The organism is Kitasatospora sp. NPDC127121, assembly GCF_042677305.1.
Lineage (GTDB): Bacteria > Actinomycetota > Actinomycetes > Streptomycetales > Streptomycetaceae > Kitasatospora.
Genome location: NZ_JBHXTQ010000013.1, coordinates 28,956 through 84,841 on the forward strand (window position 1 = coordinate 28,956; position 55,886 = coordinate 84,841).

Sequence of the window (55,886 nt, forward strand, 5' to 3'; positions counted from 1 at the left end):
CGGTCACGGCGAGACTGTAGTCGCCGTGACCGACTCCCCTGGGCAGCTGGATCCGGGGCGTGCCCAATTCCGTTCTCCGGCTGCCTTGGTCGACCCGGCGGCCCTACGCTGATGGCATGGCTGTGGATCCCGCTCTGCCCGTAGGCCGGCGCATCCAGTACTACCGGGAGCGCGCCGGGAAGTCCCGTCCGGTGTTGGCCGCGCTGCTGGGGCGGTCGCCGAGTTGGCTGAAGCAGGTGGAGAACGGGGCGTTGCTGCCGCCGCGCCTGCCGATGCTCATGCGCATCGCTCAGCACTTGGGGGTCGATGATCTCTCGTTGCTGACGGGCGACGTCAGCATGCCCAGTGCGCTGTACTCGGGTGTGGAACACGCGGCACTGGACTCCGTCCGGCGGGCGGTTGACGGTGCGCAGCTCGGGTCGGCCGGTGGGCCGGTACCCAACCTCGACCACATCGAGGTTCAGCTGGCGAACGCCTGGCGGACCAGGATGACCAGAGGCGACCACCGGACCGCCTTGGCGGAGTTGCTGCCGGCGCTCGTGTCGGCAGCTTCCCGGGCAGTTGCGCATCAGGACTGCGCCGATCGGCGTCGGGCGGAGGTGATGTACGCCGGCGCACTGAACCTGACGCAGATGTATGCGGCCTTCCAAGGGGACGGCAATCTGGTCTGGCGGGTCGCCGAACGGGCGCTGGCGACCGCGCGGGCATCGGACGACCGGAGGGCGATCGCGCAGGCGTGCTGGTTCCTGGTGGAGGCGTTCCGGAAGTCCGGGCAGTGGGACAGCGCCCAGTCACTGACCGAGGAAGCTCTTCGCCTGCTCGGCCCCGTCCGCGGGGATTCGCCGGAACTGGCCTCGGCGTGGGCGGACATGGCATTCCATGCGGCCATCACGCATGCGGTCGCCGGTGAGGCCGGTGAGGCTTGGGGCTGGATCGACCGTGCGGCAGCCGTTGCCGAGCGCCTTCCCGCAGGCTTCTGGAGCGCCCCGACTTCGGTCTCCCGTCAGGCGGTTGGGCTGCACTCGGTCACTGTGGCGGTCGAGCTTCGCCAGACCGGCACCGCGCTTCGGTGGGCCCGGCGGTTGCCGGTGGCCGAGGTCACGGCGATTCCGCGCCGTGGCCGCCATCTGATCGAGGTCGCGCGGGCACACGCCCTTCGCGGGGAATCGGTGTCCGTGGTGGAACTGCTCACGGACGCCGTTGCGGTCGCGCCTGAGACGGCCCGGTGGAACGAGGAGACACGGGCCATGGTCCGAGGGTTGATTGATGGCCGTTCGCCGGTCCAGGAGGCCGGGCGTCGACTCGCCGAGTCGATCGGGATGGCCGCATAGAGGGCTGCCGGAATTGACCGATGACGCACGAGTCGCCGCGCGGCCGTCGTCAACTTCGCTTCCCTGCATGAGCGATGGCGTCCACCGGAGTTGTCCTGCTGCGGGCGCTCTGCTGCGCGGGCCCGCGAGGACGGGGCTCGCTCTCGAAGGGAGGCCGGGCGCACTCCGGGGAGCTCGGGCCCGGCCGGGGCGGGCGCCGCGCGTTTCAGGTGTCTCAGCTCTGGCCTGTGCGCCCCGGGCCTTGGTCCCGGGGTGCACGCTGTGAGTTCTGGTCTGTGATCGAGGTCAGGACGGGGCGAAGCAGGTCGAGGACGTGGGTCCAGTTGTACTTGTCGCGGCCTCCGCCGGACTTCGGCTTGTGGGGGATGTAGTCGCCGATCAGGACGCCCATCGAGCGGAGTCGTTCCAGGCTCTCGCCGTACGCGGGATGGGCTGCTTGGGCCGAGTTGACGTAGGGCTGAACGGCAGTGGGGATGCCGAGCCCGTACGCCTCGCAGAGGATGCCGAGCGCGAGGGTGTCGGATATCCCGGCGGCCCACTTGTTGACGGTGTTGAACGTGGCGGGCGCCACGGCGATGGCGTCCGCCGGGGGAAGCGGCTGGGGGATTGCGGGGGTGCGCCAAGCCGAGCGGATCGGGTAGCCGGTCTGGCGCTCGACGGTTTCCGGGTCGATGAACCCGAGCCCATGGGGGGTGGCGATGACGCCGACCTTCCAGCCTTCGGCGTGGGCGGCGCTGATCAAGGTGCCGACGTCGTCCGCGATGCCCGAGGCGCAGACGACGACGTAGAGGAACGGCTCGCGTTGGTCGGTCAACCCTGGACTCCCAATTCCTGGCAGAAGTGGCGAAGTTCCGGGACAGCGCCGTGACGGTCACGGGCGGCCATGTCGCCAACCAACCCCAGCACGCTGGGGCGCCGACGGATGTCTTCCGGCGCACAGCTCTCCGCGATTCTGAGCGCTTTGTATCCCTCGGCCAGTCTGCCTTGTTGGCTGTACGCCCGCGCGGAATCCACCCAGAGCGCGGCCCGTCGCTCGGGAACGGGGATGGGTCGGTGCAGCAGGGGCCGGGCAGCATGCAGTGCCGCTCCGGCATCATGCCGGAGACGATTGCTGAGTCGAGGGCGGCCAGGCTGTCGCGGCAGGCGGTGCGGGAGTTGGATCCGGCCGCGACACACGGGTACGGCATCCGCTGGGACCCGGCGGCGCGGCGTGAGCACCTGGAAGCCCGTGTGCGTGGGGCGAATTGGGCGTCCCGGTGGAACTGATGGAGGCGGATCGCGGCACCGCTTCGGGCCCGGTCGGCGACTGTGGGCAATGCGCCGACACCGTCGCGGGTGAGCACCGGGTGTGGCTGGATGGCCCGGGCTGTGTGATCGGCTGATGGCAGTGGCTGGGAAGTGCGCCCCGGGCTTGTGAGGCTGGGGTGCGCTGGGGGGTGCGCGTTTGCGCCGCCCGTTTGGGTGATGTGGTGGGGAGTTTGACGCTTGGTTAGCACATTACGGTGATCATTGTGTCGGCGCGGGCGTTCGGAGGGACGGCCTATGCGCGGCAAAAGTGAGCCCCGGCGGTGCAGGAACACCCCGGGGAATGGCACTAGGAGTGAAAGGCTCCCGAATGCACATTCATCGTATCCCGAAGCACTCGCCCGGGTACACGATCCTCGACAACGGCCACGTCGTCCGGAAGCACTCACTGAGTTGGGCGGCGCGTGGGCTGCTCAGCTACCTGCTCAGCCTGCCGGACGGTGCGCGGGAAGACATCCGGACGCTGGCGGCGAAGAGCGTCGAGGGCCGGGCGACGGTGGCGCGGGCGCTCCGTGAGCTGGAGGCGGCCGGGCACTACGTGCGGCGGACGCAGCGGGATCCGGTGACGGGGCAGGTGCGGACGATCGTCTCGGTGCACGAAGTGCCGGTGACGGGCAAGGCGGTTCACGCCCTGCCGCCGCTTCCCGCGTCCCCGGCCGCCGGTGGGCCCGGAGCTGGGGTGGCGTGCGCCGGGAAGGCGGGAAACCCTTCCGGAAAGGTGAGGGTGAAGGAAGCGGAAGTTCCTTCCGTCCCTCCGTCCGAGAAGTTGACGGCGGGCATGGTGCTGCTGCTCGAACTCGGGCGCAGGGACCCCAGGATGGCGCTGGCGGGCAAGCCGCTGTGCGATCAGGCCGCGCGGGTGGAGGGGTTGCTCGCGGGCGGGTGGAGCGGGGAGGCGCTGGCGGGGATTCTGGCCGCGCCCTTGCCGGAGAGGGTCACGCACAGCGTGGGGGCGGTGTTGGCGGGGAGGTTGGCGAAGGTGCCGCCCGTTCCGTTGACCCCGTTGGCCCCGTTGACTCCGAGGGCAAGCGGCGGGCCGCGCCGGCATGAGTGCCCTGGGCGGGACGGCTTGTGCGGGCGGCCCGTCGCCGGGGTCGGGCAGGTGTGCGGGGAGTGCCGGGCTCCGAGGGTGTCGCGGGCCTTGCCGTAGTCGGCCCCCGGGGTGGGGAAGCGGAGTTCACCCGCTCGGCGGCTGGGAGTCCGGCGGTTGGAACGCCACCGGTGCGTCGAAGGCGGCCCGGCGGGTGGCGCGGCGCAGGGCGCGCAGGACGGCGGTGCCGAGGGTGAGGCAGAGGACGACGGTGAGGGCGGCGCGGGGGAGGTCCCAGCCCAGCGACGTGGTGAGGCAGTAGGCGGCGAAGCGGACCAGGTTGGCGGGCAGCGGGTCGCCGGGGACGAAGGAGATGGAGCCGGAGAGCCCGGCGATGTACGGCCAGCCCTGGAGGTTCATGATCGTGCCGTAGAGGACGGAGGCCAGCGCGCCGTAGCCCGCGAGCAGCCAGAGTTCGCGCCGGCCGCGCAGGCGGGCGGAGCCCGGGAGCAGGCCGGCGCCGAGGCAGACCCAGCCCATGGCGAGCATCTGGAACGGCAGCCAGGGCCCGACGCCGCCGGTGAGCAGCGCGGACGCGAACATCGACAGCGAACCGAGGACGAAGCCGAAGCCCGGCCCGAGCACCCGGCCGGACAGCACCATGAGGAAGAACATGGGCTCCAGCCCCGCCGTGCCCGCGCCGAGCGGCCGCAGTGCCGCGCCCGCCGCGGCCAGCACCCCGAGCAGGGCCACGGACTTGGCGTCCAGGCCGGGCGCGCCGCCGCCCGCCGTGCGGCCCTCGGAGATCTGGGCGATGACGACGGCGAGGAGCATCGGCAGTAGCAGGGCGAACAGCCAGGGGGCGTCGGTGGCGTGGCCGACCAGGGCGGACTTGGTGGAGGCGAGCAGCGGCCAGCCGAAGGCCGTCACGCCGACGAGGGAGGTCAGGAGCAGGGCCGTTACGGATCGGCGGCCGAGCGGGACGGGGCGACCAGCAGGAACGCCGGAAGGAACAGGGCGGCTCATGCGCTCAGCGCCTCCGCTACCTGGCGGACGGTGAGCCACGGGCCGGGGGCCAGCACCTTGGCGACCTGCGGGGCGAACGCGGGGGAGGAGACGACGACGTCGGCCGTCGGGCCGTCGGCGACGATCTCGCCCTCGGCCAGGATCACGGTGCGGTGGGCGAGTTCGGCGGCGAGTTCGACGTCGTGGGTGGCCAGCAGGACGGCGTGGCCTTCCGTCGCGAGGTCGCGCAGGATCTCCACCAGCCGGGCCTTGGCGGCGTAGTCGAGGCCGCGGGTCGGCTCGTCGAGCAGCAGCAGCGGGGGCCGGGCGGTGAGTACGACGGCGAGCGCGAGGGTGAGCCGCTGGCCTTCGGAGAGGTCGCGCGGGTGGGCGGTGTCGGCGATGCCGGGCAGCAGTCGTTCGACCAGGGCGCGGCAGGTGCCGGGGGTGGCGTCCGCGTCGGTGTCGGCGGCGGCGCATTCGGCGGTGACGCTCTCGCCGTAGAGGAGGTCGCGCGGGTCCTGCGGGACGAGGCCGACCTGGCGGATCAGTTCGGCCGGGCGGGTGCGGTGCGGGGTGCGGCCGCCGACCGTCACCCGGCCGGAGGCGGGGGCGTGCAGGCCGACCAGGCTGCCCAGCAGGGTGGACTTGCCGGCGCCGTTGCGGCCCATCAGGGCGGTGATCTCGCCGGGGTGCAGCGCCAGGTCGACGCCGCGCAGGGCCTGGACGGGGCCGCGCCGGACGGCGAGGCGCTCCGCGGCGGCGGTCGGGGCGGCGGTCGAAGCAGGGGCGGCGGTCGGAGCAGGGGCGGAGGTCGGAGCCGCAGGGGCCGTGCTCGGGTGCAGGCCGTCCAGCCGGGAGCGCAGCCCGGCGGCCTTGCGGCGGGCGTCGCGGACGGACAGCGGCAGCGGCCGCCAGCCGGCGAGCCGTCCGAGGCCGACCACCGGCGGGTGCACCGGCGAGTGCGCCATCACCTCGGCGGGCTCGCCGAGGACGGGTGGGGCGCCCGGGGTGAGCAGCAGCACCTGGTCGGCGTACTGGACGACGCGCTCCAGCCGGTGCTCGGCCATCAGCACGGTGGTGCCGAGGTCGTGCACGAGCCGCTGGAGGACGGCCAGCACCTCCTCGGCGGCGCCCGGGTCCAGCGCCGAGGTGGGCTCGTCGAGGACCAGGACGCGCGGGTGCACGGTGAGCACCGAGCCGATCGCGACGCGCTGCTGCTGGCCGCCGGAGAGGGAGGTGAGGGCGCGGTCGCGCAGGTCGGCGAGGCCGAGCAGGTCGAGGGTCTCCTCGACCCGGCGTCGCATCACGTCGGCGGGCAGGCCCAGGGACTCCATGCCGTAGGCGAGTTCGTCCTCGACGGTGTCGGTGACGAAGTGCGCCAGCGGGTCCTGGCCCACCGTGCCCACCAGGTCGGCGAGTTCGCGCGGCCGGTGTTCGCGGGTGTCCCGGCCGCCGACCGTGACCCGGCCGTGCAGGGTGCCGCCGGTGAAGTGCGGGACGAGCCCGCTCACCGCGCCCAGCAGGGTGGACTTGCCGGAGCCCGACGGGCCCACCAGCAGGCAGAGTTCGCCTTCGGGGACGGTCAGGTCGACGTCCGCGACGGCGGGGGCGGCGGCGTCCGCGTACCGGACGGAGACCTGCTCGAAGGTGATCACGAAGCCCTCCGGGGCGGGGTCGGGGCGGCGTACGCCGGTACCAGGCCGAGCAGTACGGCCAGTACGGCGGCCAGCGGCAGCGCGGGGACGGTCGGCGGGACGACGGTGGGCGCGAAGGCGGCCGGGTCGCGCGTGGACAGGTAGATGGTCAACCCGGCGACGGCGGCTCCCGAACCGGCGGTCAGCCACTCGGGCAGTGCCCAAGGGTCGGGCCGGTAGCGGGTTCTGACGGATCGTCGGCTGCCCAGTAGCAGCCCGGCGAAGGCGGCGGCCAGGCCCAGTAGCAGCACCGGTGGCGCCCAGCCCGCGCCGCCGGCGGTCAGCAGCCCGTACGCGGCCAGGCAGATTCCGAGCAGGCCGGCCAGGGTGAGCGCGGCCGTCGCCCGGGCGAGCCGGCGCGGGACGTCCGCGGTGCGGCCGAAGCCGCGGGTGTCCATCGCCGCGGCCAGCGCCACCGAACGCTCCAACGCGCCCTCCAGGACGGGCAGTCCGACGCTCAGCACGGCGGCGATCCCCCGGTCGGTGCGGCCGCGCAGGCGGCGGGCCGCCCGCAGCCGGCGGACGTCCGCGACCAGGTTCGGCGCGAAGGTCATCGCCACCACCACCGCCACGCCCGCCTCGTACAGCGCGCCGGGCAGGGCGCGCAGCAGGCGGGCCGGGCTGGCCAGCGCGTTCGCGGCGCCCACGCAGACCAGCAGGGTGGCCAGGCGCAGCCCGTCGTACAGCGCCGCGAGCAGGCCCTCCACGGTCACCCGGCCGCCGATCCGCACTCCCTGCGCCCAGGTGGGAAGCGGCACTTCGGGCAGCGTGAACAGCACGTGCGTGCCCGGGACGGGCGAGCCGAGCAGCACCGCGAACACCAGCCGGATGCCCAGCACCAGCAGGCCCAGCCGCAGGAACGCGCCGTACGAACGCGACCAGGGCGCGTCGCCACGGCGGGCCGCGACCACGTACCCGGCGACGGCGGCGAGCAGCAGCAGGAGCACCGGATTGGTGGTGCGGGTCGCCGCCGCGCCCAGCCCGAGCGCCCACAACCACCAGGCCCCGGGGTGCAGTTGCCGGGGTCCGGTGGGCGGGCGGGTGGCGCGGGCGGTGCTCATGGGTCAGTCCAGGTGGAGGGGTCCGGAGGGGTATGGGAAGGGGGAAGGCGGCGTCAGGAGGTGCGGCGGCGGCGCGCCTGCCAGACGGCACCGCCGGCCAGCACGGCGATCAGCGCGCCACCGGCGATCAGGCCGACGTCCGGGCCGGAGTCCGAGCCGCCGCCGGACGGGCCGGCCGGCTTGGCCGCCGACCCGAGCTGGTCGGCGCACCCGGCCTTCGGGAAGCCCGCGATGGCGCAGAGCAGGCCGTTGGCGTCGTAGCGCAGCGGCGGGGCGACGGCGGCCAGCACCTCGGCCGAGGTGGCGTTCGAGACGACGCTGGCGCACGCGCTCCGCTGCTCGGGCGGAGCCTCGGCGGAACCGGAACCGGAACCGGAACCGGAACTGGAACCGGAAGCGGAACTGGAACCGGAACCCGAGTCCGAGTCGGAACCCGAGCCCGAGCCGGAGTCGGCGGCGGTGCCGAAGTCCAGCACGACGGCGACCCGCTTACGGCCCGCCTGCGTGGGCGTGTCCGCGCAGAGGGCGGCGAAGTCGCCCGCCGCCCGGGGCTGCGCGGCCTGCTGCCCGCCGTCCGGACTCACCGCGAACCGCCACCCGTCGACGGCCCCGTCCGGTGGCACGGCGACGGCCGGCCCCTGCTGCTGGTACAGCCACCCGTCGCCGGTGCCACGCCAGAACGACCAGTACCGGTACCCCGTCGCCGCCTCCGCCGGCGCCCCCGCGACCAGCAGGAGCACCGCACCGAGCAGCGGGACGAGGACGCGGCGGCCACAGCTGCGGCCCAGGCGGACCGGGCGGGGTGTCACAGCCTCTGGCCGCGCTTGCGCTGGAGGCTGAGGAGGAGGCCGCCGCCGAGGCCGATGAGGAGGCCGACGATGATCGGCCAGTACTGGCCGATGCCGCCGTCCTTCTTGGACGCCGCCGTCGTCGGTGCGGGGCTGGCGGTGGCCTTGGGTGCCGGGCCGAGGGCGGTGAGCTGGGCGGTCAGCGGGGCGGTGTCGCGCTGGGCGGCCTGGGCGACGAGCAGGAGGCTGGCGGTGGCGGCGGCGTCGGTGCCGTCCTTGGTCCAGCCGGCGCCTTCCTTGGCGAGCCAGTCGACGGCGCCGGCAGCCTGCTGGGGGTGGCCGCTCTGGATGAGGCCGAGGGCGGCCCAGGCGGTGGCGTTGTAGTCGGGGGTGGGGGCGGCGCCGGGGGTGGTGAGGGTGAGGTGGTTGCCGCCCGCGGCGAGCTGGGCGGTGAGGTACGCCCCGGCGGCCTCGCCGGAGTCGGCGTGCGCGACCGGAGCAGCCGTGGCGGAGGTGGCGGCGGAGTCGCAGCCGAGGGCCTTGGGGGCGGCGTCGGTGCGGGCGGTGGTGGCGACCGGGAGGTGGCCGCCGGCGGCGGCGAGCGAGGCCTGGGCGCTGGCGAGGGTGTTGGGGGCGAGCGTGCCGGAGGACGGGTCGGGCTGGTAGGCGAAGGCGCCGCGCTGGTCGGCGGGGGCGGCGCAGCCGAGCTGGAAGTGGGCGAGCCCGTCGAAGGCGTTCCTGCCCGCCTTGGCGACGCCGGCCGGGTCGGTCTTGGCGGCGAAGAGGGCGTTCACGGCGAGGCCGGTGGAGTTGGCGTCGCCGGGGCTGACGGGGTTGTAGGGCCAGCTGCCGTCGGCGTTCTGGGTGGCCTTGAGCCACTGGACGCCCTTGTCGACGGCTTCCTGGTGCCCGCCGAGGGCGACGAGGGCCTGGACGGCGACGGCGGTGGCGTTGCTGTCCTCGGTCTTGGGGTCGCAGGCGGCGCCGGCGGCCCGGAAGGAGGGCCAGCCGCCGTCCTCGCACTGCTGTCCGGTGAGCCAGCCGACGGCGGAGTCGGCCGGGGTGGTTTTGGCCGCCGCGAGCGCGGTGAGCGCGAGGGACTGCCGCCAGACGCCGTCGTACGTCGGGTCGCCCTTGCCGTAGAGGCCGTCGGGGACGGCGGCGGGGGTGGGCGCGGGGCTGTCGGCGAGGGCCGGTCCGGCGGTGGCGCCGGCGAGGAGTGCGGCGGACAGGGCGGCGGCGCCCAGGCGGGCGGCGGTGAGCATGGTGGAGGTGTGCCTTTCGGTGAGCGGTGGTGGCCCGGCGGGGCCGTTCCGTAGTCCTCGACGGTGCCGGGCGGTGCGCGTGGCGGGCCCGGGCTGGCCGCTCGCCCCTCCACGGGCGGTCCGACTCGCCGGGGCCGTCGCGGGGGCCGGGCTCACGGTTGCGGGGTCAGCGCCGGATTCGCACCGGCTTCCCCCGGGGGAGGGACGGGATGAAGTTGTGCTGTCCGTCGACTTTAACCGCCGGGGGCGGTCGGCCCCTCCTGTCCGGGCAGGAACAGGTTCCAGTCAGGGCGGGGTCAGGGCAGGGTGAGCAGCCGGGCCGCGGTGTGCAGGTCGGCCCGGACCTCGGCGATCGAGGCGCGGCCGGAGAGCCAGGCGACCAGGGCGGAGTGCCAGGTGTGCTCGATCACCCGGACGGCCGCGCGCTGGCTCTCACTGGGTGGCCCGGACTGGCCGATGGCGTCCAGGATGAGCTGGCCGGTGGCGGTGCTGACCTGGTCCACCTCGGCGCCGACGGAGCGGTCCGCGAAGGACAGCGCCCGGACCATCGCCTCGGCGAGCAGCGGTTCGCGCTGGAGCGCGTGGAAGGCGCGGGTGAGCGTGTCGGCGACGCGCGGGGCCGGTTCGGGGTCGGTCGGCGGGTGGCGCCGGATGTGCTCCTGGAGGCCCTGCAACTGCTCCAGCATGACCGCGACCAGCAGGTGCACCTTGGACGGGAAGTACCGGTAGAGCGTGCCGAGGGCGACCTGCGCGGTCTCCGCGACCTCCCGCATCTGCACCGCCTCGTACCCGCCGCGGGCGGCCAGGGCGGTGGCGGCCCGCAGGATCCGGCGCCGGCGTTCGGCCTGGCGGGCGGTCAGCGGCGGCTCGCCCGGCTGCGCGGGGGGCGGGGTGGTGGGGCTCGTGGAGGTGGTCGGCGGCGGCAAGGAGTGCTCCCGGGGCGCGTGGGTGGCGGCGTGCTCCACAAGGTCGGCAGGGTCGGCGTGGCGGGAATCACCAGCCCTGGCTCCTGAGGGAAAGCTACGGGCCGGTATCTTCGAGGTCTCTCATTGTTCACATGGTCGATGACGAGTTCCACAGCCACTGAAACCTGATCTACTTTAGCGACCGGCGGCAGCGCCGTCGCCAACGCAGAGACAGCAGCAGCACAGGAATAGCAGCTAGAGATGAGGGCCCGAGGATGACCGCGCAGCCGCTGCGGATTGCCCTGCTGTCGTACCGCGGGGACCCCTTCTGCGGCGGTCAGGGCGTGTACGTGCGCCACCTCTCCCGTGAGCTGGCCAGGCTCGGCCACCACGTGGACGTGATCGGTGCCCAGCCGTACCCGGTGCTGGACGAGGTCGACGGCCCCGGCTCGGTGCGCCTGGTCGAGCTGCCCAGCCTGGACCTCTACCGCGCCGAGGACCCGTTCCGCACGCCCGCCCGCGGCGAGTTCCGCAGTCCGGTGGACGTGCTGGAGTTCGCCACCATGCGCACCGGCGGCTTCCCCGAGCCGCTGACCTTCTCGCTGCGCGCCCGCCAGTACCTGGCCCGGCACAAGGGCCGCTACGACGTGGTGCACGACAACCAGACGCTCGGCTACGGCCTGCTCGGCCTGGCCCGGCACGGCTTCCCGCTGGTCACCACGATCCATCACCCGATCACCGTGGACCGGCAGTTGGAGCTGGACGCGGCCACCACCCGGGTCAAGCGGCTGTCGCTGCGCCGCTGGTACGCCTTCACCCGGATGCAGCGCCGGGTCGCCGCCCGGCTGGACCACGTGATCACCGTCTCCGGCACCTCGCAGCGCGAGATCGCCGAGCACCTGGGCGCCGCGCCGGGCGCGATCTCGGTGGTGCCGATCGGCGCCGACACCCGGCTCTGGTCGCCCTCCGAGGAGATCGCCCGCGTCCCCGGACGGATCGTCACCACCTCCAGCGCGGACGTCCCGCTCAAGGGCCTGGTGTTCCTGGTCGAGGCGCTGGCGAAGGTGCGCACCGAGCGCCCCGCGCACCTGGTGGTGGTCGGCAAGCCGCAGAAGGAGGACGGCCCGGTGGCGGAGGCGGTGCGCCGCTTCGGGCTGGCGGACCACATCGAGTTCCGCAGCGGCCTGACCGACCAGGAGCTGGTCGACCTCTACCGCTCGGCCGAGGTGGCCTGCGTGCCGTCGCTGTACGAGGGCTTCTCGCTGCCCGCCGCCGAGGCGATGGCCACCGGCACCCCGCTGGTCGCCACCACCGGCGGCGCGATCCCCGAGGTGGCCGGGCCGGACGGGGAGACCTGCCTGGCCGTGCCGCCGGGGGAGCCGGACCGGCTGGCGGCGGCGCTCGGCCGGCTGCTGGACGACCCGCGGCTGCGCGCCCGGCTCGGCGCGGCCGGCCGGGAGCGGGTGCTGGCCCGGTTCACCTGGGCGCGGGCCGCCGAGCTGACCGCCGACGCCTACCGGGCGGCGATCGCCACCGGGGCCGGCGCCCGGGCCCGCTCCGGGCCGGGCTGGCGGTACGTGCCCTGAGTCGCTCCGGCCGCCCTGCGCGGCGCCCGCCCGGCGGCCCCGGCCGCCCGGTGCGGAGCGGTAGCGGATCGAACTGACGCGGCGTCAAGTCCGCTTGGTAGCAAAAGGAATGGGAGCCCTGCAGTGCTGACCGTCGATTTCTCGCGCTTCCCGCTCGCCCCCGGCGACCGGGTGCTCGACCTGGGCTGCGGCGGGGGCCGGCACGCGTTCGAGTGCTACCGCCGCGGCGCCAACGTGATCGCCCTCGACCAGAACGCCGAGGAGATCGCCGAGGTCCAGAAGTGGTTCGCCGCGATGGAGCAGGCCGGTGAGGCCCCGGAGGGCGCGTCGGCGGTCGCGATGGAGGGCAACGCGCTGGCGCTGCCGTTCGAGGACGACTACTTCGACAAGATCATCATCTCCGAGGTGATGGAGCACATACCCGACGACAAGGGCGTGCTCAACGAGATGTTCCGGGTGCTCAAGCCGGGCGGGCTGCTCGCCGTCACCGTGCCGCGCTGGCTGCCCGAGAAGATCTGCTGGACGCTGTCCGACGAGTACCACGAGGTCGAGGGCGGCCACATCCGGATCTACCGGGGCGACGAACTGCTCGGCAAGCTCAAGGACGCCGGCCTGGAGCCCTACGGCACCCACCACGCGCACGCGCTGCACTCGCCGTACTGGTGGATCAAGTGCGCGGTCGGCGTGAACAACGACAAGGCACTGCCGGTCAAGGCCTACCACCAGCTGCTGGTCTGGGACATCGTCGGCACCCCGGTGATCAGCACCCTCACCAAGGCCGCCGAACGGGCGCTCAACCCGGTCATCGGCAAGAGCTTCGTCGCCTACGCGTCCAAGCCGCGGCGGACCGAGTCCGGGCGCGTGGACGCATGACCGCCGCCGTCCCCGAGGCACTGCTGCTCGACGGGGTGCTCGACGCCGAGCAGGCCGCCGGCACCGTCCGCAGCATCCTGGCCGAACAGCTCCCCGACGGCGCCATACCCTGGTTCGCCGGCCACCACCTCGACCCGTGGGACCACACCGAGGCCGCCATGGCCCTCGACACCGCCGGCGAGCACGCCGCCGCCGAGGCCGCCTACCGCTGGCTCGCCGCCACCCAGAACCCGGACGGCTCCTGGTACGCCGCCTACACCGACGGCGCCGTCACCGACCGGGCCAAGGAGACCAACTTCTGCGCCTACGTGGCCGTCGGCGTCTGGCACCACCACCTCAGCGCCGGCGACGACGCCTTCCTGGACTGGATCTGGCCCGTCGTCCGGCGCGCCCTGGACTTCATCGTCGGCCAGCGGCTGCCCGGCGGCCCGATCGCCTGGCGCCTCGACGAGGACGGCACCGCCACCGACGAGGCGCTGCTCACCGGCTCGTCCAGCATGCTGCACGCGCTGCGCTGCGGGCTGGCCATCGCCGAGTACCTGGAGGAGCCGCAGCCCGACTGGGAGCTCGCCGCCGGCCGGCTGGGGCACGCCATCACCCACCACCCCGAGCGGTTCCTCGACAAGGGCCGCTACTCGATGGACTGGTACTACCCGGTGCTCGGCACCGGACTGCGCGGCGACGCGGCGCTGGAACGGATCGACCGGGACTGGGACCGCTTCGTCGTCCCCGGGCTCGGCGTGCGCTGCGTCAGCGACCGCCCGTGGGTGACCGGCGGCGAGAGCGCCGAACTCGCCCTCGCGCTCTGGGCGATCGGCCGCTCCGACCGCGCCGTGGAGATCCTGCGCTGGATCCAGAAGCACCTGCGGCACGAGGACGGCTCCTACTGGACCGGGTACGTCTTCGAGGACGACGCCGTCTGGCCGGAGGAGCGCACCACCTGGACGGCCGGCGCACTGCTGCTCGCGGTCGCCGCGCTCGGCGGCGACCCGGCGACGGTCGCGGTCTTCGGCGGGGAGCAGCTGCCCGCCGGGCTGGTGGTCCAGGACTGCTGCTGAGGCCCGTAGCCGTGGCCGATGCCGGTACGGACGGCTGAGGCCCGTACGACTGCTGAGGCCCGTACGACGGTTGAGGCCCGTACGGGCAACGCGAAGGGGTGGGGCCGGAGAGATCCGGTCCCACCCCTTCGTCGTACTGGCGGGGGCGTCAGCCGCGCTGGATGCCCGAGGTGTCGGCCAGCAGGCCGACGGTGCCGTCCTGCAGCTGGGCGACCAGCGCGCTGCCGCGCTGCTCGACCGCCAGGTACCAGGTGCCGGGCACCAGCTCGCCGACGGGGGCGCCCGCCGGGTTGTCCTTCGACGCCAGCGAGCGCGGGGCCGGGACGGCGAACCAGAACGGTGCGAAGTCGGCCGCCGGGGCGGCCGGGGTCGGCTGCGGCTGCGCGGCCGGGACGGGCTGCGGGGCGGCGGCCGTGTCCTGCGGCTGACCGGCCTGCACCGGCTGGGCCTGGCCGGCCGCCGGGTAGCCGTAGCCACCCGGCTGGGCGCCGTACGCCGGGGCCTGGTTCGGGTCCTGGCCCGGGGCCGGGTAGCCGTACTGGCCGGGCTGCGCCGGCTGGCCGGGCTGGCCCGGGGCCGGGTAGCCGCCCTGGTAGGGGACGGCCGCCGGACGGTCGGCGACCAGCGGGGCCTTCAGCGCGGGCACCAGCGGTGCGGCCGCGGCCGCACCGGCCAGCACGATCAGCGCGATGAGGCCGAGCCAGGCGCCGAAGCCGTGCCCGAAGCTGCCGCCGGCCGGGCCGCCGCCCAGCGACCACAGCGCCGTCCACAGCGCGACGACGGCGAAGGCGATGCCCCACTGGTCCAGCCGCAGGCCGAGCACCTGGCGCCCGGCCGCGGCCTCGCCCTGGAAGCGGTGCAGCAGGATCAGCACCGCGGCGGCGATGCCGAGCAGGTAGATCGACGGCAGGATGGGGAACAACTGGGTGCTCCACGCGTTCTGCGACGTGTCGCCGCAGTACCGGCCGGTGCAGTCCACCGTCCAGTAGGGCAGGAAGGAGGCGATGAAGAGCAGGACGGCCGCGCCGGCGACGGCGGCGTCTCCCCTGGTGAGAGCGCGCAGATTCACTAACGTTCCCCTCGTTGACGTGTCGTGGACGGCGGTTCGTGCGGTCGGGCTGACCGGCCGAAACTCCCGAACGGACCAGAAGCCTAGGCCCAACCGCACCGCCGGTGCACGGCGGGACCGGGAATGGGGCGAAGTCGTTGCCAAAGGCGCGACCCGGGCGGCGCGCACGCCGTCCGCCGCCCCGGCCCAACTCCCTTACCGGGTGGTCAGATACGCCGTCAGCGCGTCGGCGATCCCCTGGGCCGCCCGCTGCCGCCACTGAGGATCCGTCATCCGTTTGGCGTCCACCGGGTTGCGCATGTTACCGCACTCGATGAACACCTTCGGCACCGTGGACAGGTTCAGGCCGCCCAGGTCGGAGCGGGTGTCCAGGCCGTCGCTCGCGGTGTAGTCCGCGTACGGCTCGCCCGTCGCGGCGCGGAAGTGCTCGCGCAGCAGCAGGCCGAGCCGGCGCGAGGGCTCGACGATCGCCGCGTTGTCCGCCTTCCCGGCCGCCACCTTCGCCGGGAGGATCACGTGGAACCCGCTGCCGCCCGCCGGACCGCCGTCCCCGTGCACCGACAGCGCCACGTCGGCGTGCGCGTCGGCGCCGGCCCGGGCGCGCTCGTCGATGCAGGGGCCCCACGGGCGGTCGCCGTCCTGCGCCAGCACCACCGTCGCGCCGCGGGCGGCCAGGATGGCGCGGGCCCGGTGGGAGACGTCCAGGGCGTACTCGGCCTCGGTGTAGCCGGAGTTGGTCTCGGTGCCGGTGGTGTCGCACTGCTTGCGGGAGTTGCCGATGTCGACCAGGCGGTTGATCTCGGCGGTGTGCGCGGAGTTGCCGGGGTTGTGGCCGGGGTCGAGCAGGATGGTGCGGCCGGTGAGCGCGGTGGGGGAGACCGGGGTGTCCGACGGGGCGGGCGTGTTCGGCGTCTGGGCTGGGGCGGGGGTTCCCGGCGTGGTGGTTCCCGGTGCGGTGGCCTCCGGGGTGGTGGCTTCCGGCGTGGTGGTTCCGGTCGGGGAGGTGGCCGGTGCGGCGGTGCCGGTCGGGGAGGTGGCCGGCGCGGCGGTGCCGCCCACCGCGGCGGAGTGGCCGAGGGACTGCCAGCCCAGCCAGCCCGCCAGGCAGAGCGGAACGGCCGCGCCCACCGCCGTGGTGGCGCGCAGCAGGGTGGAGCGGCGGGGCGGGCGGGAGTTCGGGCCGGTCACGGGTGGATCAGATCCTGTCCTGGGTGCGCGGGGTGAGGCCGTACGTGTCGGCGATCGGCTTCCACTTCCCCGCGAAGTCCTTCTTCGCCTGGGTGGCCTGCGGGTTGAGCTCGTCGGCCCGCTTCTTGTCGGCGGTGTTCGGGGCCGAGCCCGAGCAGCCCTGGCCGGCGACCGCCCGCGCCCAGTTCGCGTACGCCCGGTCGATGTCGGCCGACAGCTGCCAGGCGGACTTCAGCGACGCCATCGCGTCCGCGCCGCCCGGCACGTCGGAGGCGCTCAGCCCGGCGAGCTTGCGCAGCAGTCCGTCGCGCTGCTTGGCGCCGTTGTCGAACACCTGCGCCGCGCTCTCGATGTCGGCCTTCGCCGGGCAGCTGCTCACCTTGGCGACCGCGCTGCCGATCGGGGCCTTCGCGCTCTCGCCCTCGGTGAGCAGGCCGTCCAGGGCCTGCGCCTGCGTCTTGGCGTTGGCGCCGGCACCGCTCGCGGTCGGGGACGGCGCCGCGGCGGACGAGGCCGGGTCGGTGGCGCCGTTCGGCGCGGCGTCCGTACCGGTGGGCGCCGGGCCCGCCGACGGGTTCCCGGTGGACGTCGCGGAGGCGGACGGCGGGGCGGGCGAGGCCTGGTCCTTCTTGTCGCCGCTGTTCCGGGCGGCCACCAGCAGGCCGCCGCCGACCGCCACCACCAGGAGCAGCGCGAAGCCGATCAGCAGCGGCGCCTTCCGGTTGCTCGGGCGGTCCTCGTCGTCCAGGTCCTCGTAGCCGACGGGGTGGTCGGCGGGGTAGGCGGCGGGGTAGTCGGGCTGTCCCTGGTACGGGACGTACGGGGGCTGCTGCGGGCCGGCGGGCGGCTGCGGCGGGTACACGTAGCCGGGGCCGGGGGCCTCGCCGGACACGTAGCCGGGGCCCGGGGTCTGCGCGGACGCGCGGGAGGGGAACGGCGCCGGCGGCGGCACGGACGGCGGCTGCGGGGCGGCCAGGTACGGGCGGGCGCCCAGCGGCGGGCCCTGGTCCCCGACGGCGCCGGCGGTGGGCTGAGCGGGGGCGGGCTGCGCCGGGTTCGGCTGCGCCGGGGTGGGCTCGGCGGGTCGCTGCGGGCCGCGCACCCAGCCGCCCGCGCCGCCGCGCGCGGTGGGGTCCCAGACTGCCGGAGCGGTGTTGTGCTGGTCCGTCATGTGCCGCTAGCCCCCACCGTTAGCCCCCACCGTCCGCCGATGCTCTGCCTGGTGCTGCGCGGACACCGTACCGTTCGAACCTCCGCCCGACAGCTCCGGCACGACGTTAGAGCATCCGTGCAGGGCTGTGGGGCCGCTCGGCGGATCGGCCGGCGGATCGGCCGGCGGATCGGGCGGTGGGCGGCTAGGGCGGCTAGCTCGCGGCGGTCCGGCGCAGGACGCGCAGCGAGCCCGTCACCGAGACCTCCTCGAAGCCCTCGGCCAGCGCCCGCAGGTACACCCGGTACGGGGCCTGGCCGCCGTCCGCCGGGTCCGGGAACACGTCGTGCACCACCAGCAGCCCGTCCGGCGCCAGGTGCGGGGCCCAGCCCTCGTAGTCGCCGGTCGCGTGCTCGTCGGTGTGCCCGCCGTCGATGAACACCAGGGCCAGCGGCCGCCCCCACAGCGCCGCGATCCGCGGCGAGCGGCCCACCAGGGCCACCACGTGCTCCTCCAGCCCGGCGGCGTGCAGCGTCCGGCGGAACCGCGGCAGGGTGTCCATCAGCCCCACCTCCGGGTCCACCAGCGTCGGGTCGTGGTACTCCCAGCCGGGCTGCTGCTCCTCCGAGCCGCGGTGGTGGTCCACCGTCAGCGCGGTCGTCCCGGTCTCCCGGGCGGCCGCCGCCAGCAGGACCGCCGAGCGGCCGCAGTAGGTGCCGATCTCCAGCAGCGGCAGACCGGTGCGCCGCGCCGCCGTCACCGCCGCCGCGTACAGCGCCAGCCCCTCGTCCACCGGCATGAACCCGGTGGCCGCCTCGAACGCCGCCAGCACCTCGGCCGCCGGGCGGACACTCTCCAGCAGGTCGGACATGACGGTGCTCCTCGGGCTCGGGACGTGCGCGAACGCGTTCGACCCGGACCCTACTCGACGGTAGAGGGGTGGACCACAGCGGCCCTGGAACGTGTTCTAGTCGGGTCGGGTCGCCCGTGTCAGAATCGGGCCCGACCGTGGAAACCGAGCACACGAGGCACACCGGGAGCAGCCCCATGCGCGCAGCCGTCCTGCACAAGACCGGCCAGGAGACCCTCGACGTCCGGGAGGACGTGACGGCCGTCGGCTTCGGGCCGGGCGCCGTACGGGTCCGGATGCGCGCCGCCAGCCTCTGCCACTCCGACCTCTCGGCGATGAGCGGCGTCCTGCCGCAGCCCGCGCCGTTCGTCCCCGGGCACGAGGGGGCCGGGGAGGTCGTGGAGGTCGGTGAGGGCGTGACCGGCGTCGCCCCCGGCGACCGCGTGGTGCTCTGCTGGATGGCGCCCTGCGGCCGCTGCGCGCACTGCGAGCGGGGCCGCGGCCACCTGTGCATCGCCAGCCTGCGGCGGCTCGGCGCGCCCGGCTTCCGCTTCGAGGACGGCGGCGCGGCGGTCGAGGCCTCCGGGTTCTACGGCACCGGGGCGTTCGCCGAGGAGGTCGTGGTCGCCGCGGACGCCGTCATCAAGGTGCCCGCCGACCTGCCGTACGAGGCCGCCGCGCTGATCGGCTGCGGGGTGACCACGGGCGTCGGCGCCGCCGTCAACACCGCCCGGGTCGAACCCGGCGCCTCCGTCGCGGTGATCGGCGCGGGCGGGGTCGGGGTCGCCGCCGTGCAGGGCGCCCGGGTCTGCGGCGCCGCCCGGATCACCGTCGTCGACCCGGTCGTCTCGCGCCGCGAGCGGGCACTGGCCTTCGGCGCGACCGAGGCGATCGCCCCCGAGGACCTCAAGGCGGCGGCGAAGGGCCTGCCCGGCGGCGGCTTCGACTACGTATTCGAGGCCGTCGGCCGGTCCGCCACCGTCCGGGCCGGCTACGACGCGGCCCGGCGCGGCGGCGCGGTCGTGGTGATCGGCGCCGGCGCGCAGGACGACCTCGCGCAGTTCACCATGGGCGAGCTGTTCTTCAACGAGAAGCGCCTGCTGCCCTCGCTCTACGGCGGGGCGCCGGTGGCCCGCACCATCGCCCTGGTCGTCGACCTGTGGCGGGCCGGGCGGATCGACCTCGACGGCATGATCAGCCACCGCGTCGACCTGGCGGACGTCAACGAGGCGATCGCCCAGATGCGCAGCGGCGAGGCGCTGCGGACGGTCGTGACGCTGGGGCGTTGAGCCGCGCGCCCTCCCCGAACCCGGGACCCCGAACCCAGGACCCGGGACCCCGAACCCAGGACCCAGGACCCCGAACCCAGGACGCGACGAGGGCCCGCCGGGGGGTGCTCCCCCCGACGGGCCCTCCCGGTGCGGGTGTGCTCAGCCCCGGTCCGCCGCGGCGCGGTGCCGGCCGTGCGGGTCGGCCTCGGGCGTGTCGTCGGCGGCGGACCGGCCCCGGTGCCGGCCGTGCGACGAGGCGTCCCAGGCGGTGCTCTCGTCGGCGTCGGTCCCGTTGGCCGTGGGTCCGGTGGTGTCGGTGAGGGTGTCGGACATCAGAAATCGTCTTTTCCGTGCGGAGGGTGCAGGTCATCGGCGCCCGGCCGGCGCTTGGCGGCGCGCGGTCGGGTCCCCGATCGGGCGCTCGGTACGCGCCACAGCCGGTGATCGCGGCCCGTGCCCCGGCCACCATAACGGCCGGAACGGACGAGATCCTATCGAGATCATGACGCGCGACCCGCCGTCGAACCCAGCCAGTGACCGACCAACTCGCGGTACAGCGGGGACAGCACCTGAAGATCGCCGTGCCGGGCGAGCACCCCCCGCCCGCCGTCCAGCAGCAGCACCCGGTCCGCGCGCAGGGCCGAACTGATCCGGTGCGCGACCACGACGAGAGTCCCAGGCCGGGCGGCGAACGCCCGCTCGACCCGCTCCTCCGTACGAGGGTCCAGGTGGCAGGTCGCCTCGTCCAGCACCACGACCGGCGCCGGCGACAGATACGTCCGCACCAGCGCGAGCAACTGCCGCTCCCCGCCCGACAACACGCCCGGATCGCGCAGGACGGCCTCCGGGCCGCCCAGCCGCGCGACCAGCCGATCAGCCCCCAGCAAGCGGACGGCACGGGCGAGTTGCTCCTCCGTGGCCTCCGGGGAGAGCCAGGTCAGGTTGGACCGCACCGGCCCCGGAAACACGTACGCCTCCTGCGGCACCAGCGCCACCAGCCGCGCCCGCGCCGCCCCCGCCAGCCCGTCCGGTCGCACCCCGCCCACCGACACGGCCCCGCCCGTCGGCGCCAGCACCCCGGCCAGCAGGGCCGCCAGCGTCGACTTCCCCGCCCCGCTCACCCCCACCACGGCCACGTGCTCCCCGGGCCCGAACCCGAACTCCAGGCCCTCCAGCACCGGCGCCCCGGCCCCGCCGTGCCCGAACCCCAACCCGCTGACCCGCACCTCCGGCTCCTGCCCCGGGGCTCTCCCGGGCAGCGCGCCGGGGGCGGCGTCCGCCGGGGGGTCGCTCGTGGTGGCGGCCAGGCGGTCCAGGACGACGGCGAGGTTGAGCAGCCAGCCGCCGACCGTACCCGCCAACGTCCTGACCGCCGGGTCGAGTTGCTGCAGCAGATAGGTCGCGACGCCGAGCAGTTCGCCGGGGGTCAGGGCCTCGCGGGCGAGCAGCCACGGCGCGGCGGCGAGGACGGCCAGGACGGGCAGCCGGCCGCCGAGGGCCACGACCAGCGCGCGCAGGGCCGAAGCCCGGCCCAGGGCGCGGGCGGCGGCGGCGCTTGCCCGGGCGGCCCCGGTCAGCGCCTCGGCGACCTGCTCCCGGGTGCCCGTGGCCTGCACGTCGCGCAACCCGTGCAGCGCCCGCCCCGCCTCGGCGGCCAGCCGCTCCTCGGCGAGCACGACCGCCCTCCGCCGCGCCACCAGCGGGCGCAGCAGACGGAAGAAGAGGAACCCGGCGGCGAGCAGCGGCAGCAGGACCAGCGGCAGGACGGCGGGCGCCAGCAGCGCCAGGCCGGCCAGGGCGGCGACCAGGGTGACCCCGACGCCGCGCAGGGTGCGCAGCAGGGTGGCGGTCAACTGCCGTGCGGACTCCACCTGTTCGGTGAGCCGGGCGAGCTCGGCCGGATCCGCCGACGGTCGGGCGAGCGCGCTGTGGACCACCCGTTCGACCAGGGCGTCCCGCAACGGCTCCACCACCCCCGCCAGGTGCGGGAACCCGGCCCGCGCCGCGTACGCCCGGACGGCCATCGCGGCGCCGAACCCGGCCAGCCAGGCCACCCCGGCCCCCGGCCGCCCGGCCAGGAACCCCTGGTCGACGGCGGCCGAGACGAACAGCCCGGACAGCAGCGGCGGCAGCGCCTCCACCCCGGACCAGCCGAGCAGCCGGAGCAGCGGCCTGCGCGTGACGGCCAGTTGCCGGAACAGCAGCGCCCATCCGGGGGAGGCGGACGCGGGAAGTCGACGACGCCGACTTCCGGTGCCGGGCAGTCGGCCCGCGCCGGGCCGGCGCCGACGTCTCGGGCCGGGTGGCGCCGGGGTGGCTGGGTGCACAGGAAGTCGATCGGGCCGACTTCCTGCGCCGCCGTCGGACGGGGCGCGGTGGCGGGCCATCAGGCGGAGGCCGTCTGGAGGGCGGTGTCCGACAGGGCGGCGCGGTAGTCGGGGTCGGCGAGGAGGGCGGTGTGCGGGGCGAGGGCGCGCAGGCGGCCGGCGTCGAGCCAGGCGACGAGGTCGGCGCGGGCGGCGACCCCGGCGCGGTGGGCGACCACCAGCCGGGTGCGGCCGAGGGTGGCGCGGTCGAGGGCCTCGCTGACCTGGTACTCGGTGGCGAGGTCCAGGCCCGAGGTGGCGTCGTCGAGGACGACGACCCGGGCGGGCTGGGCCAGGAGCCGGGCCAGGCCGAGGCGTTGCAGTTCGCCGCCGGAGAGCCGGAGTTCGTCGAGCGGGGTGTCCCAGCCCCGGGGCAGCCGCTGGAGGAAGCCGTCCGCGCGGGCGGCCGCCGCCTCGGCGGGGCCGGCGCCGGCCAGCGCGTCGCGGACGGTGCGGCCGACCAGGGCGGGCCGGGCGAAGGCGTAGCCGACCGCGTGCCGCAGTTCGGACGGGGCCAGCGCGTCCACCGGGACACCGTCGATCAGTACGGCGCCCTCGTCGGGGTCGCGCAGCCGCCCGGGCAGCGCGGCCAGCAGGGACTTGCCGGAGCCGGAGCGCCCCACCAGTGCGACCGTGCGGCCGCCGGGGATCGTCAGGTCGAGCGGGCCGAGCAGCACCCGGTCGCCGTCGCGCACCACCACGCCGCGCAGGACGACCTCCCCGTAGCCGCCGACGGGGAGGGCCGCCCGGCCGGGTTCGGCCGGGCGGACGGCCAGCAGTTCGTCGGCCCGGGTCTGCCCGGCGCGGGCGTGCGCCACCGCGACCAGCGCCTCGACCTGCTCGAAGAGCCCGGCGCCGAGGGCAGCCCAGCCGGCCGCGGCGGCGAGCGCCCCGGGGGCCAGGGCGCTGTCGGCGAGGAGGGTCCCGGCGGTGGCGAGCACCGCGACCTCGACCACCGCGATCAGCAGGGTGGCCTGCCAGGCGGTGCGCCGCTGCGCCGCCCAGAGCGCGTGCCCGGCGGCGGACAGGCCCGGCAGCGGCGCCAACACCCGTGTCGCCTCGCGCTGTTCGGCACCGGCGGCGTGGATGCTGCGCAGTCCGGTGAGGGCGCCGCTGAGCCGGGCGGCAAGGTCGGCCTGGACCTCCTGGTAGCGGGCGAACACCGGCCCGGCCTCGCGCAGGAAGAGCCGGATCAGCACCACGCCGGGGACGACGCCCGCGAAGAAGGCGAGCGCCAGCCACGGCGACAGCAGCCCGAGCCCGACGATCGCGCCCGCCGAGGTGAGCAGCGCCGTGGCCGCGCCGAGGACGGCGGGCAGTCGGCCGCCCGCGTCGCCGGCCGAGCCCAGCAGGCGGGCGGCGAGGTCGCCGGGCGGCGGTCCGTGGCGGAGCCGGCCGCCGGGTCCGAGGGCGAGCAGGTGGCGGACGAGACGCCCGCGCAGGGCGGCGGTGGCCTCGGCGGAGCAGGCCGGGCCGGCCGCGGCGGCGGTGGCATTGGCCGCGGCGGCCACGCCCAGGACGAGGGCGAGCCGTACGAAGGCGCCGGGCCCGGGCCGGTGGCCGAGGGCGGCGTCGACGGCCGCGGCGAGCGCGGCGGGCAGGGCGAGCGTGGTGGCGGCCTCGACCGGCAGGGCGATGCCGAGTGCGAGGGTCCAGCCGGTGGGGCGGCGGGGCAAGTCGGAGCTCCCGTCGGAACGTTGAGTCGAGGGGCGGGTGGTCGGGCACGTGCAGGGAAACGGACGGTGCCGTCCCCGCCTGTCCGGACAGGCGGGGACGGCACCCACGGCTCACCGCCTGGATCAGCTGTTGGTGAAGATCAGGCAGGTGAGGATGAGACAGGTGTACTGGCAGCCGGCGCCGTGGCCGGTCAGCTCGACGGACTCGGTCTCCGGCAGGTCCTGCAGCGCCGCGAGGTCGGTCTCGAAGTCCACCATGTTCTCCATGATCGGGTTCCTCCCCTGGAACTACGCCCGCCGCGATCTGCCTGCGGGCATCGGGTGTCGCCCCCGGGCGGCTCGGTCCGCCGCGCCGGGGTGGTGCCCCGGGCCGCGTCGGGCCCGGGAGTCTGTGTGGTGAGGTGTCGACGTTCTGAGGTGTCGAGGTGTCGAGGTGCCGACGTCCTGAGATGTCGAGGTACCGACGTGTCGACGTCCTGAGGAGTCGAGGAGTCGAGGAGTCGACGTACCGAGGTGCCGGGGCTCCGGTCAGCCCGGTCGGCCGGTCCGCAGGAAGGCGGCCAGCAGCTCGTGCAGCACGGCCGCGCCCTCCTCGGCGAGCACCTCGTGGCCCGATCCGGCCGCCTCGACGTACCGGAAGTCCGCGCCCTCGACCCGGCCGATCCGCAGCAACTCGTGCCGCAGTGAACGGGACTGGCTCACCGGCACGACCTCGTCCCGGTTGCCGTGCACCACCAGCAGCGGGGCGCTCAGCCGGTGCGCCAGCTGGAGGACGTCGCGCGGGCCACGGGCGTCGGTGATCGGCTCGTCGCCGGCCAGCCGGGTGGTCAACGCCCGTACGGGGGCCGCCGCTTCGGCCAGCAGCCGGGCGCCGGACAGGAACGGTGCGACCACCGCGCAGCGGGACACCTGCTCGGCCGGCGCGTGCGCGGCCGCCAGCAGCGCCAGGAACGCGCCGTAGCTGACCCCGAACAGGGCCGGCGGCTCCAGCCCGAGTGCCGCGCGCTGGCCGGCGATGCCGTCCAGCAGGTACAGCACGTCGTCCAGGTCGGGCCCGCCCCAGGCGCCCCGGATGGCCATCGCGTGCGCCACCCCGTAGCCGGTGGAGCCGCGCTGGTTCGGTGCGATCACGGCCAGGCCCTCGGCGGCCATCCGCTGAAGGGCCGGGTCGAACTCCAGCCGCCAGGCGTCCGCCGGGCCCCCGTGCAGCGCCAGCACCAGGTGCGGGCTGCTCAGCCAGGTGTCCCCGCCGTACACCACGGCCTCCAACGGCCCGGCCGGACCGGCGAGTTCGAGGCTCTGCGCGGGCTGCCAGCGGCCGCCGTCCCCGGGTGCGGTGCTGCCGTCCACCCGCCAACCCGGCGGCCGGGTGCGGGGGGTGCGCGGACCGCCGGGCTGCCAGGGCAGCACGGTGTCCCGCCACGGGCCGGGCAGGCCGGAGCCCAGCGGCGCCAGTTGCAGTGGCAGCGGCATCGGCATCGGGCCGGACCCGGGCTTCGCCGGGCCGTGCGCCAGCAGCGCTTCCACGTCCAGGGCGGCCAGCGCCGCCGGGTGGTCGGGCGAGGAGTACGGGAGCCGCAGCGCCGCCCCGCCCCAGTGGCCGACCGCGCCGAGCCGGCCGGGCGGTACCGGCAGCTGGTCCAGCCGGCCGGCGGCGGCCCGCCACAGGGCGAGCGCGGAGCCGGCGCCGTGGTCGACCTGCACCGCCACCTGCGGGCCGTCCGCCGTCCGCCGCAGCGCGACCGGCCGCAGGAACATGCCCGCGACGTGCAGGCACTCCGGGAACCGCAGCGGTTCGCCGCCGCCCAGCACGCCCCAGCCGAGCCGGTCGGTGCCCGGCGCGTCGCTGCGCACCATCGCGAACCGGCTGTCCGGGTCGAACAGCACCAGCCGGTCGTTGCTGCGCTCGCCGATCTCCAGCAGCGGGGTGGTCGTGCCGCTGCGCAGGTCCAGCACCACGGTGCGGACGAGCCCCGCGTTCACCCGGTCCAGCGCCAGCAGCGCCCCGGCGTGGTCCAGCCAGGCGCCGCCGCCGTGCAACCCCGGGATCTCGGCGACCCGTTCGGGCTCGCTGCCGTCCGTCCGCACCAGCCAGGCGGTGGTCGCCGGGCGGGTGTCCGTCCCGAGGGCGAGCGCCACCGGCGTCCGAGGACCGGCCCCGGGGGGCGTCGGGATCGGCAGCAGCCGCAGCCCGGGCATCCGGATCGTGGCCACCTGCTGTTCCACGGCGCCGTTCTCGCCGTACGAGAGGCGGACCAGGTCGTGCCGATCGCCGTCGTGCCGGCAGACCAGCACCGAGCCGTCCGGCAGCGCGACCAGTTGCGAACGCAGGCTCTCCGACCGGTTGCCGGGCAGCGGCAACGCGAGCGGCGTGGCCGGCCCGCCGTCCGACGGCAGCCGCCAACTCTCCACGTACCAGCCGCCGTCGGCGGCCGAGGCGAGGCAGGCGGCGTGACCGCCGTCGGCGGCGAAGGTGAAGCTCAGTCGGCGCAGCGCCTGCGCGACGGTCCGGGTGGCCACGTTCATGCCCCGCTCACCCCGCTTGCCGCACCCTGGGACCGGTGTACGGCGGGCGGCACCGGATCCACCCAGAGCCGGGGGCCGCCGTGCCGCAGCCGCAGCAGGAAGGCCAACGCGCCCGCCGCACCGGTGCCGTAGCCGGCCGCGCAGCCCGTCCCGGTCTCGTCCGGCAGCACCAGCAGGCCGCCCCGCAGCGCCGACCGAGCAGCGATCAGCTGCGCCAACTCCTCGGCGCCGGAACGGAATTCCCGCTCGTCGGCGACATCGGCGACATCGGCGGCCTCGGCAAGGTCGAGCAGGTACTCGCCGTCGCCGGCCAGGCCGTGGCAGGCGCTCACCCCGCCGTGCCAGCGCCCGGCCAGTACGGCGCGCCCGGCGGCCAGCGCCAGCCCGTGCGCGGTGGCGTCGCCGGTGGCCCGCCAGAGCCGCAGCAGGAAGGTGCCCACGCCGGACGAGCCGCTGCACCAGTGCGCCAGCCTGACGCGGTCCGGATCGTCCGCGCTCTGCGGCCACCAGGCGCTCTCGCGCGGCGCGTCCCAGCGGACGGTCGCGGCGAGTGTGCGCCCGGCCTCGACGGCGCCGGCGAGCAGGTCGCGGTCGCCGGTCGCCTCGGCGGCGGCCAGCAGGAAGGCGCCCACACCGGCCACGCCGTGCGCGAAGCCCAGGTGGGTGATCCCGGCGAGCGCCGAGTCGAAGTCCGCCGGCACCGGCCACACCCGCCCGTACGGCTCGTGCCGGGCGGCGGCGAGCAGGGCGTGGCCGCAGCGGGCGGCGCGGTCGAGGAAGTCCGGGTCACCGGCGGCTTCGGCGGTGAAGCCTTCGGCCGCAAAGCGGAGTTGGGTGAACCCGGAGCCGGCCGCGCCGTGGCAGACGTCGGGGTTGGGCCACTCGACGGGGATCCGCCGGGCGAGCGCGGCGGCCCGAACGGCCAGCGCGTCGTCGCCCAACGCCCGGGCGGCGTCCAGCAGCGCCCAGGCCGTCCCCGACCGCCCGAAGTGCAGCCCGGGCAGCACCACCGGCTCGGCGGCCAGGCGCCGCTCGATCCACCCGGCGGCCGTCCGTGCCGTCCGCGCGGCCTCCGCGCGCACCCCGCCCGGCAGGCCCTCCGCCGCCACCGCCCGTGCCAGCACCGCCAGCACCCCGGCGGCGCCGTGCTGCACATTGCACGGATCCGTCCGCTCCCCGGCGGGTACGACCGGCCACAACCGGTCCCGCCGCAGCGGCGTGGCCGTGACGGCCAGCTGCCGCAGGCCGTCGCACAGCACCCGGTCGAGGAGGCCGGCCGACGCGCGGCAGGTGGCGTCCGCAGCGGCGCCGTCGGGTCGGACGGCAGCCCGGGGGCCGCCGGTCGCGGCGGTCGGGTCGGTCGGGTCGGTCGCGGAACGGTCGTCGTGGGCGTCGGCGGAGTGCTCGGCGGGCGCGGCCCGGTGGGCCGCAGCGCGCCACGGCGGAGCGGCGGCGGCCCGCATGGCACCGGCCCTGGCGGGCGCGGCACTGCCGTAGGCGGCTCGCTGCGGGGGTGCGGTGGCGGCGGCGCCGGTCGGGCAGGCGGCATGGGGGCCGCCGGGGTGTCGGGTGTGCACGGCCCGCCGGTTCGGGGCCTGCCACAGAGGGGTGACGGCGGTGGGTGCGCCGGTCGTCGGCACGGGCCGGCCGTCGGCCGGGTCCGGGCGTGTGTCATCGCCGCGCCGGGCGTCAGTAGTGGCTCCGCCCGCGAGTTCCGCCCTGGCCTGGGCGAGGCTCCAGCGCTGCCCCGGCTGTTCGGCCCGGAGGCCGAGGACGGCGGGGGCGAGGCGGCGGGCGGTGGTGCCGGTGCGGGCGGCGAGGGTGAGCCAGCGGCCGAGGCGCTCGGTGACCGGGCGGGCCCGGGGCAGGTCGTCCGGGAGTAGCGGGTCGTGGCCGGTGGCGAGGAGGAAGAGCAGGCCGCCGAGGGCGTACAGGTCGACGGCCGGGTCGGCGACGCAGGTGCCGTCGTGGACGAGGCCGAGCCGGCCGGGCCCCTGTTCGGGGGCGCGGTAGCCGGGGGTGCCGGCGGAGCCGGCGGGGCGGCCGGTTTCGGCGGCGAGTTCGAGGTCGACGAGCCGGAGGCGGCCGTCGGGGCGGACCATCACGTTGCCGGGGGAGAGGTCGCGCAGGACGAGTCCTTGGGCGTGCACCCGTTCGACGAGGTCGAGGAGGGCGTGCGCGACCGGTCCGGCGTCGGCCCAGTCGACGTCGGGGCTGCCGTCGCGCCGCAGCCGGGCGGCGACCCACGCGCCGAGCGGCTGTCCGGCGATTCGTTCCTGCACGAGGAAGACGGAGTCGTCCCGTTCGATCAGTTCGATCGGGCGGGGTGCCAGGCCCTGCCCGTCCAGCCGGGTCAGCAGGGCGGCCTCGTGCCGCAGGGCGTCGCGGGCGTCGGTGCCGGCCCGGTCGATCTCGATGTGTGCGCGGGCCTGCTTGACCACGACCTCGGCGCCGCTCGCGGCCTCCCGGCCGAGGAAGACCCCGCCCTTGGTGCTGTGCCGTACGGCGGCGGTGATCGCGTACCGCTCGGCGAGCAGCACTCCGGCGCCGCGCTTCGGCCCCGGCCGGGCCGCACCGGTCTCCAGCGGGTCGCCGGCCCAGGACGGCGCCCGGTAGGAGGCGCCGCGCACGTCCTCGGCCCGTTCGCCGTCCGGCCCGTGCAGGACGGACCGGTACTCCCCGTCGTGGCCGAGCTCGGCGCGGGCCGCGAAGGCGCCGTACCGGTAGTGGACCAGGCTGCCGGGCCGGTAGGGGCGGTCGGAGAGCACGACGGGCCCGGGCAGTCCGGCGGTGGCCCGGTCGAGTCCGGCGGCCAGCCGCCGGAACTGGGCGTCGTCGGCCGGGTAGACGGTGATGAACTTTCCCGCCGAACCCCGATCGCTGTTACGGGAGTTGAGTTCGCGCAGCCGCTGCTCCCCGGCGGCGAACTTGAACGGGCACGGGTCGTCGGCGAGAGCCCGTACGACGGCCGCGAGCACTGCTTCGCCCGCCGCCGAGGCCGCGCTGACGTGGAGCTTCCAGCCCTGCTCCGGGAGTGGAACCGACGCGGGCGGCCTGGCCGTGCACCAGAAGCCCCCGGCGGTGACCTCCCAGTCGCCGCCGCCTCCCCGGCCGCCGGCCTCCGCCAGCGCCGCCCGCGTCGTCTCCGGCCACGGTCCGGCCGCATCCGGCCCGTGGCCCGCCGATTCCCCGCCCCCGGCCGTACGCAGCGATGTGCCCGCCGCCATTCGCCACCACATCCCTTCGTCTCGTCCGCCGCCCGCGGGTGCCCACCTGCTCCGGCACCCGGGCGTGCGGCCCGGCCTGATCGGTTTCCTCGGAAGGAGCGGGAGTGCCGCCCCTGAACGGGAGTGCCGCCTCGGTGTGGCGTGCCGCCCCGGTGCGGCGCACCGCCCTGGTACGGCGGTGCCGCGCCTGGGGCAGGAGCCCCGGCCGTGCCCGCCCCGGGCCCGGTCTCGCCAGGGCCCGTGTCCGGCGGAGCGCCTTCCCGACCCCCGGTCGGGGCAACTGTCGGGGCAACTCCCGTTCGCAGGACTGAAGTTACTTTCGAGGCGGGAGTGGCTCAACGTAGAGCCGGTCACTTCACTCGTAAGGGTGATCGGGAAGCGGTTTCGAATTCGTGCGAGGGCTCCCGTGTGAGCAGTGGGCGCCGGGCGCGCGGGCGCGTGCGACCGGCGCCGGCCCCTCCCGGGCGCCCCCACCGCAGATTGACGCGCGTCCGTACGCCATCGGCACCCGTGTCCGAACCGCGCCGCCACCGCGCCGCCGCCGCATCCCCGCTGCACCGGCCGCCCCGCTGCCGCCGCCCCGCCGCCCAGGTCGCCGAACGGCCGAGGCCCGACCGCCCCCGCGCGCACGGTAGTCTCGACAGGTGCCGAAACTGTCCGACGTCATCACCGCGCTCGAAGAGGTCTACCCGCCGCAGTGGGCGGAGGCCTGGGACGCCGTCGGCCTGGTCTGCGGAGACCCCCAGGCCGAGGTCGGCCGCGTGCTGTTCGCCGTCGACCCCGTGCAGACGGTCGTCGACGAGGCCGTCGAGTGGGGCGCCGACCTGGTGGTCACCCACCACCCCCTCTATCTGCGCGGCACCACCAGCGTCGCCGCGACCACCTTCAAGGGCCGGGTCGTGCACACGCTGATCAGCAACGGCATCGCCCTGCACGTCGCGCACACCAACGCCGACCACGCCGACCCCGGCGTCTCGGACGCGCTCGCCGAGGCCGTGGGCCTGCGGGTGACCGGCCCGCTGGTGCCGGACCCGACCGACCCGCTGGGCCGCCGCGGCACCGGCCGCATCGGCCTGCTGGAGCCCCCGCTGCCCCTGTCGGCCTTCGCCGCGCAGGTGGCCGAGGGCCTGCCGGCCACCGCCACGGGCGTCCGGGTCTCCGGCGACCCGGACCGGCTGGTGAGCCGGGTCGCGGTGTGCGGCGGCTCGGGCGACAGCTTCCTCGCCGAGGTGCGGGCGGCCGGGGTGGACGCCTACCTCACCGCCGACCTGCGCCACCACCCCGCGTCCGAGGCCGCCGAGGCGGCGCCGGTCGCCCTGGTCGACGCCGCGCACTGGGCCACCGAGTGGCCCTGGCTCGCCCTGGCCGAGCGGGCCCTGCACACCGCCGCCGACCAGCGCGGCTGGGCCGTGGAGACCAAGGTCTCCCACCGGGTCACCGACCCGTGGACCGCGCACGCCCCCATGTCCTTCACCGCCTGACCCGATTCACAGGAGCCTTCCCCTTGAACGCCGCGCCCGCCGACCAGATCCGCCTGCTCGACCTCCAGGCCTTCGACTCGAAGCTCGACCAGCTGGCCCACCGGCGCCGGAGCCTGCCCGAGCACGCCGAGATCGAGAAGGCCTCCGCCGACCACACCGCGCTCAAGGACCTGGTGGTCGCCGCCGAGGCCCAGCAGGGCGACACCACGCGTGAGCTGACCAAGGCCGAGCAGGACGTGGAGCAGGTCCGCGCCCGGTCCGCCCGCAACCAGCAGCGCCTGGACTCCGGCGCGATCACCTCGCCGAGGGACCTGGAGAACCTCCAGCACGAGATCGGCTCGCTGGCCAAGCGCCAGGGCGACCTGGAGGAGATCGTGCTGGAGGTCATGGAGCGGCTGGAGAGCGCCCAGACCCGGGTCACCGAGCTGACCGCGCGCCTGCAGCACTCCACCGTCGTCCTCACCGAGGCCGAGACCCGCCGGGACGCCGCCTTCGCCGAGATCGACACCGAGGCCGACAAGGTCAAGCGGGACCGCGAGACCGTCGCCGCCGTCGTCCCCGCCGACCTGCTGAAGGTCTACACGAAGCTGCGCCAGACGCAGGGCGGCGTCGGCGCGGCCCGCCTCTACCAGCGCCGCTGCGAGGGCTGCCGCACCGAGTTCTCCATCACCGAGTTCAACGCCATCAAGGCCGAGCCGGCCGACAAGGTGGTCCGCTGCGAGAACTGCTCGCGGATCCTGGTCCGCACCGCCGATTCGGGCGCCTGACCCGGTGGCGGCTCGCTTCATCGTCGAGGCGGACGGCGGGTCCCGGGGCAACCCGGGGCCGGCCGGCTACGGCGCGGTGGTCCGGGACGGCGACACCGGGCAGATCATCGCCGAGGCCGCCGAGTTCATCGGCCACGCCACCAACAACGTGGCCGAGTACAAGGGCCTGATCGCCGGCCTCAAGGCCGCCCGGGAGCTCGACCCGGACGCCTCGGTGGACGTCCGGATGGACTCCAAGCTGGTCGTCGAGCAGATGTCCGGGCGCTGGAAGATCAAGCACCCCGACATGCAGCCGCTCGCCGCCGAGGCCCGCACGATCCTCCCGCGCGCCCGGGTGACGTACACCTGGATCCCGCGCGAGCGGAACAAGGACGCCGACCGGCTCGCCAACGAGGCGATGGACGCGGGCAAGGCCGGCCGCCAGTGGGAGCCCAGGCCGCGGGCCGCCGCGGTGGTGGACGAGCCGCCGCTGGAGACCGCCGCCCCCAAGGCCGGCTGGGCCGCCCCCGCCGACCTCGGCACCCCGACCACCTTCGTCCTGCTCCGCCACGGCGAGACCGCGCTGACCCCGCAGAAGCGCTTCTCCGGCAGTGGCGGCAGCGACCCGGAACTGTCCGACAAGGGCCGCTGGCAGGCCGCGCGGGCTGCCGAGGAACTGGCCGCCCGCGGCAGCATCCAGGCCGTGGTGGCCTCGCCGATGCGCCGCACCCGGGAGACCGCCGAGATCGTCGCCGCCCGGCTCGGCCTGGAGGTCCGGTACGAGGACGGGCTGCGCGAGGTCGACTTCGGCGACTGGGAGGGCCTGACCTTCGCCGAGGTGCAGGAGCGCCACCCGGAGGACCTGGCGGCCTGGCTCGGTTCGGCGAAGGCCAAGCCCACCGGCAGCACGGAGAGCTTCACCACGCTCACCCACCGGGCCGGCGTCGCCCGGGACAAGATCATCGCCCGGCACCCCGGCAGGACCGTGCTGGTGGTCTCCCACGTCAGCCCGATCAAGACGCTGGTCCGGCTGGCGCTCGGCGCCCCGCCGGACGCGCTGTACCGGATGGAGCTGTCCGCCGCCTCGTTCTGCGCCGTCCAGTACTACGCGGACGGCAACGCCTCGCTGCGGCTGCTCAACGACACCTCGCACCTGCGCTGAACGCCTGGCTTCGGGGGAGCGGTGCGGGGGACCGCCCCCCCGGAGCGGGCTCAGTGCACCTCGGTGACCACCACGTCCAGCTGCCACGGCTTGCGCGCCGTGCCTTCGGCGGCGAGCTCCACCCGGTGCCCCAGGCCCCGCAGCGCGTCCAGCAGCTCGCCCGGCGTCTTCGGCTCGATCCCCGCGACCAGCAGGTCCCGCACCAGGCGCCCCTTGGTCGCCTTGTTGAAGTGGCTGACGACCGTGCGCTTGCCGTTGCGCTCCTGGAGCACCCGGACGGTCGCCGTCCGGGAGGCCACCTCGCCGGCCGGCTTCCACGCCGCCGCGTACGCCGAACTGCGCAGGTCCAGCACCAGCCCGTCCGCCACCTCCGGCAGCACGGACGCCATCGCGCCCCGCCAGTACGCGCCGAGCGCCCCCGGGCCGGGCAGTTTCACGCCCATCGAGCAGCGGTAGGGCGGGATCCGGTCGGAGATCCGCACGGCGCCCCACAGGCCGGAGAAGACCAGCAGCGACCGCTCGGCCCGGCCGTACGCGGCCGCGTCCAGCGTGGCCAGACCCAGGTTGTCGAACAGCACCCCGGTGTACACCTCGCCCGCCGGACGGGCACCCGCCGCCGGCAGCCCGGCGTTGCGGGCGATCTCGCCGCGCAGCCCGGGGCTGAGCCCCAGCACCTCCGCGGCGGTGTCCTCGTCACCCCGGCAGAGACCGACCAGCGCGTCCAGCACCTCGCCGCGCGCGGCCGTCAGCCCGGGCAGCGACAGCCGGTCGAGCGCCACCGGCACCCCGTCCCCGGATGCGGCCTTGCCCTCCGAAGGCGGCAACAGCACCAGCACAGCGGACTCCTCAACACTCTGTGGCGGATGAACCCCGCCACCCTACGCAAAACCGGCGCGCCCCGGGCGGCCCGCCCGCCCCGTCCGTCCGCCCCGAGACGGTTGCCCCGGCCGCGGCTACTCGGCGCCGCCGGCCCCCGCGACCACGGCCGTCCCGGCCGCCAGCGCCAGGCAGAGCGGCGAGTAGTACCGGGTGTCCAGCCGCTTGAACCGCTCCGAGCGCTCGACGGCCCTCCCGAACAGCACCAGGCCGCCGGCGCCGCGCGCCAGCATCACCCCGGCCACCGCCCGCACCCCGGCCCGCCGCAGCCGCCGCGGCCCCACCGCAGGCAGCACCCCGGCCTCCGCCCCCACCAGGTACGCGGCCGTCCCGAGCAGCCCCGCCACCGCGACGCAGGCCGCCGGGGACGGTGGTCCGTCGCCCGCGCCGACCACGGTGTCCGCGAACTCCTCCGGCGTCCGCAGCGGCCACGGCGTCACCGCCCACACCGCGTGCAGCGCCCCCGTCGCCGCCAACACCCCCGACACCGCTGCCCCGGTCACCTTCACCGCACCCATTGCCCGAACCCCCTTCGTGAACGACCACTCGACCCCAGCCTACGAGTGCTCACACCCGGGCCCCACCCCGCCCGGGGGTTGGAAATCCGGTGGGGCCGCCCGGCGTTCGCCACTACGGTGAGCAGCGAGGAGTGTGAGCGAGATGACCCTGCGACCCCTGGACCTGGTGCCCGGCGACGACGACGCCGTGGAGGAGTCCCTGTCCGTGCGCCTGCCCGCCGGCCTGCCGGCGGAGACCCGGCAGGCCCTGGAGTTCGCGGTGCGGGCCGCCGCCGAGGCCGTGATGGCCGGGCGGGTGCGGGTGACCGAGGCCCCGGCCGGGTCGGACACCGCCGAGCTGGCCTTCGAGGTCCGCCAGTCCGAGGTGCCGGACGCGCTCACCGATCAGTCGCAGGAGCCCGGCCAGCAGAGGGCCGGCCAGCAGGAGCCCGGCCGACAGAGCCGGTCCGAGCGTCGGGCCGCCATGGTCGCCCGGATCCGTGCCGCCAACGCGGAGACGCTGGAGAGGCTCAAGGACCTGTGACCGAGTACCTGGACCTGGAGGACGTCACCTACCTGGCCGGCGGCCCGGAGAACATCCGGGACCTCGGCGGCCTGCTCTCGGCGATCGCCCGCCCGCAGGCGAGCCTGTTCGGCGGGGACGCCTACCCGGACCCGTGGACCAAGGCCGCCGCCCTCGGTCAGAGCCTGTCCCGCAACCACCCGCTGATCGACCGGAACAAGCGCACCGCCTTCGAGGCGATGCTGCTGTTCCTGGACTACAACGGCGAGCCGTACACCGACCCGCACCCGGACGACGCGGTGGCCTTCATGCTCCGGCTGGCCACCGGCGGCTACGACGACGCCGTCGTGCTCGCGGGCAAGGACCTGAAGTCGCTGCTGGGGCGCTGAGCCCACCAGCACCGGCAGTCCAGTGGCACCGGCAGCACCGGCCGCCCAGTGGGCACCGGCCGCCCGGCGCGTCCGGCGGGGTGATCCGTCCGGAATCACCCGATTCGCCCTACGCTGCCTGCATGCCTCGCCGAAAACTGCGCGTCAAGGCCGCCGACTCCGCCCGGATCAACACCGAACTGACCGAACTCCGCGCCCGCCTGGAGATCCACACCGAGTGGCCGGAGCCGGTGCTGGCCGAGGCGGAGGAGGCGGCCGAGCGCCCCCGGCTGCCCGAGCACGACGCCACCGACCTGCCGCTGTTCACCGTCGACCCGCCCGGCTCGCGCGACCTCGACCAGGCCATGCACCTGCTCCACCGCCCCGGCGGAGGCTACCGGGTGTACTACGCCATCGCGGACGTCGCCGCCTTCGTCCGCCCGGGCGGCGCCATCGACGCCGAGGCCCGCCGCCGGGTCGAGACCCTGTACTTCCCGGACCACCGCGTCCCGCTGCACCCTGCCCGGATCTCCGAGGACGCCGCCAGCCTGCTGCCCGGCGAGCCCCGGCCCGCCCTGCTCTGGCAGCTGGACCTGGACGCCGACGGCGCCGTGGTGCTCGCCGACCTGCGCCGCGCCCTGGTCCGCTCGCACCGCCGCCTCGACTACGCGGCCGTCCAGCGCGCGGTGGACCTCGGCGGCGCCGACGAACAGCTCGCCCTGCTCGCCACCGTCGGCCGGCTGCGCGAGGAGCAGGAGCGCGCGCGGGGCGGGATCAGCCTCCCGGTGCCCGAGCAGGAGGTCGAGGAGACCCTGCACGGCTACGTCCTCGGCTACCGCGCGCCCGGCCCCGCCGACGGCTGGAACGCGCAGATCTCGCTGCTCACCGGCCTGGCCGCGGCCGACCTGATGCTCGACGCGGGCGTCGGCCTGCTGCGCACCCTGCCCGCCGCGCCCGCCGCCGCGTACGAGCGGCTGCGCCGGATCGCCGCCGCGCTGGACGTGGACTGGCCGCAGGCGCTCCCGTACCCGGAGCTGATCCGCTCCCTGGACCCGGACGCGCCGATGGACGCCGCCTTCCTCAACGCGTGCACCGGCCTGCTGCGCGGCGCCGGCTACCACGCCTTCGACGAGTCCCGGGGCCTGCCCGCCCCGGCCGACCCGGGCCACGCCGCGCTCGCCGCGCCGTACGCGCACTGCACCGCGCCGCTGCGCAGGCTCGGCGACCGCTTCGCGCAGGAGGTGTGCGCGGCGGTGGCGGCGGGGGAGGAGGTGCCGGACTGGGCGCGGGAGGCGCTGCCCGCCGTGCCGGGCCTGATGGCGAGCGGGGACCGCCGCGCGGCCGAGGTCGAACGGGCCTGCGTGGACCTGGTGGAGGCGGAGCTGCTGGCCGGCCGGGAGGGCGAGGACTTCACCGCCGTGGTGATCGACGTGGACGAGCGGCGGCCCGCGGCCGGCACGGTGCAACTGCGCCGGCCCGCCGTCCGGGCCCGCTGCGACGGCGCCGATCCCGGGGCGGTGCTGCCGCTCGGTGGGCTGATCCGGGTCCGGCTGACGCAGGCCGACCCGCTCACCCGCACCGTCCGCTTCGCCGCCGTCTGACCCCTACCGCTTCCACACGCCCCACGCGCCCCCGGCGCCCGCCCGGCGCCGCCACCCGGACGGTCCGTCACACGGCCCCCGAGCACCGCCCAGGTGGGAGGATCGGTCCCGTGCCCGAAGCCCAGCCCTCCGTCGCCCCGGGGCGACGCCGCCGACTGCTCGTCCTGGCGATCTGCTGCCTGAGCCTGTTCATCGTCGGCCTGGACAACACCGTGGTGAACATCGCCCTGCCGGCGATCCAGCGGGATCTGGACGCCCCGGCGTCCGGGCTGCAGTGGATCATCGACGCCTACACCCTGGTCCTGGCCTCGCTGCTGATGCTGTTCGGCTCGGTGGCCGACCGCTTCGGCCGCCGCCGGGTGTTCCAGACCGGGCTGCTGTGCTTCGCGCTCGGCTCGCTGCTGTGCAGTCTGGCGCCGAGCCTGGAGTGGCTGGTGGCGTTCCGGGCGTTGCAGGCGGTCGGCGGTTCGATGCTGAACCCGGTGGCGATGTCGATCATCACCAACACCTTCACCGACCCGAAGGAGCGGGCCCGGGCGATCGGCGTCTGGGGCGGCGTGGTCGGCATCTCTATGGCGCTCGGCCCGCTGCTGGGCGGCTTCCTGGTGGAGGGCGCGGGCTGGCCGTCGATCTTCCTGATCAACGTTCCGGTCGCCGTGGTCGCGATGCTCCTGACCGCCCGTTACGTCCCGGAGTCGCGCTCGCCCCGGCCGCGCCGGCTGGACCCGGTCGGGCAGCTGCTGATGATCGTCCTGCTGGGCTGCGGCACCGCGGCCATCATCGAGGGCCCGGGCAGCGGCTGGACGTCCCCGCTGATCCTCGCCCTGGCGGCCGCCGCCGTGGCCGCGCTGGTCGCCTTCCCGCTGTGGGAGCGGAGGGTGGCCGAGCCGCTGGTGGACCCGCGGTTCTTCGCCAGCGCGCCGTTCACCGGCGCCACCGTCACCGCGGTCTGCGCCTTCTCGGCCCTGGGCGGCTTCCTCTTCCTCAACACGCTCTACCTGCAGAACGTCCGGCACTACGACCCGTTCGAGGCGGGCCTGTGGACGCTGCCGATGGCCGCGATGATGCTGGTCTGCGCGCCGCTGTCCGGCCGGATCGTCGGCAGCCGGGGCCCGCGCGGCCCGCTGGTCGCGGCCGGGCTGGGCTTGGTCGCGAGCGGGCTGCTGCTGACCAGGCTGGCCGCCGACTCCCCGCCGGCGCTGCTGCTGGCGGCGTACGCGCTGTTCGGCTTCGGCTTCGGCATGGTCAACGCGCCGATCACCAACGCGGCCGTCTCCGGCATGCCGCGCGCCCAGGCGGGGGTGGCCGCGGCGGTCGCCTCGACGAGCCGCCAGATCGGCCAGTCGCTGGGGGTGGCGGTGATCGGCACGGTCGTCACCTCGGCCGTGGTCGGCCCGGTGGCGACGGGCTTCGCCCCGGCCAGCCACGCGGGCTGGTGGATCCTGGTGGGCCTGGGCGGCGCGATCCTCCTCCTCGGCCTGGCGACCACCACCCCGTGGGCGACCGCGACCGCCGTCCGGGTGGCCGCCCGCCTCGGCGGCGAGCCGCCCGTGGTCCGCTCCGGTGTACGGGAGGCCCCACCCGAGCGGCTACGATGACCACTACGGCGGAAGAGCCGGCCGGGCGGCCGCGACGGGTCCTTGACCCGCCGAGGAACGTCCGGGCTCCACAGAGCAGGGTGGTGGGTAACGCCCACCCGGGGTGACCCGCGGGACAGTGCCACAGAAAACAGACCGCCCACCGCTTCGGCGGCGGGTAAGGGTGAAACGGTGGTGTAAGAGACCACCAGCGACCGGGGTGACTCGGCCGGCTCGGTAAACCCCACCTGGAGCAAGGTCAAGATCGGCGCCCTCGGGCGCCGTGCGCGGATGACTGAGGGCTGCTCGCCCGAGTCCGCGGGTAGACCGCACGAGGCTGTCGGCAACGGCAGTCCTAGATGGATGGCCGCCTCCCCGGGCCGCGCGAGCACCCCGGGAGACAGAACCCGGCGTACAGGCCGACTCTTCCGCCCCTTCTTTTTTTCCTGCCCTAAGGGCCGGATGTCCTGGCGTCGATCGCGGCCCTGACCGCTTCGGCGGCCGCGTCCGGTGGCACGTGCTCCCAGATCCGGATCACCGTCCACCCGGCGGCCTTCAGCGCCTCGTTGGTTTCCGTGTCGCGTTCCCGGGTGCGGTTGAGCTTCTTCTCCCAGAACGAGCTGTTGGCCGAGGGCCGGGTGCCGTGGTCCGGGCAGCCGTGCCAGAAGCAGCCGTCGACGAACACGGCGATCTTCGTCTTCGGGAAGACCAGGTCGGCTGTTCGTCTAAGGTCGGGCAGGGGTCGTGCCGACACACGGTAACGGAGTCCCTCGGCGTGCAGCAGCGACCGAAGCCGACGCTCCGGGGCCGTGTCCCTGCCCTTGTTTGAGCGCATGGAACGCCGGGTCCCTGGCGAGGACGCCCAGGAGACGACGCCCTGCTCGACGGCGTCGACCAGGAGTCCGGCCTCCCGGGCAAGACGCCATCCCTCGCGAAGGTTGGCGCCACGGGTACGGCGGTCGACGATGCCGAGCCGGGCGCTGTGCGTCCGGCCGTCGACGGACCAGCGCAGACCCGCGCGGGTAGTGCCTGTCCGGGGCGAGGTGGTGAGGACGACGCTGGCAGGCCGTAGCCGGCCACCTCCGATGTCCACCAGTCGGGCTTCCGGGCCTCCGGCTGCGTGGTCCTGCTCGCGCGATCGTTCGGCCCGGCTCGGAGACCGCGAGGGGGCGGTCCGAATCGACGAATCCGTGGCGTTCATCCTGGTCAGTCCCGTTCTCCGCCTGTCAGGCGTGCTTGTGGCCCTTGAAGTCCCGGCTCCAAGGCCCAGCGTAGGACCTGCCATGGACACTCGGTCCCGCCGTGAGGGTCGGGGCGGTGAACAGGAGGCCGTCGAGACGGTGATTGCCTGTACTGTTTTCGCGATCGATCCATGGCCGGGGCGCTCGCACCGCCGTCGTGCCCTGGGTGGGGCGTGGACGAATCAGCTGTACAGGGGAGCCGGGCGGCGCAATGAACGAGTTCGATCTGCAGTACGAGGCGTTTAAACAGCTGATCAAGCAGAAGACGCCCGAGCAGGCGCTGAGCACGATCAGGCTGTTCGGGATGAGCGAGGAACTGGTCAGGCGCATCGCCAAACGGCACCAGCAGGAGACCATCAAGGTGCGGGACATGCGCCAGCCCGGCTCCGTGGTCCGCAACAATCGTGAGACCTGGTACGTCGGTCCGCAGGAGGGCGACCGTTGTTGGCCCGCGCTTCAGAACCTGCTCGGGCGGACCGCGTGGGACGAGGAGTCCGTTCAGAGTCTCGACGAGGCCTCCACCAAGGTGGTCTCGATGCTCGACCACCCTTTGGAGAAGTCGTTCTCCACTCGCGGGCTGGTCGTCGGATACGTCCAGTCCGGGAAGACCACCAACTTCACGGCGCTGATCGCCAAGGCGGCAGACGCCGGATACAAGTTCTTCATCGTTCTGGCCGGCATGCACAACGGCCTGCGCAGGCAGACCCAGCTGAGGCTTCAGGACCAGCTGGTGGATCCGGTGCTGGACCAGTGGCACACGCTGACCAAGACGGAGGGCGACTTCGAACCGCACGGCAATCCGGCGGCCTTCTTCGCCCAGAGCAACGGGCAGCACGTGCTCTGCGTGGTGAAGAAGAACGTTCCCCGGTTGAAGAAACTCAAGAGCTGGCTCGAGCAGGCGCCCGACTATCTGAAGACGTGCCCCACGCTCATCATCGACGACGAGGCGGACCAGGCCAGTGTCGCCTCCAAGACGACGAACCCGTTGATCCGGGAGATCATCGACCTCTTCCCACGTGTCGGTTACGTGGGCTACACGGCCACCCCGTTCGCGAACCTGCTGATCGACCCGGCCGCCGGGGACCTCTACCCCAAGGATTTCATCGTCAACCTGCCGAAGCCGAAGGGGCACTTCGGGACCGAGGTGCTGTTCGGTCGGCAGCCGATCGATGGGGAGGACCCGGAGGACGTTCCGGACGGCTACGACATGATCCGTACGGTCCCGTACGAGGAGATCCCTCTGGTCCGGCCCGGACGCGATGAGATCGACGGATTCGTTCCCGAGATCGAGGGAGCCCTGCGCGAGTCCGTTCTCTACTTCTGGCTCGCGACCGCCGCCCGTCGCTTCCGTGGCACGGGGAACCGTCATTCCACGATGCTCGTCCACACCAGCGTCGGCACTGCTGTGCACGAGAGCTTCAAGGCGCCGCTTGAGGACTTCCGAGAGGAGGTCTCCGCGCTGGTCGAGCGCGGAGACACGGCCGCACTCGGCGAGCTGCGCCGCCTGTGGGGGAGCGAGACCGGCCGTGTGGACGCGAGCGAGTTCGACGAGACGGAGACCTCGTTCGACGAGCTCGTGGAACACCTGCCCGGGGTTCTCGCGGAGTGCCGGATCATACTGGACAACTCCACGAGCCTTGAGCGCCTCGACTACGAGAACGGTCCGGTCACGGCGATCGCGGTCGGAGGGAACACCCTCTCCCGCGGCCTGACTCTGGAAGGCCTGATCGTCAGCTACTTCGTTCGTGGTGCGTCCACGTACGACACGCTCCTCCAGATGGGGCGCTGGTTCGGCTTCCGCAACGGCTATGCGGACCTGCCGCGCGTGTGGATGACGGACGACCTGCGTGACTCGTTCCGGCACATCGCGATGGTCGAGGCGGAGATGCGGCGTGACATTGACCGCTACCTCGTCGAGGACAAGACGCCGGAGACCTTCGCGGTCCGCCTGCGCAGTCACCCTTCGCTGAGGATCACCGCGGCCGCGAAGATGCGCGATGCGATCAAGGCGAGTTCGTCGTACGGCGGCCAGCGCATTCAGACCCGGTACTTCCACACGCACGACGCGGCCTGGCTGCAGGTCAATCAGGAGGCCGCCAGCGGGCTGCTCCGTGACGCGTTGAAGCTCGACGGTGCGCGGCACGAGGACCACACGGTTCACGGCCGGCCTGGTAGGCACGTGCTGAGGGACGTCTCGCATGGCCTGGTTCTCAGGTTCCTGGACGAGTACCGATTCCATGAGAAGTCGATGGACTGCGATACGAAGCTGCTGCGGGAGTACATCGAGAAGCGCACCCGGGCCCGTAACGGAGGAGGTCTGCGGCGCTGGAACGTCGCGGTGGTGGGCAACGCCCCGAGCGGTTCGTCGGACATGCTCTACGAGTTCGTCGAGGGCATCGCCGTCGACCGGATCGTTCGCGCGCGGCAGATCACGGCCGATCCGGCGGCCGCGGACATCAAGACCCTGATGAATCCGATCGACGCCGGTATCGACCTGGACCTCAAGGGCTGGTCCGGCGGAAAGGTCACCGAGGACGTGCTCAAGCACCTCCGGCAGACCCAACTGCCGGACACCGGGCTGCTCGTCCTCTACCCGATCGACCGGGTTTCGCCGACCAGGCGCAAGGAGCGTCTCCCGCTGGACGCCGTCGACCACGTGATTGGTGTGGGCATGGTGTTTCCCGTGCCGCGTGGCGAGGACAGCAAGGTGGACTGGTACAGCGCGGACCTCTCCGGTGTCGTGCAGGACGACGATCTGGACGCGATGCCGGAGGAGGACCTCTCGGCCGCGCTCTACGAGGAGCAGGGCTGATGACGGACGGAGGCCTTCAGAGGATTCTCGAGGATCACTGGGTGGCTCTCGGCGTTGGCCCTGCCGGTGGCGCCGATGTCGTTCGGACCTCGGAGTTGCCGGTCGACACGGAACTGGGGCGGCTGCTGGCAGCGGTGGACGGCCACGGATTTCGACACCTCCTGGTGCCTCTGCAGCGACGTCAGAGCGTGGCCGGCAGCGTGGCCGGAGCGGCTCTGCGCATATACGAACGGCCGTTGCAGGACGACAACCGGTACGGACGGTACGCCGACATCACCTGTGCGCTCAGGGAGCTTGACGACGTCTTCACCGGGCTGTGCAAGGACGTCCTCCTCGCCCTGGAAGCGGATGGTTCGCGCCCATACCGGACGGCCCTTGCGGTCGTGGACCGCTGGCGCCGGTTGTTCGCCGGGGTCCCGAGGATGCTCAGCCGTGAACAGCTCGTCGGGTTGCATGGTGAACTGTCAGTTCTGGAGCGGTTGCTGACGATCGACCCGGGGGCCGTTCGGCTCTGGGTGGGCCCCGACGGGCAACGCCACGACTTCACCGACGGACGCCATGCCGTCGAGGTGAAGAGCACCATCGACGCCTCGGAACGGAGGACCGTCCATGTGCACGGCCTGGACCAGCTTGAGGAGCCGGACGGCGGCGATCTTCTGCTGGGCTGGCACAGGTTCGAGGAGCGCGTCGACGGCGAGACCCTGAAGGAGCGGGTCCAACGGGTGCGCGACCTCTGCGACGACGAGTCCGGGTTCATGGCCGGGCTGCTGAGCGCGGGGTACCGGTCCGGCTCGGGCGACCCGCAGGCCGATCGTCGACTCCGGTTGGTGGAGAGCCGGTGGTACACGGTCGATGAAACGTTCCCGCGGTTAATGGTGGGCTCGCTTGTCGACGGCGTACCCGAAGGCGTGTTGGATGTCGGATACGTGGTCGACCTGGTCGGGGTGCGTGCGGAGCCGCTGGAGCCTGGCGTCGTCGACGAGCTGCTGATACGAATGGGGCGGAACGCGTGACGACGGTGCCGCGATGGTTCTCGGAACAGCACGGACCGGGCGGCGGGAACGGCGGGTCCCTACTGCTGCGTCGGCTCGATGCGACGGAACTCGATAACCTGACCCTGCTCGTGCGGGAGTCGGCCCAGAACAGCTGGGACGCCCGCGCCGGGGACGGGCCGGTCGACTTCAGGATCGAACTGCGCACGCTCGGCCCGGCCGAGGCGCCGGCGTGGCGTGCGCTGCTCGAACGCGACGCGCCGACGCCCGCTCACCTGCCGTTGCGGGCGTCCCTCCACCGTTCGGCGCCGAGGATGCTCATGGTCACGGACCTCGGCACCAAGGGCCTCGGCGGTCCGACCCGGGCCGACGAGGTGTCGGAGGAGGCCTCGGACTTCGTCGCGTTCGTGAGGAACGTCGGCGATTCCCAGGACGCGGAGGGCCGGGGTGGTACGTACGGGGCGGGCCGGGTGGTCTTCCACCTCGCGTCCGCCGCACATACCGTGCTCGTCCACACCCGTTGTCGGGTCGGGAACCGGATCGAGACCCGCCTCATCGGGTGGGCGCTCCACGAGCGGTACACCACGGAGACCGTTCTCGGTCCCCGATCCTTTACCGGGCGCCACTACTGGGGCGAGGTTCGGGACCGGGGGGATCAGACAGGTGTGTCGTACGTCGAGCCGCTGACGGGGGAAACGGCTGACACCGTAGCCAGCGAACTCGGCCTGCGCCCGTTCCCCGAAGGTGCGACCGGGACGACGATCGCGATCGTCGACCCCGACTTCGGAGACCGCACCGCGGCCGAAGGGATGCGGTGGATCGCCGATGCCATGGTCTGGAACCTGTGGCCCAAGATGCTCCCCGGTGCCGACGGCAAGCCGCCCCTTCGTCTATCCGCCGTGCACGACGGCACCATGGTGCCGGTGCCCGAACCGGCCACGGTCCCGCACCTGGGGCCCTTCGTGCACGCGTTCCGCTCGATGGACAGGCCGATCGAGCACCGGAGCCTCGGCCGGATCCTGGGCACCTTCGGACTCAAGCCGTTGATCTCGCCGTTCGGTGAACCGCCCCCACCGGCGCGGGAGGCCGGCATCGTCGGGCGGGTGCACCACACATGTCTGATGCGGCCCGTCGATCTGGTCGTGAGGTACCTCGAAGGGCCTGCGCCCACGGACGAGGCGATGGGGTACGCAGCGGTCTTCCGAGCGGACTCCGCAATGGACCGTGTCTTCGCGGCCAGCGAGCCGGCCACTCACGACGACTGGTTGGTCGAGAAGCTGAGCGGGGACGAGCACCGTCTGGCCGGTTGGGCCATGCGGGAGATCAAGCGCGAAATGAAGGAGGCGGCCGCCCCGCGAGCGCAGGGTGTGGAGTCCGGCGATGGTGTCTCGCTCGCCCGTATGAGCCGGTTGATGTCGGGTCTCATGGTCGGCGCCGCCGGACAGGGGGGCGGGGCCGTGTTCGGCCCGCCCGGGTGGAGTCGCCGATCGGGGGGTCGGTCCGGTACGGCGGCAGTCGGCTCGGTGGCCAATGGCACATCGGACACGACGGTGGACCGGTCCGGTAGGCGTGGTGCCCGGGTCCGGCACCTGGACGCCCCGTTTCCGGACACCTTCGAGGGCCGACCGGTGGTGGTCCAGCGTTTCCAGCTGTCGGACTGCGGACCGTATGAGGTGAAGGCGGTTCTCGGTGTCACCCTGGGCGGAGGCGGTCGGGAGGATTCACCACCGGAGGGTGCGGCGGTGCCTGAGGTGGTTGGTTGGGTGTCCGACGCGGGTGACTTCGCGACCGCGAGGATTCTGCAAGCGGAAGGCGGAGACGGGAAGGTCTGGTCTCTTCTGGTCAGGCCGGCGCCCGACACCGTAACGCAGGTGACACTCGAAGCCGGGTTCAGGGAGGTGTCCGCATGAGCCGGCAGGTGTTCCCCTACCGGCGGCCGCAGAACGACGAGGTGTCCGCGGACGGCTGGTCGGTCCGCCTGGACGGGGAGGGGCGTGGGCCGCTCCCGTCGTTCATCCCGGACTGGGACTACCAGTACGATCTCCACCTCGAACGCGAGGTGCGCATCGACGTCGACGCGGTTCGCCGGTCCACCGGACTCCCCGTCGAGGCGGAGCTGACATTGGTGGTCGTCTGGAGTTCCTCCGGCTCCGGGCTGAGAGTGCGGGCACATCGCGTCACGCTGCCGGCCGTGGGGGCGACGGTGGTACCCGTCTCCTTCACTGTGCACGGCCGGGAGAGCGGTGGGGTGCTGGTGTTGGACACTCAACTCGTCCTGACTTCGCGGGTGAACACGATGTCCCTCTGGACCGCCGGCCGCGCCGGGTCGATCCTCTGGCGGGACGAGGCCCAGGTCAGGCTGCAGGGTGACGACTCCCAGTTCCCCATGTCAGTGGTCGACTTCAAGCTTGCGGGTTATCCGGACGACGCCCCGTGGCTGTTGTCGATCGGGCCGGACCCCAGAGCGGCCGCCATGGGCGCGATGGTCCTGCTGGTCAACAGCGGGACGCCGTCGGTGCTCGAAGCCATGAAGCGGGCCGATCAGCCGACGCCGGCTGACCGCCCTGTCCACTCGGCGCTGCGGGCGGATGTGGTCCGCCTTCTTGTCGAGCACGCGGTCCGGAACCCGGAGCTTCGTGAGGACTGGCGATACGAACCGGACACGCTCGGGCACCTGCTGCTCGGGATCGTCCACACCTACTTCCCCGACACCTCCTTGGAGGGCCTCCGCAAGTTGTACGAGAACGACCCCTCCCTGTTCTCCGCACGCGTCCAGAGCGCCGTCCGGCTTTTCGCGAAGGAGTCCTGATGGCCTACCTGATGCCGCAGCTGCTGCCAGCCGCCGTCGACGGACTGTGTGTGGAGCTCAAGGACCGGACGGTCGAAGAGCTTCGGACCCGCGCCGCCGTGTCCCACCCCGCCACGTACTACGCCGCGACCGGAGGGCGGCGTCTCCCCGCGGACCGGCTGACGGCACTCCGGGATGCGGTCGTTGCCGTGGCTGTCAAGAACGGTTTCCCGGCGCAGTCCGACAGGCCGCCAGCCCGGCGGGCGGCGGCGCGCTTCGACACCGAGGTGGCGCGACTTCTCTACAAGGACGCGGGGATCATCCCTGCCGAGGCCCTGTCCCCACAGTTGTGGGCGTTCCTGTCCCTTGTCGTGATGCCGGACGTGGCCGCGTGGCGTTTCCCCGGTTTCAACCCGAGACGCGTCACCGGCCGCGACATCACCCGTCACGTTTTTGGACGCCTTTGGTGGCGGGCCCACCTGGTGGGTGGCGAGCGGCTCGACCCGGACGATCTCTACGACGCGCTATCGGTGCTCGGGGAGGAGGCCTTCGACCAGGTCTTCGCCCGGCGGACATCCATCGGCGCCAGCTCGCACCTTGTCTGCGGGATCCTTCGGGTGTGGCAGGAGTTCGACATCCCGGACGAGGAGGTCGCCGATCGGCAGGTCTTCCGAGACTTTCTGAAGCGCATCCTGCGACTGCGCGCGTTCGTTTCCTTTGACGCCCTCGACGAGAAGGAGCTCGACGAGGAGTTGCGCGGCCTCGTCCAGGAGTCGTTGGCGACGATCACAAGTCGGGACAGTGGGCGTGAGCCGAAGTCTCCGTTCCCGATTCCGGCCCAGCGGCCGTCGCTGGACGACGTGCGCACGATCGAGGGCTCCGGTATGAGCGGGGCAAGATCGGTGGGTTCGGCTGCAGGCAGCACCGTGACGGAGGACGCCCCGTTGACGGTGATCGATCTCTGCGCCGGGGTCGGAGGCATGACGCTCGGGCTGGAACGGGCGGGGTTCGAGATCGCCGCGGCAATCGAGATCGACGCGGACAGCTGTGACACGCTGAGGACCAATCGACCGGCCTGGGAGGTGTTGACGGGCGATCTTCAACACCTTGGACCGGAACACTCCGTCTTCCGTGGCAACGTCGATGTCATGGTGTGTGGGTTGCCCCGCTCCCCGTACACGTCGGCCGGCCGACAGCAGGCGACCAGCGACCCTCGCGACGTGCTCGTGGGTGCGCTGGCTGTGGCCATGGCCGTCCGCCCGCGCATTCTGGTGCTGGAGAACATCCCCGACTTTGTGGAGAAGCCCAAGTTCGAGGAGGCTCGGGCCAAGGTTTTCGCCGCTGCGGAGGAACTCGGCTACGTGGTCGAGAGGGGCGAGCTCCAGGCGGTGGACTTCGGTGTGCCACAGCTGAGGGGGCACGGCTTCGCGGTGGCCATGAGTGCTGAGGACATGGAGCATTTCACCTGGCCCGACCCGCTTCCCGGCCAGCGGCCCACGCTGGGCGAGACACTGCTGCCATCCATGGCCGCCCGCGGGTGGCCCCACGCCGCAGAGTGGGCCGCCGGTGCGGATGTTCCCGCCCCGCTGATCGTGGGGGGCGCGACGGGGCGCGGGGGCGCCGATCTCGGTCCGTCGCGCTCCAAGGCCATGTGGGCCCGTTTGGGTGTGTACGGGGGGAGCCTGGGGGACGAGCCGCCCGCCGCCGACTTCGTTCTGGATCGTGGGGCCCCGCCGGGCGAAGGACTGCTGAGACTTACCCTGGAGCAGGTGGCACTCCTGCAAGGGCTTCCGACCGACTGGAAGGTTCAGGGTAGGAAGACGTCCGTCTATCGGCAGATCAGCCAGGCGGTTCCGCCGGTGGTGGCCGAGGCGTTGGGCCGCAGCCTGCTCGCGGTACTCGGACCGCGAGCGTGACTCGTTCCAGCAGACGCCGGAACACCCGTACGGCGGGCCGACCGCCTTGATCGCAAAGTAGAATCCGACACCATGCCCATCCGTGACTCTGACCTCACCGACCACGACGGCTCCGCCCGTGAGCTCACCGTGGTGGATCTTTTCGCAGGTGCGGGAGGGTTCACCGCAGGACTCACGAAGAGCTACCGGCCGGAAGGCGCGGAGAGCAGCCCGTTCCGCAGCGTCGCGGCGGTCGAATTCGATGCCGCGGCCGCGGCGACCTACGCGGCGAACTTCGGTGGGCACGTCGCCAACGTCGACATCACCGGTTGGTTGCCTCCTGAGGAGGTTCTGAACGCCGACGTGATCGTGGGGGGTCCGCCCTGCCAGGGGTTCTCGGGCCTGGGCAAGGAGGACCCGGACGATCCGCGCAACCTTCTGTGGAAGGAGTATGTGCGCGTTGTCGGGCTGGTCCGACCGAAGATCTTCATCATCGAGAACGTCGACCGTTTCATGCGCTCGCCACAGTTCGCCGACTTGAAGAGGGCGCTCGATGACGATCGGTTGGGGGACTACGAGATCGTCCCCGCCGTGCTCAACGCGGCCGACTACGGGGTGCCCCAGGCGCGCCGCCGGACCATCGTGATCGGCACCCGCAAGGACGTGATCCGACGACACCCCGGCAAGCGGCCGCTGAGTCATCCGTCAGCCACCCACGTCCGGGAGCCCGACCTCACGGGCCGCCCGCTCTGGCGCACGGTTCAGGAGGCCGTTTTCGACCACGTCGCCAAGACCGTGGACGGGATCGACCTGCCCGACCGGGCGGCGGCGGACGGCGGTGTTCCGGGGCCGTACCGGACCACCGAACTGCACATCGGTCGGGAACCGCGTCCGCTCTCGATCGCGCGGTACGCCGCGATTCCGGCCGGAGGCAACCGTAAGAACCTGCGGGACAAGACCGCCGTCATCGACGGAAAGGCGACCCCGCTCTCGACGGAGAGCTGGGATCGGCACAACAACGGTTCGGGCGACGTGATGGGACGGCTGCACGCCGATCGGCCCTCGGTGACCATCCGTACCGAGTTCTACAAGCCGGAGAAGGGGCGTTACCTGCACCCGGTGGCGGACCGACCGATCACCCACTACGAGGCGGCGTTGATCCAGGGCTTTCCCAGGGATTTCGTCTGGCACGGTTCCAAGATCCAGATCGCCCGTCAAATCGGCAATGCCGTGCCGGTCGGGCTCGGATCGGCAATCGGCAAGGCGATCGACGAGTACCTGCGGAAGCTCGGGCCCGAGGAGGTCTGATCCGCGGCGTCATCCTGCCTGGCTGCAGGCCTGAGAGCCGTTCGGTCCCCGTTGGCCGGACCTGAGCCAAGCAGACGACCCCGGGAGACAGAACCCGGCGTACAGGCCGACTCTTCCGCCGCCCTAGCTTGACTGAGGCCCCCTGATCTGCGAAGCCGCAGGTCAGGGGGCCTTTGTCGTGGGGCCGCCCCGGTCGCGCGAGCGGCTCGGGAGACAGAACCGGGGGTACAGGCCGACTGTTCCGCTTGCCTGCCGTTACGCGGGGCGGGCGCCGACGGCGTCGCGGATCTGGTCGCCGAGGCCGCCGTTGACGCGGGCGCAGTTGGCGCAGCAGAAGAAGCGGCCGGCCACTTCGACGCCGTGGCCGACGATGCGGACCTGGCACTGCTCGCAGCGCGGCGCGAGCTTCTCCATCGCGCACTCGAAGCTGTCGAAGGTGTAGGTGTCGCCGGTGATGGTCTTGATCTCGAAGGCGAGCCAGTAGTCGTTGCCGCAGGTGACGCAGGTGGCCATGGCGGCCGTCTCCTTCCGGTGGGGGCCCGCCGGCCGGGGTGGCCGGGCAGCCGTTCCCAGTGTCGGAGGGCCGTGCGGGGGCGGCCACTCGGCGGCGTCGTCAGGCGGAGCGGCCGGCCAGTTCCTCCAGGGCCCGGACGGCGCGGTCGGCGTCGTCGGCGGTGACGAACAGGTGGTCGTGGTGGAAGCCGGCCACCACGTTGCAGCTGATCCCCTCCTCGGCGAGGCGCCCGGCGACGGCCGCGGTGAGGCCGACGGCCTCCAGGGCGGAGTGGATCTGCAGGGTGATCCAGGCGGCCACGTACTCGTAGCGCAGCCCGAGTGCGTCGGCCTCCTCCTGGGCGACGACGACCGTGACCCCTTCGGGTTCGGCGACGGTCACCACCGGCCGCATGCCCGCGGGCACCTTGGCGGGCAGCGTGCAGTACACGTACCGCCCCGGGTTGAGCAGCGGGCGCATCCCGTGCAGCAGCTTCGCGAGGTCTCGTTCACCGGCCATGCCCGTCACCGTAGCGGCCGGACGGGGCCTGGGCGGTGGGGTGGGGCGCCGGTGCGCCGTTCGTGTCGGAATCCGTTGACGAGCGACAGTCGCCGATATATCGTCGAGCTATCGAGACAGTAACTCGACTGGCTCGGTGAACGAGGAGGTGAGCGCCATGCGCTCAGGAAACCGAGGAAATCCGGGAATGCGGTTCAGCGGCGAGGGTCCGCGCGGTGGCTGGCGCCGCGGGCCGGGGCCGGACTTCGAAGGGCGGGAGTTCGAGGGCCGGGAGGCCTTCGGCGGCTTCGGCCCGCCGCCGTTCGGCGGCGGTGGCCCCGGGCGGCCGATGGGCGGTCCGTTCGGGCACGGCTTCGGCGGGCACGGCGGGCGCCGCGGCGGTCCGCACGGGCGGCGTGGCGGCCGGGCGCGGCGCGGGGACGTCAGGGCCTCGCTGCTGGCGCTGCTCAAGGAGCGGCCGATGCACGGCTACGAGATGATCGCCGAGATCTCCGAGCGGACGGGTGGGGCCTGGCGGCCCAGCCCGGGCTCGATCTACCCCAACCTCCAACTGCTGGAGGAGGAGGGCCTGATCACCGCGGAGGAGGTCGGCGGCAAGCGGCTGGTGTCGCTCACCGAGGCGGGCCGGGCCGAGGCCGAGGCGGGGCCCGCCGAGCCGTGGGCGGAGGCCGGCCGGGAGGTCGACTGGGAGGCCGTCCAGGAGGTCGGCCAGGCGCTGGCCGCGGTCGACCAGGCGATCCGCCAGGTGATGGCGACGGGCACCGAGGCGCAGCGCGCCAAGGGCCTGGCAGTGCTCACCGAGGCGCGCAAGAAGCTCTACCTGATCCTCGCCGAGGAGGACTGACCGGCGTGGGGGGCTGGGCACAGGCGGTGCGGCTGCTCAGGGGTGGACCGTGAACAGGGCCACGCAGGCGAGCAGCAGCACCGCCCAGCCGAACCAGAGCCAGCCGTTCGGGCCGATCACCACGGTGTAGACGCACACCGCCACCAGCAGCGCCCCGGTGACGCCGGCGACCTGCCGGTTGTGGTGCGCGACCGCCTGGGGGCGGCTGCGGGGGTGCCGTGCCGTTCTCGCCATGCCGTCCTCCCGGGGAGGCTGGGGGCGGCGGCCGGTGCGGGCGGCGCGGCCGTCAGCCGGACGCGCGGGCGGTGGCCGCCTCGTCGAACTCGTAGCGCCAGTGCCAGCTGATGCCCCGCACCTGCTTGGACCGGACGTACACCAGTGTGCGCGCGGGGGAGTCGCCGTGCGCGGGGACCGGCACCTTGTAGGTCTTCGGCACGCCGAACATCGGCCCCAGCGGGATGGGGAGGATGCGGCCGTCCAGGGGGCCGCCGATGAATTCGGTGTCCGCGCTCTTCACCCCACCAGGGTCTCACCTCCGCACGGGTGACCGGCGCACACGCCCGGGGCCCGTCCGGCGGATCCTGCCGGGTGCGGGGAGTGTGACCGGAGAGGCACCGCCCCCGGTCATCCGGAGGCCCCGCGCACCCTTATCCTTCCTGTTACGCCCCCGGGGTTCACCCGGGTCAGCGGGCCCCGTACGGGCCGGGCAGGGCGCGGATCCGCGCGCCCTCCGGCCGACCTGGCGCGGACAGCGTGCTGCCGCGACTGCGTACCGTGACCCGGGCGTCGGCCCTCCGGTGACCCCGGTTCCCGGTCGGCAGGGCGTGGACAGCAGGGCCGAGCACCGCCCCGGGAAGCAGCGGGGGGCGCTGTGCGTTGCGTCGGAGTGGTACGTCGAACGCTGTGCCGCACCAGGTACGGCAGTGCGCGGAAGGGGCCCGATGGAAGCCGGCGGCAGGTGGACGACCTGGTGGCAGAAGCGTGAGCGTCAGCGGGCCCGGTCGGGTGACGTGGACGGCCCCGCCGCCCGACTCGATCAGCTGCTCGGCGCGGTGCGCGCCGGATTCCCGCTCGCGCCGGCCGCGCATCCGGCCGGCTACCGCTGTTCCTGCGACCGGGTGGCATGTCCGGCCCCCGCCCAGCACCCGGTCTCCTTCGCCTGGCAGACCCAGGCCACGACCGATCCCGAGCAGCTCGCCCGCTGGCTCGCCCGCGATCCGCAGACCAACTTCATCACCGCCACCGGGCGCGCCCACGACGTGCTGGACGTCCCGGTCGAGGCCGGCCGGCTGGCCCTGGAACGGCTGACCGAGCGGGGCGTCGAGGGCCCGGTCGCCGCCGTCGGCGAGGACCGCTACCTGTTCTTCACCGCCACCCGGGGCACCCCGCAGGACGAGGACGAGTGGTGGCCGAGCGTCCTCGACTCCACCCCGGACACCATGTCCGAGCACCCCGGCCTGCGCTGGCACTGCCGCGGCTCGTACACCCTGCTGCCGCCGGCCGCGCTGCCGGACGGCTCGCAGGTGCGGTGGCTGCGCGGGCCCGAGCAGCCGCTGCCGGACCCGCTGCGCGTCCTGGACGTGCTCACCGACGCCTGCACCGAGGTGGGCGCCGTCGCCGAGGAGCAGTGGCTCATCGGCTGAACCGGCGCCCGCGGCGGCTCGGCGGCTCGGCGGTTTTCCCGGGGCCGCCCGGCGCCCGGCCGGGGTCACGGCAGGGTGAGGACCTCCGCGCCGTCCGCCGTGACCACCAGGGTGTGCTCGAACTGGGCGGTGCGCTTGCGGTCCTTGGTGACGACCGTCCAGCCGTCCGGCCAGATCTCGTAGTCGTAGGTGCCCAGGGTGAGCATCGGCTCGATGGTGAAGGTCATCCCCGGCTTGATCACCTCGGTGGCCCGCTCGCTGTCGTAGTGCGGGATGATCAGGCCGGAGTGGAACGACGTGTTGATGCCGTGCCCGGTGAAGTCCCGCACCACGCCGTAGTCGAAGCGCTTGGCGTAGGACTCGATGACCCGCCCGATCACGTTGATCTGACGGCCGGGCTTGACGGCCTTGATCGCCCGGTTGAGGGATTCGCGGGTCCGCTCGACCAGCAGCCGGGACTCCTCGTCGACGTCGCCGACCAGGTAGGTGGCGTTGAGGTCGCCGTGCACCCCGTGGATGTACGCGGTGGCGTCGATGTTGACGATGTCGCCGTCCTGGAGCACGGTCGAGTCCGGGATGCCGTGGCAGATCACCTCGTTGATCGAGGTGCAGACCGACTTGGGGAAGCCGCGGTAGCCGAGGTCGGACGGGTACGCGTCGTGGTCGCACATGTAGGTGTGGGCGACGGCGTCCAGTGCGTCGGTGGTGACGCCGGGGGCGATCAGCTTGGCGGCCTCCGCCATCGCCTGGGCGGCGATCCGGCTCGCGATCCGCATCTTCTCGATCGTCTCGGCGGTCTGCACCTCGGGCCCGGTGTACGGCGTCGGGGCGGGCCGCCCGACGTACTCGGGGCGCGCGATGTGCGCCGGGACCTTGCGGGTGGGGGACTGGATGCCGGGTACGAGAGCCATGGCCGCGAGTCTAACGGCCGCCCCCGGCGCGCCCGGGCGGTGTGCGCGGAGGCCCCGGCCGGGGAATGATCGGTACGACCCCAACGCGTCGACGGGAGGGCACCATGCCCCTGGGATTCCACCGCAAGCCGACCGGAAAGCCCGGCGAGTGGTTCTACTGCATCAAGCACGGCAAGGTCGAGGAGGGGCCGGAGTGCCCCGCCAAGGACCGCCTCGGCCCGTACGACAGCCCGGAGGAGGCCGCGCACGCCCTGCAACTCGCCGACGAGCGCAACCGGGAGTGGCGGCAGGGGGACGAGCGCTGGAACGACACGCCGAAGGACGGCGGCGGCGAGTAGCGGCCGGGGCGGCGTCCGGCTTTTCGCCGTCAAGCCGGCGCCGTCAGCAAGTCGCCGTCAGTCCGTCGCCGCGGCGGCCTCCCGTTCGCCTTGCTGCCCCCGCTCGCGCTGCTGCCCCCGCTCGCGCTGCTGTTCCCGCTCGCGCTCCGCGCGCTCGTGCCCGGCGCGGACGGCGGCGGTGTGCGGGTCGGTGCGGTCGTCGTAGGCGAGCAGCTTGGGCAGCGCGGCGGCCACCGCGAGGACGGCGACGACGCAGATCAGACCGCCGCTCCAGACGGCGGCGCGGACGCCGACCAGCCCGGCCATGGTGCCGGCCCGGACCTGGCCGAGCTGGGGGCCGACGGAGTAGCTGAGCAGTTCGACGCCGGCCATCCGGCCGCGCACCTCGTCCGGGATGGACTGGTTCCACATGGTCGAGCGGGCCAGCCCGCTGATCTCGTCGGCGCCGCCGGCCAGCGCCAGGCCGAGCAGCACCAGCCAGATGCTCCCGGACAGGCCGGCCATGGCCATGGCCGCGCCCCAGCCGACGGCGGCGACCACCAGCAGCCGGCCGTGCCGGTGGATCCGGGACGTCCAGCCGCTGGTCGCCCCGACCAGCAGGGCGCCGGCCGCGGAGGCCGCGTACATCGGGCCGAGCGCCCAGTCCGCGCCCAACTCGGAGGCCAGGAAGGGGAAGACGGCCACCGGGAAGGCGAACAGCATCGCGCAGAGGTCGATCGTGTAGGTGCCGAGCAGGTCCTTGCGGCTCCACGCGTACCGGACGCCGGTGAGCACCGCCCGCACCGACGGCCGCTCGGCGCCGGTGGCCGGCGGCACCGCGCGGATCCGGACGAGCAGCAGCAACGAGGCGGCGAAGGTGAGCACGTCCAGCGCGTACGCCGTCCCCACCCCGGAGAACGCCACCACGACGCCGGCCAGCGCCGGCCCGGCCACCGAAGCGGCGTTGCGGTACAGGGAGTTGAGGGCGAACGCGGCGGTCAGGTGCTGGTGCGGGACGATCCGCGGGGTGAGCGAGTCCAGGGCCGGGCGCTGCAACCCGTCGCAGGCCGCGACCAGCGCGGCGACCAGGTAGATCGGCCAGAGCAGCGGGGACGGCAGCAGCGCGTTGAGCAGCAGCAGGCCGGCGAGCAGGCCCAGCCCGGCCTCGGCGCGCAGTACCAGCTTCCGGCGGTCCAGGGCGTCGGCGAGGGCGCCGCCCCACAGGCCGAAGACGATCAGCGGGACGAGCTCGAAGGCGCCGATCAGGCCGACCGCGAAGGAGGATCCGGTCAGTTCCTTGATCTGCATCGGCACGGCGACGTAGGTCAGGTAGCTGCCGAAGCTGGTGACGCAGCCGGAGAGCCAGAGGAAGCGGAAGTCGCGGGAGGCGCGCCAGGGCGAGAGGTCGGGCGCGAGCGAGCGCAGCAGCGTGCGAGACCGTCCGGAGGTGCCGGGGGGATGCGGGGGTTCGTCGTCGTTCACGAACCAGCATCCTCGAACGCGGGCCGCCGGGTTCGCAAAGGGTTTTTCAGCCCGGCACACGGCCGTCATGGTCGGCGTCCGGCCGTCACGGTCGGGCCGGGGTGGGGTGGGCCGGGGCGGGCCGGGCTACCAGCGGCTGATCGCGGGCGGTACGGTCAGCCGGCCGGCGAGTTCGGCGAGCCGGTCCAGCGCGGTGCGGCGGCCCGGGGGCCGCCCGGCGGCGGCGCTGACCAGGTGCTGGGCGAGGTCGAAGGGCTGCTCGTCGGCGGTGCCGACGGCGAGCCGCTCGTGCGCGAGCCCGCCGAGGTCGCCCGGCTCGGCGGGGGCGGCGCCGTCCAGTGCGAGCACGGTCGCGCCGTGCCGGCGGGCGTCCTGCACCCGTTCCAGCAGTGTCGGGCCGGCCGCCTCCGGCGCCACCACCAGGACGGTGGCGCCGCGCCCGGCCCCGGTGAGCCGGCGCAGGCCGTGCGCGAGGTGCGACGGGGCGCCGGCCGGCGGAGCGTGCCGCAGCAGGGTGGGCACCAGTCGGGGGACGGCCGACCAGGCGGCCTCGTCCGCCAGGTGCGCGGCCAGATGCCAGGGC

The 55,886-nt window shown here is 74.0% G+C and carries 49 protein-coding genes, 1 other RNA gene, 1 pseudogene and 1 riboswitch (1 of these 52 only partly in view); of the genes and pseudogenes, 23 read left to right on the forward strand and 28 right to left on the reverse strand.

What is annotated here, in order from left to right; genetic code table 11:
• The first annotated feature begins 116 nt into the window (after positions 1 to 116).
• The gene (locus ACFVHI_RS09925; protein ID WP_063347394.1) at positions 117 to 1,331 is read left to right on the forward strand and encodes a helix-turn-helix domain-containing protein; all 1,215 of its coding nucleotides are present in this window, start codon (positions 117 to 119) and stop codon (positions 1,329 to 1,331) included.
• 214 nt (positions 1,332 to 1,545) lie between these two features.
• On the opposite strand, the gene ACFVHI_RS09930 is transcribed toward ACFVHI_RS09925, so the two are convergent.
• Together ACFVHI_RS09930 and ACFVHI_RS09935 are read right to left on the reverse strand one after the other, a co-directional pair.
• On the reverse strand, positions 1,546 to 2,145 hold the full coding sequence (locus ACFVHI_RS09930) for a flavoprotein (RefSeq protein WP_063347393.1): 600 nt from the start codon (positions 2,143 to 2,145) through the stop codon (positions 1,546 to 1,548).
• Positions 2,142 to 2,426 (reverse strand): annotated as a pseudogene (locus ACFVHI_RS09935) (transcriptional regulator); the annotation flags it as partial. The gene ACFVHI_RS09930 and the pseudogene ACFVHI_RS09935, both read right to left, overlap by 4 nt.
• A 520-nt stretch (positions 2,427 to 2,946) precedes the next feature.
• On the opposite strand from ACFVHI_RS09935, the gene ACFVHI_RS09940 reads away from it, so the two are divergent.
• Positions 2,947 to 3,786, forward strand: a complete 840-nt coding sequence (locus ACFVHI_RS09940; RefSeq protein WP_063347391.1) for a helix-turn-helix domain-containing protein — start codon at positions 2,947 to 2,949, stop codon at positions 3,784 to 3,786.
• Positions 3,787 to 3,813: 27 nt separating this feature from the next.
• Here ACFVHI_RS09940 and ACFVHI_RS09945 read toward each other — a convergent pair whose 3' ends face one another.
• The 6 genes from ACFVHI_RS09945 to ACFVHI_RS09970 form a co-directional block, all read right to left on the reverse strand.
• Positions 3,814 to 4,692 carry an ECF transporter S component gene (locus tag ACFVHI_RS09945; RefSeq protein WP_063347390.1) on the reverse strand — a complete coding sequence of 293 codons (879 nt, stop codon included), beginning with the start codon at positions 4,690 to 4,692 and terminating at the stop codon, positions 3,814 to 3,816.
• Positions 4,689 to 6,329 (reverse strand): ABC transporter ATP-binding protein, encoded by a 1,641-nt coding sequence (locus ACFVHI_RS09950; RefSeq protein WP_063347389.1) that lies wholly within the window; start codon positions 6,327 to 6,329, stop codon positions 4,689 to 4,691. The genes ACFVHI_RS09945 and ACFVHI_RS09950 overlap by 4 nt, the downstream gene beginning before the upstream one ends.
• On the reverse strand, positions 6,326 to 7,429 hold the full coding sequence (locus ACFVHI_RS09955; RefSeq protein ID WP_063347388.1) for a CbiQ family ECF transporter T component: 1,104 nt from the start codon (positions 7,427 to 7,429) through the stop codon (positions 6,326 to 6,328). Before ACFVHI_RS09955 ends, ACFVHI_RS09950 begins: the two co-directional genes overlap by 4 nt.
• Positions 7,430 to 7,482: 53 nt before the next feature.
• Positions 7,483 to 8,238, reverse strand: a complete 756-nt coding sequence (locus tag ACFVHI_RS09960) for an SCO2322 family protein (RefSeq protein WP_159398412.1) — start codon at positions 8,236 to 8,238, stop codon at positions 7,483 to 7,485.
• Positions 8,235 to 9,482: a prenyltransferase/squalene oxidase repeat-containing protein gene (locus ACFVHI_RS09965; RefSeq protein WP_063347387.1), complete on the reverse strand. Its 1,248-nt coding sequence runs from the start codon at positions 9,480 to 9,482 to the stop codon at positions 8,235 to 8,237. The genes ACFVHI_RS09960 and ACFVHI_RS09965 overlap by 4 nt, the downstream gene beginning before the upstream one ends.
• A 117-nt stretch (positions 9,483 to 9,599) precedes the next feature.
• Positions 9,600 to 9,675: riboswitch (cobalamin riboswitch) on the reverse strand.
• A gap of 103 nt (positions 9,676 to 9,778) precedes the next feature.
• On the reverse strand, positions 9,779 to 10,408 hold the full coding sequence (locus ACFVHI_RS09970) for a TetR family transcriptional regulator (protein WP_063351068.1): 630 nt from the start codon (positions 10,406 to 10,408) through the stop codon (positions 9,779 to 9,781).
• A 254-nt stretch (positions 10,409 to 10,662) separates the two neighbouring features.
• Here ACFVHI_RS09970 and ACFVHI_RS09975 point away from each other — a divergent pair, with 254 nt between their 5' ends.
• The 3 genes from ACFVHI_RS09975 to ACFVHI_RS09985 all read left to right on the forward strand — a co-directional run bounded on the left by ACFVHI_RS09975 (position 10,663) and on the right by ACFVHI_RS09985 (position 13,904).
• Positions 10,663 to 11,973, forward strand: coding sequence for a glycosyltransferase family 4 protein (locus ACFVHI_RS09975; protein WP_079135554.1), 1,311 nt, complete (start codon positions 10,663 to 10,665; stop codon positions 11,971 to 11,973).
• Between the two features lie 123 nt (positions 11,974 to 12,096).
• Complete coding sequence (locus ACFVHI_RS09980; protein ID WP_063347385.1) at positions 12,097 to 12,846, forward strand: class I SAM-dependent methyltransferase; 750 nt, start codon at positions 12,097 to 12,099, stop codon at positions 12,844 to 12,846.
• Positions 12,843 to 13,904: a hypothetical protein gene (locus tag ACFVHI_RS09985; protein ID WP_063347384.1), complete on the forward strand. Its 1,062-nt coding sequence runs from the start codon at positions 12,843 to 12,845 to the stop codon at positions 13,902 to 13,904. Before ACFVHI_RS09980 ends, ACFVHI_RS09985 begins: the two co-directional genes overlap by 4 nt.
• 148 nt (positions 13,905 to 14,052) lie before the next feature.
• Here ACFVHI_RS09985 and ACFVHI_RS09990 read toward each other — a convergent pair whose 3' ends face one another.
• From ACFVHI_RS09990 to ACFVHI_RS10005, 4 genes are all read right to left on the reverse strand, one after another.
• Entirely contained in the window at positions 14,053 to 14,973 is a 921-nt protein-coding gene (locus tag ACFVHI_RS09990) for a hypothetical protein (protein WP_380337482.1), read from the reverse strand.
• A gap of 195 nt (positions 14,974 to 15,168) precedes the next feature.
• A complete protein-coding gene (locus ACFVHI_RS09995) occupies positions 15,169 to 16,161 on the reverse strand; it encodes an N-acetylmuramoyl-L-alanine amidase (RefSeq protein ID WP_380337485.1) in 993 nt (330 codons plus the stop codon).
• A 7-nt stretch (positions 16,162 to 16,168) separates the two neighbouring features.
• A complete protein-coding gene (locus ACFVHI_RS10000; protein ID WP_380337488.1) occupies positions 16,169 to 17,332 on the reverse strand; it encodes a hypothetical protein in 1,164 nt (387 codons plus the stop codon).
• Between the two features lie 193 nt (positions 17,333 to 17,525).
• The gene (locus ACFVHI_RS10005; RefSeq protein WP_380337491.1) at positions 17,526 to 18,182 is read right to left on the reverse strand and encodes a class I SAM-dependent methyltransferase; all 657 of its coding nucleotides are present in this window, start codon (positions 18,180 to 18,182) and stop codon (positions 17,526 to 17,528) included.
• Between the two features lie 176 nt (positions 18,183 to 18,358).
• Between ACFVHI_RS10005 and ACFVHI_RS10010 the strand changes: the two genes are divergently transcribed.
• A complete protein-coding gene (locus ACFVHI_RS10010; RefSeq protein ID WP_380337494.1) occupies positions 18,359 to 19,450 on the forward strand; it encodes an alcohol dehydrogenase catalytic domain-containing protein in 1,092 nt (363 codons plus the stop codon).
• 141 nt (positions 19,451 to 19,591) lie between these two features.
• Here the strand turns inward: ACFVHI_RS10010 and ACFVHI_RS10015 are convergent, their stop codons facing one another.
• From ACFVHI_RS10015 to ACFVHI_RS10040, 6 genes are all read right to left on the reverse strand, one after another.
• Positions 19,592 to 19,765, reverse strand: coding sequence for a hypothetical protein (locus tag ACFVHI_RS10015; protein WP_159398411.1), 174 nt, complete (start codon positions 19,763 to 19,765; stop codon positions 19,592 to 19,594).
• Positions 19,766 to 19,932: 167 nt separating this feature from the next.
• Complete coding sequence (locus ACFVHI_RS10020) at positions 19,933 to 21,759, reverse strand: ATP-binding cassette domain-containing protein (RefSeq protein WP_380337498.1); 1,827 nt, start codon at positions 21,757 to 21,759, stop codon at positions 19,933 to 19,935.
• A gap of 59 nt (positions 21,760 to 21,818) precedes the next feature.
• Complete coding sequence (locus ACFVHI_RS10025; protein ID WP_244293341.1) at positions 21,819 to 23,474, reverse strand: ABC transporter ATP-binding protein; 1,656 nt, start codon at positions 23,472 to 23,474, stop codon at positions 21,819 to 21,821.
• Between the two features lie 123 nt (positions 23,475 to 23,597).
• The gene (locus tag ACFVHI_RS10030; RefSeq protein WP_159398410.1) at positions 23,598 to 23,741 is read right to left on the reverse strand and encodes a VenA family class IV lanthipeptide; all 144 of its coding nucleotides are present in this window, start codon (positions 23,739 to 23,741) and stop codon (positions 23,598 to 23,600) included.
• 261 nt (positions 23,742 to 24,002) lie between these two features.
• On the reverse strand, positions 24,003 to 26,000 hold the full coding sequence (locus ACFVHI_RS10035) for an alpha/beta hydrolase family protein (protein WP_380337503.1): 1,998 nt from the start codon (positions 25,998 to 26,000) through the stop codon (positions 24,003 to 24,005).
• Positions 25,997 to 29,227 carry a lanthionine synthetase LanC family protein gene (locus ACFVHI_RS10040; RefSeq protein WP_380337506.1) on the reverse strand — a complete coding sequence of 1,077 codons (3,231 nt, stop codon included), beginning with the start codon at positions 29,225 to 29,227 and terminating at the stop codon, positions 25,997 to 25,999. Before ACFVHI_RS10040 ends, ACFVHI_RS10035 begins: the two co-directional genes overlap by 4 nt.
• A 644-nt stretch (positions 29,228 to 29,871) precedes the next feature.
• On the opposite strand from ACFVHI_RS10040, the gene ACFVHI_RS10045 reads away from it, so the two are divergent.
• Genes ACFVHI_RS10045 through ACFVHI_RS10055 form a run of 3 tightly spaced genes read left to right on the forward strand, consistent with a single transcriptional unit; the run spans position 29,872 to position 32,616 of the window.
• Complete coding sequence (locus tag ACFVHI_RS10045; RefSeq protein WP_380337509.1) at positions 29,872 to 30,708, forward strand: Nif3-like dinuclear metal center hexameric protein; 837 nt, start codon at positions 29,872 to 29,874, stop codon at positions 30,706 to 30,708.
• Positions 30,709 to 30,731: 23 nt separating this feature from the next.
• The gene (locus ACFVHI_RS10050; RefSeq protein ID WP_063347374.1) at positions 30,732 to 31,475 is read left to right on the forward strand and encodes a zinc ribbon domain-containing protein; all 744 of its coding nucleotides are present in this window, start codon (positions 30,732 to 30,734) and stop codon (positions 31,473 to 31,475) included.
• 4 nt (positions 31,476 to 31,479) lie between these two features.
• Complete coding sequence (locus ACFVHI_RS10055) at positions 31,480 to 32,616, forward strand: bifunctional RNase H/acid phosphatase (protein ID WP_063347373.1); 1,137 nt, start codon at positions 31,480 to 31,482, stop codon at positions 32,614 to 32,616.
• A 50-nt stretch (positions 32,617 to 32,666) separates the two neighbouring features.
• Here ACFVHI_RS10055 and yaaA read toward each other — a convergent pair whose 3' ends face one another.
• Both yaaA and ACFVHI_RS10065 read right to left on the reverse strand, forming a co-directional pair.
• Positions 32,667 to 33,452, reverse strand: coding sequence for a peroxide stress protein YaaA (yaaA, locus tag ACFVHI_RS10060; RefSeq protein WP_363628563.1), 786 nt, complete (start codon positions 33,450 to 33,452; stop codon positions 32,667 to 32,669).
• Between the two features lie 117 nt (positions 33,453 to 33,569).
• Positions 33,570 to 34,010 (reverse strand): DUF3995 domain-containing protein, encoded by a 441-nt coding sequence (locus ACFVHI_RS10065; protein ID WP_079135552.1) that lies wholly within the window; start codon positions 34,008 to 34,010, stop codon positions 33,570 to 33,572.
• Between the two features lie 142 nt (positions 34,011 to 34,152).
• Between ACFVHI_RS10065 and ACFVHI_RS10070 the strand changes: the two genes are divergently transcribed.
• The 5 genes from ACFVHI_RS10070 to rnpB all read left to right on the forward strand — a co-directional run bounded on the left by ACFVHI_RS10070 (position 34,153) and on the right by rnpB (position 38,489).
• A complete protein-coding gene (locus ACFVHI_RS10070; protein ID WP_380337514.1) occupies positions 34,153 to 34,533 on the forward strand; it encodes a hypothetical protein in 381 nt (126 codons plus the stop codon).
• A complete protein-coding gene (locus tag ACFVHI_RS10075) occupies positions 34,530 to 34,901 on the forward strand; it encodes a type II toxin-antitoxin system death-on-curing family toxin (RefSeq protein ID WP_063347370.1) in 372 nt (123 codons plus the stop codon). The genes ACFVHI_RS10070 and ACFVHI_RS10075 overlap by 4 nt, the downstream gene beginning before the upstream one ends.
• Positions 34,902 to 35,023: 122 nt before the next feature.
• On the forward strand, positions 35,024 to 36,481 hold the full coding sequence (locus ACFVHI_RS10080; protein ID WP_380337517.1) for an RNB domain-containing ribonuclease: 1,458 nt from the start codon (positions 35,024 to 35,026) through the stop codon (positions 36,479 to 36,481).
• Between the two features lie 110 nt (positions 36,482 to 36,591).
• Positions 36,592 to 38,079 (forward strand): MFS transporter, encoded by a 1,488-nt coding sequence (locus ACFVHI_RS10085; RefSeq protein ID WP_380337520.1) that lies wholly within the window; start codon positions 36,592 to 36,594, stop codon positions 38,077 to 38,079.
• 13 nt (positions 38,080 to 38,092) lie between these two features.
• Positions 38,093 to 38,489, forward strand: an RNA gene (rnpB, locus tag ACFVHI_RS10090) — RNase P RNA component class A.
• Positions 38,490 to 38,509: 20 nt separating this feature from the next.
• Here rnpB and ACFVHI_RS10095 read toward each other — a convergent pair.
• The gene (locus ACFVHI_RS10095) at positions 38,510 to 39,343 is read right to left on the reverse strand and encodes a very short patch repair endonuclease (RefSeq protein ID WP_380337523.1); all 834 of its coding nucleotides are present in this window, start codon (positions 39,341 to 39,343) and stop codon (positions 38,510 to 38,512) included.
• A 167-nt stretch (positions 39,344 to 39,510) separates the two neighbouring features.
• Here ACFVHI_RS10095 and ACFVHI_RS10100 point away from each other — a divergent pair, with 167 nt between their 5' ends.
• The 6 genes from ACFVHI_RS10100 (at position 39,511) to ACFVHI_RS10125 (ending at position 49,094) form a co-directional block, all read left to right on the forward strand.
• Positions 39,511 to 42,111, forward strand: a complete 2,601-nt coding sequence (locus ACFVHI_RS10100; RefSeq protein WP_380337526.1) for a Z1 domain-containing protein — start codon at positions 39,511 to 39,513, stop codon at positions 42,109 to 42,111.
• Positions 42,111 to 43,124 (forward strand): PD-(D/E)XK motif protein, encoded by a 1,014-nt coding sequence (locus ACFVHI_RS10105; RefSeq protein ID WP_380337529.1) that lies wholly within the window; start codon positions 42,111 to 42,113, stop codon positions 43,122 to 43,124. The genes ACFVHI_RS10100 and ACFVHI_RS10105 overlap by 1 nt, the downstream gene beginning before the upstream one ends.
• Complete coding sequence (locus ACFVHI_RS10110; RefSeq protein WP_380337532.1) at positions 43,121 to 45,013, forward strand: hypothetical protein; 1,893 nt, start codon at positions 43,121 to 43,123, stop codon at positions 45,011 to 45,013. Before ACFVHI_RS10105 ends, ACFVHI_RS10110 begins: the two co-directional genes overlap by 4 nt.
• Positions 45,010 to 45,912, forward strand: a complete 903-nt coding sequence (locus ACFVHI_RS10115) for a hypothetical protein (protein ID WP_380337535.1) — start codon at positions 45,010 to 45,012, stop codon at positions 45,910 to 45,912. Before ACFVHI_RS10110 ends, ACFVHI_RS10115 begins: the two co-directional genes overlap by 4 nt.
• Positions 45,912 to 47,807: a DUF6339 family protein gene (locus tag ACFVHI_RS10120; RefSeq protein ID WP_380337538.1), complete on the forward strand. Its 1,896-nt coding sequence runs from the start codon at positions 45,912 to 45,914 to the stop codon at positions 47,805 to 47,807. The genes ACFVHI_RS10115 and ACFVHI_RS10120 overlap by 1 nt, the downstream gene beginning before the upstream one ends.
• Positions 47,808 to 47,879: 72 nt before the next feature.
• Positions 47,880 to 49,094 (forward strand): DNA cytosine methyltransferase, encoded by a 1,215-nt coding sequence (locus ACFVHI_RS10125; RefSeq protein ID WP_380337541.1) that lies wholly within the window; start codon positions 47,880 to 47,882, stop codon positions 49,092 to 49,094.
• A gap of 255 nt (positions 49,095 to 49,349) precedes the next feature.
• On the opposite strand, the gene ACFVHI_RS10130 is transcribed toward ACFVHI_RS10125, so the two are convergent.
• Positions 49,350 to 49,607 (reverse strand): hypothetical protein, encoded by a 258-nt coding sequence (locus ACFVHI_RS10130; protein ID WP_063347367.1) that lies wholly within the window; start codon positions 49,605 to 49,607, stop codon positions 49,350 to 49,352.
• Between the two features lie 100 nt (positions 49,608 to 49,707).
• Positions 49,708 to 50,106: an ACT domain-containing protein gene (locus ACFVHI_RS10135; protein ID WP_063347366.1), complete on the reverse strand. Its 399-nt coding sequence runs from the start codon at positions 50,104 to 50,106 to the stop codon at positions 49,708 to 49,710.
• Between the two features lie 187 nt (positions 50,107 to 50,293).
• On the opposite strand from ACFVHI_RS10135, the gene ACFVHI_RS10140 reads away from it, so the two are divergent.
• Positions 50,294 to 50,950: a PadR family transcriptional regulator gene (locus ACFVHI_RS10140; protein ID WP_107452848.1), complete on the forward strand. Its 657-nt coding sequence runs from the start codon at positions 50,294 to 50,296 to the stop codon at positions 50,948 to 50,950.
• 36 nt (positions 50,951 to 50,986) lie between these two features.
• Here ACFVHI_RS10140 and ACFVHI_RS10145 read toward each other — a convergent pair whose 3' ends face one another.
• Both ACFVHI_RS10145 and ACFVHI_RS10150 read right to left on the reverse strand, forming a co-directional pair.
• Positions 50,987 to 51,184, reverse strand: coding sequence for a hypothetical protein (locus ACFVHI_RS10145; RefSeq protein WP_063347364.1), 198 nt, complete (start codon positions 51,182 to 51,184; stop codon positions 50,987 to 50,989).
• 52 nt (positions 51,185 to 51,236) lie between these two features.
• Positions 51,237 to 51,467 (reverse strand): hypothetical protein, encoded by a 231-nt coding sequence (locus tag ACFVHI_RS10150; protein ID WP_380337546.1) that lies wholly within the window; start codon positions 51,465 to 51,467, stop codon positions 51,237 to 51,239.
• A 424-nt stretch (positions 51,468 to 51,891) separates the two neighbouring features.
• On the opposite strand from ACFVHI_RS10150, the gene ACFVHI_RS10155 reads away from it, so the two are divergent.
• Positions 51,892 to 52,593, forward strand: coding sequence for a bifunctional DNA primase/polymerase (locus tag ACFVHI_RS10155; protein ID WP_063347362.1), 702 nt, complete (start codon positions 51,892 to 51,894; stop codon positions 52,591 to 52,593).
• 65 nt (positions 52,594 to 52,658) lie between these two features.
• On the opposite strand, the gene map is transcribed toward ACFVHI_RS10155, so the two are convergent.
• Positions 52,659 to 53,504 carry a type I methionyl aminopeptidase gene (map, locus tag ACFVHI_RS10160; protein ID WP_063347361.1) on the reverse strand — a complete coding sequence of 282 codons (846 nt, stop codon included), beginning with the start codon at positions 53,502 to 53,504 and terminating at the stop codon, positions 52,659 to 52,661.
• Between the two features lie 104 nt (positions 53,505 to 53,608).
• Between map and ACFVHI_RS10165 the strand changes: the two genes are divergently transcribed.
• Positions 53,609 to 53,842: a hypothetical protein gene (locus ACFVHI_RS10165; protein WP_063347360.1), complete on the forward strand. Its 234-nt coding sequence runs from the start codon at positions 53,609 to 53,611 to the stop codon at positions 53,840 to 53,842.
• 57 nt (positions 53,843 to 53,899) lie between these two features.
• Here ACFVHI_RS10165 and ACFVHI_RS10170 read toward each other — a convergent pair whose 3' ends face one another.
• A complete protein-coding gene (locus tag ACFVHI_RS10170; RefSeq protein ID WP_380337550.1) occupies positions 53,900 to 55,303 on the reverse strand; it encodes an MFS transporter in 1,404 nt (467 codons plus the stop codon).
• Positions 55,304 to 55,429: 126 nt separating this feature from the next.
• On the reverse strand, positions 55,430 to 55,886 hold the 3' portion of the coding sequence (locus tag ACFVHI_RS10175) for a hypothetical protein (RefSeq protein ID WP_380337553.1). 149 nt of this gene lie beyond the right edge of the window; the window shows 457 of its 606 coding nt (coding positions 150-606); the start codon falls outside the window, past its right edge; it ends in the stop codon at positions 55,430 to 55,432.

Excerpts from the sequence above, each read along its gene's own strand:
- ACFVHI_RS09925 (WP_063347394.1), top strand. The coding sequence starts at position 117 with ATGGCTGTGGATCCCGCTCTGCCCGTAGGCCGGCGCATCCAGTACTAC.
- ACFVHI_RS09940 (WP_063347391.1), top strand. The coding sequence starts at position 2,947 with ATGCACATTCATCGTATCCCGAAGCACTCGCCCGGGTACACGATCCTC.
- ACFVHI_RS09945 (WP_063347390.1), bottom strand. The coding sequence starts at position 4,692 with ATGAGCCGCCCTGTTCCTTCCGGCGTTCCTGCTGGTCGCCCCGTCCCG.
- ACFVHI_RS09955 (WP_063347388.1), bottom strand. The coding sequence starts at position 7,429 with ATGAGCACCGCCCGCGCCACCCGCCCGCCCACCGGACCCCGGCAACTG.
- ACFVHI_RS09965 (WP_063347387.1), bottom strand. The coding sequence starts at position 9,482 with ATGCTCACCGCCGCCCGCCTGGGCGCCGCCGCCCTGTCCGCCGCACTC.
- ACFVHI_RS09975 (WP_079135554.1), top strand. The coding sequence starts at position 10,663 with ATGACCGCGCAGCCGCTGCGGATTGCCCTGCTGTCGTACCGCGGGGAC.
- ACFVHI_RS09985 (WP_063347384.1), top strand. The coding sequence starts at position 12,843 with ATGACCGCCGCCGTCCCCGAGGCACTGCTGCTCGACGGGGTGCTCGAC.
- ACFVHI_RS10000 (WP_380337488.1), bottom strand. The coding sequence starts at position 17,332 with ATGACGGACCAGCACAACACCGCTCCGGCAGTCTGGGACCCCACCGCG.
- ACFVHI_RS10005 (WP_380337491.1), bottom strand. The coding sequence starts at position 18,182 with ATGTCCGACCTGCTGGAGAGTGTCCGCCCGGCGGCCGAGGTGCTGGCG.
- ACFVHI_RS10010 (WP_380337494.1), top strand. The coding sequence starts at position 18,359 with ATGCGCGCAGCCGTCCTGCACAAGACCGGCCAGGAGACCCTCGACGTC.
- ACFVHI_RS10015 (WP_159398411.1), bottom strand. The coding sequence starts at position 19,765 with ATGTCCGACACCCTCACCGACACCACCGGACCCACGGCCAACGGGACC.
- ACFVHI_RS10030 (WP_159398410.1), bottom strand. The coding sequence starts at position 23,741 with ATGGAGAACATGGTGGACTTCGAGACCGACCTCGCGGCGCTGCAGGAC.
- ACFVHI_RS10035 (WP_380337503.1), bottom strand. The coding sequence starts at position 26,000 with ATGAACGTGGCCACCCGGACCGTCGCGCAGGCGCTGCGCCGACTGAGC.
- ACFVHI_RS10040 (WP_380337506.1), bottom strand. The coding sequence starts at position 29,227 with ATGGCGGCGGGCACATCGCTGCGTACGGCCGGGGGCGGGGAATCGGCG.
- ACFVHI_RS10065 (WP_079135552.1), bottom strand. The coding sequence starts at position 34,010 with ATGGGTGCGGTGAAGGTGACCGGGGCAGCGGTGTCGGGGGTGTTGGCG.
- ACFVHI_RS10070 (WP_380337514.1), top strand. The coding sequence starts at position 34,153 with ATGACCCTGCGACCCCTGGACCTGGTGCCCGGCGACGACGACGCCGTG.
- ACFVHI_RS10080 (WP_380337517.1), top strand. The coding sequence starts at position 35,024 with ATGCCTCGCCGAAAACTGCGCGTCAAGGCCGCCGACTCCGCCCGGATC.
- ACFVHI_RS10095 (WP_380337523.1), bottom strand. The coding sequence starts at position 39,343 with ATGGCAGGTCCTACGCTGGGCCTTGGAGCCGGGACTTCAAGGGCCACA.
- ACFVHI_RS10100 (WP_380337526.1), top strand. The coding sequence starts at position 39,511 with ATGAACGAGTTCGATCTGCAGTACGAGGCGTTTAAACAGCTGATCAAG.
- ACFVHI_RS10105 (WP_380337529.1), top strand. The coding sequence starts at position 42,111 with ATGACGGACGGAGGCCTTCAGAGGATTCTCGAGGATCACTGGGTGGCT.
- ACFVHI_RS10115 (WP_380337535.1), top strand. The coding sequence starts at position 45,010 with ATGAGCCGGCAGGTGTTCCCCTACCGGCGGCCGCAGAACGACGAGGTG.
- ACFVHI_RS10120 (WP_380337538.1), top strand. The coding sequence starts at position 45,912 with ATGGCCTACCTGATGCCGCAGCTGCTGCCAGCCGCCGTCGACGGACTG.
- ACFVHI_RS10125 (WP_380337541.1), top strand. The coding sequence starts at position 47,880 with ATGCCCATCCGTGACTCTGACCTCACCGACCACGACGGCTCCGCCCGT.
- ACFVHI_RS10130 (WP_063347367.1), bottom strand. The coding sequence starts at position 49,607 with ATGGCCACCTGCGTCACCTGCGGCAACGACTACTGGCTCGCCTTCGAG.
- ACFVHI_RS10135 (WP_063347366.1), bottom strand. The coding sequence starts at position 50,106 with ATGGCCGGTGAACGAGACCTCGCGAAGCTGCTGCACGGGATGCGCCCG.
- ACFVHI_RS10140 (WP_107452848.1), top strand. The coding sequence starts at position 50,294 with ATGCGGTTCAGCGGCGAGGGTCCGCGCGGTGGCTGGCGCCGCGGGCCG.
- ACFVHI_RS10145 (WP_063347364.1), bottom strand. The coding sequence starts at position 51,184 with ATGGCGAGAACGGCACGGCACCCCCGCAGCCGCCCCCAGGCGGTCGCG.
- ACFVHI_RS10155 (WP_063347362.1), top strand. The coding sequence starts at position 51,892 with ATGGAAGCCGGCGGCAGGTGGACGACCTGGTGGCAGAAGCGTGAGCGT.
- map (WP_063347361.1), bottom strand. The coding sequence starts at position 53,504 with ATGGCTCTCGTACCCGGCATCCAGTCCCCCACCCGCAAGGTCCCGGCG.
- ACFVHI_RS10165 (WP_063347360.1), top strand. The coding sequence starts at position 53,609 with ATGCCCCTGGGATTCCACCGCAAGCCGACCGGAAAGCCCGGCGAGTGG.